56 protein-coding genes and 1 pseudogene (1 of these 57 running past the window's edge) are annotated in these 57671 nt (G+C 45.8%); 49 read left to right on the top strand and 8 right to left on the bottom strand.

Annotation, left to right across the window (positions count from 1 at the left end; all coding sequences use genetic code 11):
• Positions 1-34: 34 nt before the first annotated feature.
• Complete coding sequence (locus D791_RS14750; protein WP_036513226.1) at positions 35-2002, bottom strand: acyltransferase family protein; 1968 nt, start codon at positions 2000-2002, stop codon at positions 35-37.
• Positions 2003-2391: 389 nt separating this feature from the next.
• On the opposite strand from D791_RS14750, the gene D791_RS14755 reads away from it, so the two are divergent.
• From D791_RS14755 to D791_RS14870, 24 genes are all read left to right on the top strand, one after another.
• On the top strand, positions 2392-2877 hold the full coding sequence (locus D791_RS14755) for a sugar transferase (protein ID WP_237748668.1): 486 nt from the start codon (positions 2392-2394) through the stop codon (positions 2875-2877).
• A complete protein-coding gene (locus D791_RS14760) occupies positions 2874-4823 on the top strand; it encodes a polysaccharide biosynthesis protein (RefSeq protein WP_051514584.1) in 1950 nt (649 codons plus the stop codon). The genes D791_RS14755 and D791_RS14760 overlap by 4 nt, the downstream gene beginning before the upstream one ends.
• Before the next feature lie 32 nt (positions 4824-4855).
• Positions 4856-5242, top strand: coding sequence for a type II toxin-antitoxin system RelE/ParE family toxin (locus D791_RS14765; RefSeq protein ID WP_036513230.1), 387 nt, complete (start codon positions 4856-4858; stop codon positions 5240-5242).
• On the top strand, positions 5223-5543 hold the full coding sequence (locus tag D791_RS14770; RefSeq protein ID WP_036513232.1) for a helix-turn-helix domain-containing protein: 321 nt from the start codon (positions 5223-5225) through the stop codon (positions 5541-5543). Before D791_RS14765 ends, D791_RS14770 begins: the two co-directional genes overlap by 20 nt.
• A 200-nt stretch (positions 5544-5743) precedes the next feature.
• The gene (locus D791_RS14775; protein ID WP_036513234.1) at positions 5744-6961 is read left to right on the top strand and encodes an O-antigen ligase family protein; all 1218 of its coding nucleotides are present in this window, start codon (positions 5744-5746) and stop codon (positions 6959-6961) included.
• A 228-nt stretch (positions 6962-7189) separates the two neighbouring features.
• On the top strand, positions 7190-7672 hold the full coding sequence (locus D791_RS21535) for a pilin (RefSeq protein WP_272944855.1): 483 nt from the start codon (positions 7190-7192) through the stop codon (positions 7670-7672).
• Between the two features lie 69 nt (positions 7673-7741).
• On the top strand, positions 7742-9430 hold the full coding sequence (locus D791_RS14785) for a PglL family O-oligosaccharyltransferase (RefSeq protein WP_036513239.1): 1689 nt from the start codon (positions 7742-7744) through the stop codon (positions 9428-9430).
• Positions 9431-9661: 231 nt separating this feature from the next.
• The gene (locus D791_RS14790; RefSeq protein WP_051514585.1) at positions 9662-10924 is read left to right on the top strand and encodes an MATE family efflux transporter; all 1263 of its coding nucleotides are present in this window, start codon (positions 9662-9664) and stop codon (positions 10922-10924) included.
• A 28-nt stretch (positions 10925-10952) separates the two neighbouring features.
• Entirely contained in the window at positions 10953-12140 is a 1188-nt protein-coding gene (locus D791_RS14795) for a UDP-N-acetylglucosamine 4,6-dehydratase (RefSeq protein ID WP_036513241.1), read from the top strand.
• A 14-nt stretch (positions 12141-12154) separates the two neighbouring features.
• Entirely contained in the window at positions 12155-13318 is a 1164-nt protein-coding gene (locus D791_RS14800; protein ID WP_036513243.1) for a LegC family aminotransferase, read from the top strand.
• The gene (neuC, locus tag D791_RS14805; protein ID WP_036513245.1) at positions 13315-14481 is read left to right on the top strand and encodes a UDP-N-acetylglucosamine 2-epimerase; all 1167 of its coding nucleotides are present in this window, start codon (positions 13315-13317) and stop codon (positions 14479-14481) included. The genes D791_RS14800 and neuC overlap by 4 nt, the downstream gene beginning before the upstream one ends.
• 10 nt (positions 14482-14491) lie before the next feature.
• Complete coding sequence (gene neuB / locus D791_RS14810; RefSeq protein WP_036513248.1) at positions 14492-15565, top strand: N-acetylneuraminate synthase; 1074 nt, start codon at positions 14492-14494, stop codon at positions 15563-15565.
• Positions 15558-16196, top strand: coding sequence for an acetyltransferase (locus tag D791_RS14815; RefSeq protein WP_036513250.1), 639 nt, complete (start codon positions 15558-15560; stop codon positions 16194-16196). Before neuB ends, D791_RS14815 begins: the two co-directional genes overlap by 8 nt.
• Before the next feature lie 13 nt (positions 16197-16209).
• A complete protein-coding gene (locus tag D791_RS14820; RefSeq protein WP_036513253.1) occupies positions 16210-17262 on the top strand; it encodes a nucleotidyltransferase family protein in 1053 nt (350 codons plus the stop codon).
• Positions 17259-17942 carry an acylneuraminate cytidylyltransferase family protein gene (locus D791_RS14825; protein WP_036513256.1) on the top strand — a complete coding sequence of 228 codons (684 nt, stop codon included), beginning with the start codon at positions 17259-17261 and terminating at the stop codon, positions 17940-17942. The genes D791_RS14820 and D791_RS14825 overlap by 4 nt, the downstream gene beginning before the upstream one ends.
• A gap of 29 nt (positions 17943-17971) precedes the next feature.
• Complete coding sequence (locus tag D791_RS14830) at positions 17972-19213, top strand: hypothetical protein (RefSeq protein WP_036513259.1); 1242 nt, start codon at positions 17972-17974, stop codon at positions 19211-19213.
• An 8-nt stretch (positions 19214-19221) separates the two neighbouring features.
• Positions 19222-20361 carry an N-acetyl sugar amidotransferase gene (locus D791_RS14835; protein WP_036513261.1) on the top strand — a complete coding sequence of 380 codons (1140 nt, stop codon included), beginning with the start codon at positions 19222-19224 and terminating at the stop codon, positions 20359-20361.
• Positions 20358-20978 carry an imidazole glycerol phosphate synthase subunit HisH gene (gene hisH / locus D791_RS14840; RefSeq protein ID WP_036513263.1) on the top strand — a complete coding sequence of 207 codons (621 nt, stop codon included), beginning with the start codon at positions 20358-20360 and terminating at the stop codon, positions 20976-20978. The genes D791_RS14835 and hisH overlap by 4 nt, the downstream gene beginning before the upstream one ends.
• Complete coding sequence (locus D791_RS14845) at positions 20979-21770, top strand: AglZ/HisF2 family acetamidino modification protein (protein ID WP_036513267.1); 792 nt, start codon at positions 20979-20981, stop codon at positions 21768-21770. It begins immediately after the preceding gene.
• A 10-nt stretch (positions 21771-21780) separates the two neighbouring features.
• Positions 21781-22815, top strand: a complete 1035-nt coding sequence (locus D791_RS14850; RefSeq protein ID WP_036513270.1) for a polysaccharide biosynthesis protein — start codon at positions 21781-21783, stop codon at positions 22813-22815.
• Positions 22816-22818: 3 nt separating this feature from the next.
• On the top strand, positions 22819-23940 hold the full coding sequence (gene wbjC, locus D791_RS14855; RefSeq protein WP_036513272.1) for a UDP-2-acetamido-2,6-beta-L-arabino-hexul-4-ose reductase: 1122 nt from the start codon (positions 22819-22821) through the stop codon (positions 23938-23940).
• A gap of 27 nt (positions 23941-23967) precedes the next feature.
• Complete coding sequence (gene wecB, locus D791_RS14860; protein WP_036513275.1) at positions 23968-25110, top strand: non-hydrolyzing UDP-N-acetylglucosamine 2-epimerase; 1143 nt, start codon at positions 23968-23970, stop codon at positions 25108-25110.
• Positions 25110-26279, top strand: a complete 1170-nt coding sequence (locus tag D791_RS14865; protein WP_036513277.1) for a glycosyltransferase family protein — start codon at positions 25110-25112, stop codon at positions 26277-26279. Before wecB ends, D791_RS14865 begins: the two co-directional genes overlap by 1 nt.
• Before the next feature lies 1 nt (position 26280).
• Complete coding sequence (locus tag D791_RS14870) at positions 26281-27243, top strand: UDP-glucose 4-epimerase family protein (RefSeq protein ID WP_036513279.1); 963 nt, start codon at positions 26281-26283, stop codon at positions 27241-27243.
• Here the strand turns inward: D791_RS14870 and D791_RS14875 are convergent, their stop codons facing one another.
• Together D791_RS14875 and D791_RS21885 are read right to left on the bottom strand one after the other, a co-directional pair.
• Entirely contained in the window at positions 27244-27993 is a 750-nt protein-coding gene (locus tag D791_RS14875; protein WP_081763894.1) for an RES family NAD+ phosphorylase, read from the bottom strand.
• 33 nt (positions 27994-28026) lie between these two features.
• Positions 28027-28104: a hypothetical protein gene (locus D791_RS21885; protein WP_337588674.1), complete on the bottom strand. Its 78-nt coding sequence runs from the start codon at positions 28102-28104 to the stop codon at positions 28027-28029.
• A 290-nt stretch (positions 28105-28394) separates the two neighbouring features.
• Here D791_RS21885 and D791_RS14880 point away from each other — a divergent pair, with 290 nt between their 5' ends.
• Positions 28395-28718, top strand: a complete 324-nt coding sequence (locus tag D791_RS14880) for an HI0074 family nucleotidyltransferase substrate-binding subunit (RefSeq protein WP_202806885.1) — start codon at positions 28395-28397, stop codon at positions 28716-28718.
• Entirely contained in the window at positions 28702-29052 is a 351-nt protein-coding gene (locus D791_RS14885; RefSeq protein WP_051514587.1) for a nucleotidyltransferase family protein, read from the top strand. The genes D791_RS14880 and D791_RS14885 overlap by 17 nt, the downstream gene beginning before the upstream one ends.
• A 41-nt stretch (positions 29053-29093) precedes the next feature.
• Here the strand turns inward: D791_RS14885 and D791_RS21130 are convergent, their stop codons facing one another.
• From D791_RS21130 to D791_RS14900, 4 genes are all read right to left on the bottom strand, one after another.
• Entirely contained in the window at positions 29094-30182 is a 1089-nt protein-coding gene (locus D791_RS21130; protein ID WP_237748673.1) for a methyl-accepting chemotaxis protein, read from the bottom strand.
• Positions 30161-31087 carry a cache domain-containing protein gene (locus D791_RS21135; protein ID WP_237748669.1) on the bottom strand — a complete coding sequence of 309 codons (927 nt, stop codon included), beginning with the start codon at positions 31085-31087 and terminating at the stop codon, positions 30161-30163. The genes D791_RS21130 and D791_RS21135 overlap by 22 nt, the downstream gene beginning before the upstream one ends.
• Positions 31088-31440: 353 nt before the next feature.
• Positions 31441-33129 carry a choice-of-anchor I family protein gene (locus D791_RS14895; protein ID WP_051514588.1) on the bottom strand — a complete coding sequence of 563 codons (1689 nt, stop codon included), beginning with the start codon at positions 33127-33129 and terminating at the stop codon, positions 31441-31443.
• Between the two features lie 77 nt (positions 33130-33206).
• Positions 33207-34181 carry a porin gene (locus D791_RS14900; RefSeq protein ID WP_036513286.1) on the bottom strand — a complete coding sequence of 325 codons (975 nt, stop codon included), beginning with the start codon at positions 34179-34181 and terminating at the stop codon, positions 33207-33209.
• Positions 34182-34427: 246 nt separating this feature from the next.
• Between D791_RS14900 and D791_RS14905 the strand changes: the two genes are divergently transcribed.
• From D791_RS14905 to cheD, 22 genes and pseudogenes are all read left to right on the top strand, one after another.
• A complete protein-coding gene (locus D791_RS14905; RefSeq protein ID WP_036513289.1) occupies positions 34428-35450 on the top strand; it encodes a putative 2-aminoethylphosphonate ABC transporter substrate-binding protein in 1023 nt (340 codons plus the stop codon).
• Between the two features lie 176 nt (positions 35451-35626).
• A complete protein-coding gene (locus D791_RS14910; RefSeq protein ID WP_475096842.1) occupies positions 35627-36772 on the top strand; it encodes a putative 2-aminoethylphosphonate ABC transporter ATP-binding protein in 1146 nt (381 codons plus the stop codon).
• 1 nt (position 36773) lies between these two features.
• The gene (locus tag D791_RS21890; RefSeq protein ID WP_337588671.1) at positions 36774-37718 is read left to right on the top strand and encodes an ABC transporter permease subunit; all 945 of its coding nucleotides are present in this window, start codon (positions 36774-36776) and stop codon (positions 37716-37718) included.
• Entirely contained in the window at positions 37718-38470 is a 753-nt protein-coding gene (locus D791_RS21895; RefSeq protein WP_337588675.1) for an ABC transporter permease subunit, read from the top strand. Before D791_RS21890 ends, D791_RS21895 begins: the two co-directional genes overlap by 1 nt.
• Before the next feature lie 37 nt (positions 38471-38507).
• Positions 38508-39641: a 2-aminoethylphosphonate--pyruvate transaminase gene (locus tag D791_RS14920; protein ID WP_337588672.1), complete on the top strand. Its 1134-nt coding sequence runs from the start codon at positions 38508-38510 to the stop codon at positions 39639-39641.
• A gap of 12 nt (positions 39642-39653) precedes the next feature.
• Positions 39654-40481: a phosphonoacetaldehyde hydrolase gene (gene phnX, locus D791_RS14925; RefSeq protein ID WP_036513294.1), complete on the top strand. Its 828-nt coding sequence runs from the start codon at positions 39654-39656 to the stop codon at positions 40479-40481.
• Positions 40478-41374, top strand: coding sequence for an EamA family transporter (locus D791_RS14930; RefSeq protein ID WP_036513296.1), 897 nt, complete (start codon positions 40478-40480; stop codon positions 41372-41374). Before phnX ends, D791_RS14930 begins: the two co-directional genes overlap by 4 nt.
• A 15-nt stretch (positions 41375-41389) precedes the next feature.
• Positions 41390-42055 (top strand): HAD family hydrolase, encoded by a 666-nt coding sequence (locus D791_RS14935; protein WP_036513298.1) that lies wholly within the window; start codon positions 41390-41392, stop codon positions 42053-42055.
• A 250-nt stretch (positions 42056-42305) separates the two neighbouring features.
• A pseudogene (locus D791_RS21540) lies at positions 42306-43208 on the top strand (PhoX family protein); the annotation flags it as partial.
• Between the two features lie 53 nt (positions 43209-43261).
• Complete coding sequence (locus D791_RS21545; RefSeq protein ID WP_272944856.1) at positions 43262-44179, top strand: PhoX family protein; 918 nt, start codon at positions 43262-43264, stop codon at positions 44177-44179.
• 164 nt (positions 44180-44343) lie between these two features.
• Positions 44344-45378 (top strand): GGDEF domain-containing protein, encoded by a 1035-nt coding sequence (locus D791_RS14945; RefSeq protein WP_036513299.1) that lies wholly within the window; start codon positions 44344-44346, stop codon positions 45376-45378.
• A gap of 148 nt (positions 45379-45526) precedes the next feature.
• The gene (locus tag D791_RS14950) at positions 45527-45892 is read left to right on the top strand and encodes a response regulator (RefSeq protein WP_036513301.1); all 366 of its coding nucleotides are present in this window, start codon (positions 45527-45529) and stop codon (positions 45890-45892) included.
• 54 nt (positions 45893-45946) lie between these two features.
• Positions 45947-48124, top strand: a complete 2178-nt coding sequence (locus D791_RS14955; protein ID WP_036513304.1) for a chemotaxis protein CheW — start codon at positions 45947-45949, stop codon at positions 48122-48124.
• A 13-nt stretch (positions 48125-48137) separates the two neighbouring features.
• Complete coding sequence (locus tag D791_RS22065; protein ID WP_420329348.1) at positions 48138-48392, top strand: chemotaxis protein CheW; 255 nt, start codon at positions 48138-48140, stop codon at positions 48390-48392.
• Complete coding sequence (locus D791_RS22070) at positions 48389-48631, top strand: chemotaxis protein CheW (RefSeq protein WP_420329349.1); 243 nt, start codon at positions 48389-48391, stop codon at positions 48629-48631. Before D791_RS22065 ends, D791_RS22070 begins: the two co-directional genes overlap by 4 nt.
• A gap of 23 nt (positions 48632-48654) precedes the next feature.
• A complete protein-coding gene (locus D791_RS21550) occupies positions 48655-51066 on the top strand; it encodes a methyl-accepting chemotaxis protein (protein WP_202806886.1) in 2412 nt (803 codons plus the stop codon).
• Between the two features lie 67 nt (positions 51067-51133).
• A complete protein-coding gene (locus D791_RS14970) occupies positions 51134-51985 on the top strand; it encodes a CheR family methyltransferase (RefSeq protein WP_051514594.1) in 852 nt (283 codons plus the stop codon).
• A gap of 2 nt (positions 51986-51987) precedes the next feature.
• Positions 51988-52602 carry a hypothetical protein gene (locus D791_RS14975; RefSeq protein WP_051514589.1) on the top strand — a complete coding sequence of 205 codons (615 nt, stop codon included), beginning with the start codon at positions 51988-51990 and terminating at the stop codon, positions 52600-52602.
• 5 nt (positions 52603-52607) lie between these two features.
• Positions 52608-53663 (top strand): protein-glutamate methylesterase/protein-glutamine glutaminase, encoded by a 1056-nt coding sequence (locus tag D791_RS14980; RefSeq protein ID WP_272944858.1) that lies wholly within the window; start codon positions 52608-52610, stop codon positions 53661-53663.
• Positions 53664-53676: 13 nt separating this feature from the next.
• Entirely contained in the window at positions 53677-54084 is a 408-nt protein-coding gene (locus D791_RS19225; RefSeq protein WP_051514590.1) for a hypothetical protein, read from the top strand.
• Positions 54081-54818, top strand: a complete 738-nt coding sequence (locus D791_RS14985; protein WP_051514591.1) for a methyl-accepting chemotaxis protein — start codon at positions 54081-54083, stop codon at positions 54816-54818. The genes D791_RS19225 and D791_RS14985 overlap by 4 nt, the downstream gene beginning before the upstream one ends.
• Positions 54819-54848: 30 nt before the next feature.
• Positions 54849-55460, top strand: coding sequence for a chemoreceptor glutamine deamidase CheD (gene cheD, locus D791_RS14990; RefSeq protein WP_036513311.1), 612 nt, complete (start codon positions 54849-54851; stop codon positions 55458-55460).
• 29 nt (positions 55461-55489) lie between these two features.
• On the opposite strand, the gene D791_RS14995 is transcribed toward cheD, so the two are convergent.
• Positions 55490-56503 carry a GGDEF domain-containing protein gene (locus D791_RS14995; protein WP_036513313.1) on the bottom strand — a complete coding sequence of 338 codons (1014 nt, stop codon included), beginning with the start codon at positions 56501-56503 and terminating at the stop codon, positions 55490-55492.
• Positions 56504-56628: 125 nt separating this feature from the next.
• On the opposite strand from D791_RS14995, the gene D791_RS15000 reads away from it, so the two are divergent.
• Positions 56629-57671: the 5' end (the start) of a putative bifunctional diguanylate cyclase/phosphodiesterase gene (locus D791_RS15000; protein WP_051514592.1), read on the top strand. 1285 nt of this gene lie beyond the right edge of the window; the window shows 1043 of its 2328 coding nt (coding positions 1-1043); the start codon lies at positions 56629-56631; its stop codon lies beyond the right edge, outside the window.

The raw sequence follows: 57671 nt of genomic DNA on the forward strand, positions 1-57671 counted from the left end.
GAGGTCATTAGAGTATTGGAGGCGTTGTTAGTGTTTAAATACGATTACGTTTGTTGATTGCCTCACGAATTGGATCGATAAGTCTTTTAGACCCTTCAAGTGAGAGGTGGTCTTCATCAAAGTAAAAAGAAACTGACTCGTTTCCAACAGCACATTTACTCTCATCACAAAAATATTGATCAAGCTCAATCAGCGAGACACCTTTTTTTTCAAACAGCGTATTCACATAGCGTTGAAGTGATAAGTGTTCCTCTTTAGAAACAGAAAAATTGTTGACTTTATGCTCTTTAGAGCGACTAGCGAGTGAGTAGATTTGTACCGGAGATAGTATTTGTTGCGGGACTTGTGGCAGGAAAATAACGTTAACCCCAATGCTTCGATAAGCTGTGATTGTATTTTCTAGGCCAATTTCAAAAGCTCTCCGACTTTCATCAGGATTTGCTAGCCCATTTTCATCGGTGCTTATATATGAAAAATTGCTACCGTTATACCCACCATCAGTATAGTAAGACCATCTAGCGATAAAAAAAACAGTAGATATTTTTTGGTCTTGAACAAATTGATAAACTCTTTTATTTAGAGCATGGCAATTGTGAGATAATTGATCGTTCCGTAAAGCGTAAATACCGAGGAATGGAGTGCAGCCAGATGTTCCAGCAAAAATACCACTAATCCCCAGATCCGTAGCTGCTGAATCGAAAGCAGGTAAAGCACTCAATGCATGACTGTCACCAAAAACTACAAAATCTTTTGTAGCGCTATCTAATCCAAGCTCACAGAACCAATCTTCAATAACATGTATGCCTGCTTTACCAAAGCACTCAGCTTCACGAGGAGTACGCTGTATTGAATTATAAACAGATGCTGGAATTTCAAAACGCTCTTTAAAACCATCGCTAACGTGGCCAATTACACCTACAGAGATGAAAAACAACGTGCCTAATAAAGCACCGTAAAAAATCTTAGATCTTGAAACTAAATCTTTTTTTCTAAAAGGGGTCTCTACATAGCGCCAACTAAAGTAAGCAAGAACAAGCGAAAGAACTGACAAAGTGATAAAAGTGAGTTGGCTTGGTTCTACTAAGCTTCTTTGTTTGGCGAATGCGAACAATGGCTGATGCCACAAGTATGCGCTGTAGCTTATTAACCCCAGGCCAACAAAACCTTTGTTTCCAACAAACTTACCTACAGTCGTTTGTTGAGTCGCAAACAAAATAACTAGAACCGTGCCAATTGTAGGTACAAGAGCGTAAAATCCAGGAAAAGGAGTTGCGTGGCTATAAAAAAATACTGCAAAGAGGATTAACGCAATTCCTAACCATCCGCCTACCTCACTTACGCTCCTAGCCAAATTAGTACGGCCATTGGTTTTAGATAAGTAAAAAGCTGCGAATGCACCGATCAGCAACTCCCAAGTGCGTGTTGGCAGAAGATAGAAAGCTGCGGCTGGTTGAGCATATGCTGCCCACTGTGCAGTAGCAATGCTTGTAATAAAAACCACACTAAGCAACATTAGTATCCAACGCATGCCTAGTCGCCAAAACAGCATAAGGAAGATGGGGAACAGAACATAGTACTGCTCCTCTACTGCTAGGCTCCACGTATGTAATAGAGGTTTGAGCTCGGCCGCAGTATCGAAATACCCGCTCTCACGCCAAAACAAGATATTGGATGAAAATGTTGATACAGCGACTAGGCTTTGTGCAAAGTCTTTCATATCGCTCGGATATAGCCAGAGCCAGGCGAATGGAATACATACTAGCATTACGAGGAATAATGCTGGCAAGATGCGTCTTGCACGACGCTCATAGAAGTTTAAAATGGAAAACTTATCTTGCTCAAGTTCTGATAAAATGATTTTAGTGATCAAATAGCCGCTGATTACAAAGAAGACATCTACGCCTACAAAGCCACCACTAAACAGATCAAAGCCCGCATGGAACAATATGACTGGCAGTACAGCAAGTGCTCTAAGTCCGTCTATCTCTCGTCTGTAATCCATATTCTCGTCTATTAAATTCGATTGAAATTTCCACTTCCCTAGGCCTAAGCTGAGTAGAATGAGGGCTTCGTTTTTGATTATATCTTTTTCCCAACGTTATCAGCAATCTAAGGACTAGATCAGGCTAGGTATTCGGAGGCGTACGTCTGATTGGAAAACAATATCTTAGTCTTTCAGAATGGCATTACACTAAATAAAGTTTGTTGGTGTCTTCATTAGTCGATATTATTGCAGGCGAAAAACAAACAGATTTACATTTCTTTCTGTGTTGATAAGTGTGTAACCTATTGTTTTATAAATCATGCGAGGTGAAAAGGAATAAACATGATTCGCAGTTTGGATGTGTTATTTTCGGTGCTTGGATTACTGTTCGGGGCCCGATTTTTCTAGTGTTAACGATTATCGGCTTTTTTGATACTGGCTCCCCCATCTTCCGGCAGACACGAGTTGGGCGCAATTTACAGCCCTTCACTCTGGTTAAATTCAGAACAATGAAACCGGAAACCGCCTCGGTGGCGACCCATCTCGCCAATAGTAGCGACATTACCCCCTTTGGTCATTTCTTGCGTCGAACAAAACTCGATGAGCTACCCCAGTTATGGAATGTGCTAAAAGGGGAAATGAGTTTAGTTGGGCCGCGTCCTTGCTTGTTTAACCAGCAGGAACTTATTCAGGAAAGGGAAGCGTTGGGTGTGTTTAACGTGCCACCAGGGATTACAGGGCTGGCACAAGTGAATAATGTCGATATGTCGACACCTGCCAAGCTTGCCGCGATGGATCAGCAAATGATCCAGAACCTTAATCTACGGCAGTATTTTCGCTATATCTTTCTAACGGTGTTGGGTAAAGGGCAAGGTGACAGGACTGTCTCATGAGTAATTTTAAGAAAACGGATTTTTTTCATTCAAAGCTAATGCAGTTAAGTCGTTATCAAAAACGTCTACTCATGGTGATGGCCGATGCGGTTGCCTTGCCTCTCGCCCTGTGGTCCGCGTTTGCGTTGCGCTTTTCGGAACTCTGGCCCGAAGCCTATCTTTACCCAGCCGCAATTTTATTTATTTTGTTACCCGTCATGGGCATTCTGATTTTTATTCGGATTGGGCTTTATCGAGCCGTCATTCGCTACATCGGTAGCCAGATGATATGGACGGTCGTCTCGGGCGTGTTAATCCTATCCATGATGCTTTGGGCGGCCGCATTTGTCATTAAAATAGAGCCCTTCCCCAGAACGGTTCCGGTTAATTTTGCTATCATTGCGTTGATTTATGTGGGTGGAACCCGCTTTTTAATGCGCAGTTACTATCAGTGGAGCTTAGGCTTGTTCATTGATAAAAGCCCAGTACTCATATATGGCGCAGGCGAAAGCGGTGTTCAGCTGTGCCGGAGTTTAGAAAGCCATCACGAATACAAATGTGTCGGCTTTTTAGATGACGATCCATTGCTGATCGGGAGTAATGTAACAGGATGCAAGGTCTTTGATCCAAAGCACCTTTCCACATTAATTGAGGCACGTAACGTGAGTGCCGTGTTTCTTGCCATGCCCTCAATTAGTGCGAAAGCGCGCCGCGATATACTGCAACGACTGGAGGAGTTTCCTGTTCATGTCAAAACCCTGCCGTCCATGCACGAAATTTTAGCGGGCGAATCCATCACCAGTTTGCGTGAAGTGCAGATAGAAGATCTGTTAGGTCGAGACCCCGTCCCCCCCATTCGAGAACTGATTGACGACAGTATCGATAACAAAGTTGTGATGGTGACCGGGGCTGGAGGTTCTATAGGCTCAGAAATATGCCGGCAAGTGTTAAAGAATACGCCACGTTGCTTAGTGTTGTATGAGCGAAGTGAGTACGCACTCTATGCGATTGAACAAGAGCTGACGCTGTTATCCAAGACACTGGGCATCAATGTTCCACGGATTTCACTGCTAGGGTCGGTGACAAATAAACAGCGTATTGACGATGTGCTCAGTCGGTTTCAGGTACAAACGCTCTACCACGCCGCTGCCTATAAGCACGTCCCCTTGGTTGAGCATAATATCCTTGAAGGCATCGAAAATAATGTACTGGGAACCAAAATACTCGCCGAGGCTGCATTACGGGCAAAGGTTGAGCGCTTTGTATTAATTTCTACAGATAAAGCCGTTAGACCCACCAACGTGATGGGCGCGACGAAACGACTTGCTGAACTGATATTACAAGACTTGGCGCAGCAATCCTCTCAATCTACATCCGAGACCATCTATTCCATGGTGCGTTTTGGTAATGTACTGGGGTCGTCTGGATCGGTGGTTCCTTTATTTCGAAAGCAAATTGAAGAAGGAGGGCCTGTCACCGTCACCCATCCTGAAATCACCCGCTATTTTATGACGATTCCAGAAGCCGCAAACTTAGTGATTCAAGCGGGTTCTATGGCTAAAGGTGGGGATGTATTTGTTCTTGATATGGGTGAACCTGTCACCATTACGGATTTAGCTAAGCGTATGATTCGACTAATGGGCTTTTCCGTTAAGGATGAACACAACACCCGTGGGGATATCGCGATTGAATACACAGGGCTTCGACCGGGTGAAAAATTGTATGAAGAGTTATTAATTGGCGATAACGTAACTCGTACACAGCACCCGAAGATTATGAGAGCAAATGAAGAAATGCTGTCCCCCGATGTTTTGCAGCAAACATTGGTTGAGCTAGAAACAGCGGTCCACCAGAATCAAGTCGACGTTGCACGTGAATGTTTAACACGAAGTGTGTCTGGTTTTACACCATCCGATGCATGTGTTGACTGGATGACAACGAGTTTGCCGCCAATGCACTATGCCTAGACAGGTATTGCACTGAGTGGTATAGTTTTTCAATGAGACGAGTCTTTAAAACACGCACCTTCACCCGCTCGATGAAAAAGGCCGGACTAACCGACGCAGCTTTATGTGCCGCAGTCGAAGAAATGAGCCAAGGGCTCGTGGATGCCGATTTGGGTGGCGATGTTGTCAAGAAGCGCGTCGCGCTGCCTGGCCAGGGCAAGCGTGGCGGGGCCAGAACCATCATCGCTACGAAAATGGCAGGGCGCTGGTTCTTCCTTTATGGCTTCAGCAAGAACGAACGATCCAACATCGACAAGGACGAGCTGAGGGTGCTCCAAGAGGTGGCAAGGGAGTTGCTTGGCTTTGATGATCGGCAACTGACCATTGCGCTGGCTGCCGGTGAAATTGTGGAGATATGTGATGGCGACGACAAAGCGTAACAGCCGAATTCTGGACGAGATGCACGAGACAGCACGTGGGCTTCATGGCGCGGGACTGATCAGCAAGCGTCGCATGGGCGAGTTCGAGGCGCTGTGCAATCTCGATGTGCACGAAATACCGCCGCAGCAGATCAAGGCGCTGCGTGAAAAGGCGCACGTAAGCCAAGCTGTTTTTGCCGCCGTGCTTAACACTAGCCTGTCGACGGTTCAAAAGTGGGAAATCGGCGACAAGAAGCCGAGCGGGCCGTCGCTCAAACTGTTGAACCTGATCGAGCGAAAGGGGCTAGAGGCGGTTATTTAGGCAGTAAAGTGCATTAGCTCAGACTTGAATGTACATATTCGTTAAAACTGGCAAAGCCTGCAGATTGAAGAGCCTTAGACACTTTGCACGCCTTCTCATCCGCGCAGCTCAGGAATACAACCCTAATGCTGCTCGATCTGTTAGACCTTTCATGGGCACTAGTTTAATAAGTAAACTAAAGGGACGAAGGACGATGAACGATGAACAATACGCTTCCATTGAGAGGTCAGTTAACGTTTTTGTATTTGAACAGTTTTCTGGTTTTTTTACTGCTCGTTAATTTGATCGTGGGGGATGTGCATTTAGTCCGAAACCTATTCGCTCTTTTGGCCTTGCTAGCGGTGCCCTTTGTGATACGCAACGCGAAGATTGAGGCATCGGATGGATTTTGGCTTGTCTCCTTGCTGGTCTTTGGCGTCTATCACCTTTTACACATCCTGCTGCTTGGCGACGGGTCTGAACATGGATCAGGCTATATTAAGTTTGTGTTGTTTGCTGTTTTTTATGTGTATTTACAGCAGACAGGCTATATCCGTGAGTCCATCTACCTTGGAGTCGTGTGCGGCAGCTTACTGACGCTGTTGAGCGGTGCGTTGGAAGTATGGCACAGCCGTGGCGATGAGCGTATTGGTGTTGGTCACAACCCTATTGTGTTTTCTAACCTATTGCTGATTTACGGTCTTGTTCTGGTTGATTTTCTGTTTCGTTCATATGCGCGGCCTTACAAGCTAGGCGTTGGTCTTATCCTGCTGGGTTTGCTGATTCTCCTTTCGTTCACGGGCACGCGCGGTGCTTATGTGACCTTGATTGCCTTGGCTGTGTTTTTTGCCAGCATGAAACTGCGAACGCCTGCTAGCAAGCGAAGCCTAGTCATTGCCTTGGCCTTGGTGCCCATTGTGTTGGTAGGCTCCTATATCACCCATGATGGCTTAAAAGACAGAGTGCAGGATACAAGAAGCGAAATTGCAACCCTCATGGAGGGAGACTTTGATACATCTCTTGGGCTGCGACTCAATGCGTGGTGGATTTCGGCTGGATTGATAAAAGAGCAGCCTTTATTTGGCATTGGAGAGAGCCTTGATAGGCTGAATGCAGAGTCTGAACGATGGGTTGCCGAGCACCAGCTCTCCTTCAATGCAATAACCGAGCTATCACACGTACACAACCAGTATTTGCAGGAAACGCTCGAATATGGCGTGCTTGGGTTGCTGTGCTTGATACTGCTCGGCATTGCATTTACCTTCCGAGTACCCGAGAGCACTAGGGTGCTGGTGTATGGCCTGTTGATTATTTTTCTGGTGTTGTCCTTAACCGATACGGTATTCAAAACGAATGTGTGGGTGACGGCCTTTTTTGTGGTGGGGTCCATCCTGCGCCTAGAGTCAAAAGCGGTTTCCATGCGGGATGTTCTGCGTTAACACATTGGCGTAAATCTGTCAGAAAGTGACAATATTTGTCACGTTAGGTGCCCTAAACTGTCACTTTGGTTGGATTGTAAAATACTGAGAGTGTGAATGCGGAAAACAAGGTCACCATAACTTGTTGAATTATAAAGATAATAAAAAATGATTTTTGAATTTTCCGATTTTGGCACGATACCTGCTCTATAGTTAATAAGCTTCATGCAATCCTCAAGGATCAGAGGCTTGAATCCTAAACTTACTTTTTCGTTGGAGAAACAAATGAAAAGACAACAAGGTTTTACATTGATCGAGCTGATGATCGTTGTGGCTATCATTGGTATTTTGGCTGCTATCGCGTTGCCTGCTTATCAGGATTACACCAAGCGTGCACATGTTTCTGAAGGTTTGTCTTTAGCGGGTGCAGCGCGTACGGCTGTAACTGAGTTTTATTCATCCCGTGCTGCTTGGCCTGCTGATAATACTGCTGCAGGTTTATCTGCTGCTAATACTATCACAGGTACAGCTGTTAAGAGTGTAAGAATAAGTGTAGGTGCCTCTGGTGGTGCTTCAACTGGTATTGTAACAATTACCTTTAATGAACGTGTACAAGATGACACAACTTTGACCTTGACTGCATTGGCATCTGGCGGAAGTGTTACTTGGGTTTGCAGACCAGGTGCACCAGCAGTTGATGCTAAGTTTGTACCAGCTAACTGCCGTCCATAGAAATAGAATGAGTTTCTAGTAAGCGTGCCTTTGTGGCGCGCTTACTGTTTGTTTAGTAAAAGGAATTATATGTGGTTTCTTCTGCTCTTTGTTTTTATTTCTCCGTTATATATTCATTCAAATCTTGGTAGAGAGTCTCTATTTTATCCCTTCAATTCACTTGTCTGGATTTTAGTTTCATTATGTGTACTTGTCTTTGCTGGGCATCAGCTAAATAGAAAAAGCTTTTATATCGTGAAAGATTATTTTGTTTCTATTGCTTTCACACTTGTAATGCTTCTATTGGGTGGGATGTTGTCGGGTATGCTTAACCATTATGAATGGTTTGTAAGAATTATAGCAATTCTTATAGGTTTTTTGTTTTTTACATCTCTTTATCAATTACAACTCAATAAAAGAACAGTAGAAAATTGCTTATTTTTGTTAGTTTTCGCAATTTTTATGCAAGCAGTTATAGGTTATGTGCAAATTTTCGATCATAATAACTTTATCTTTTGGATTGTAAAATATAGCGACCCTATTCCTTTAGGACATTTTCAACAGCCAAACTTGTTTGCTAGTATGATGGCGACTCTTCTAGTTGTATCAATTTACTTAGTTAGTCAGCCCTCTTTTAAAAACAGATCTATTCTGCTTAAGCTGGTTTTGATGGCATCAATTTTCAGCTCTACATTTATGGTGGTAAGCTCAGGATCTAGAATTGGGTTTTTCTCACTTATAATTGTTTTGCCCTTGATCTTGTTGACAAGATTTTTTTTGTTGAAAAGACATATGTTTATATTTTCAAGCGTTTTATTGCTTGTAGTTCTTGGCGCTACGACTGGTTCACTCTCAAATGAAGGTTTTAGTAATACGGTTACTAAAATAGAGAGCTTTTCATCAGATGACACACAGGATATTCGAATTCACCTTTATACAATAGGTGTCAACGTCTTCTTAGATAGCCCATTAACCGGACATGGTATTGGTAGTTTTCAAAGTGTATTTCATGAATATGCGGCAGAGTACCAAGCAAAGAAAGGTGGAGAAAGTTTAATTGGCCAAACTGCTTTTTCTCACCCTCATAACGAATTTCTTTACTGGGCAATAGAAATTGGTGTCTTAGGTGTTATAGCGCTCCTTATGCTAGTTTTTATGATTTTTAGAGCGGCTTATCGGCAAGGGTGGCAATCGGGTGGAGCTAAGCTTGCGATGCTTTTGCCGATTGCGTTGCATACTCAAGTAGAGCATCCTTTTTATTTGTCTGCTTATCATTATGTCGTTTTTATCTTTTTGGTTTTTGTGTTGTTATATCAAAAACGACGTTGCGAACTTATTAGCTTTACGCGATCCGCCTCAGTGACGGCACAGTTGTTTTTAGCTATACTATTTTGTATGGTTTTTTATTACTGTGCATTAGCATTTAATTACTCTAAGAGAATTACGTTAGCGATTATTCAAACAGGTCAGTTAACTGAGCTTTATCAAATTTCCAAACATCCATTTTTTAATGATTTAGCAACAAATCTCATATTAGCTTCAGAGTTTGAGCACGAGCGTGGTTCAGAAAGCACGCTAATGTCAGCTTTTTTTGCAGACTGGCTTGATGATAGAGTGGTGAGCGAGCCAAACCCAAGTTATTATCTTCAAATGATGGATGTTCATATTTATCTTGGTAATGAGGAGAAGCTCAAAGAAACCGCTATGAGAGCCTTATACTTGTTTCCAAATCATCCAATTATCATGAATTTTATTATAGAAAATGAAATTGATTTGTGAATTAGAATAATAGTGAGAATGCGTACGAACTAACAGAGGGTGATCTATTCTGGCTTTGTCGTTTAAAGTAATAACCAGACTCCGTCAGATTTTAGTGACAACTATCCTAGTATAGGGGATGATTGATCGTATATAAAGTATCTATGACATCAGTCTGCTCTTCATGTCGGTGGCCTACTATCTTGAAATGGATTAAGATAAGACTACAGCCAAAAAATCGGTGGCCACTAAGTGACAATCCATAAACTAACCAATAATGAATACATAGTACGCCTACTCAATGTTGGTTTGCGAGGCGTTACGTTACTATGTAAGTTCTCTTTATTTTTTGTATTAGCTTTCTATCTCGCCCCAGAAGAAGTTGGTTTGTATGGTTTGATTGTGGCTTCGATTGCATATGGTATTTACCCTTTAGGTTTAGAGTTTTATACCTACAGCACAAGAGAGCTAATAAAATCAGATAAGAGCACATGTGGACGTTATTTAGCGAGTCAAATTGGGCTATATGTTGTTCTTTATTTGATTTTTTTACCAATTTTTTTATTCTTATTTTATTTTAATTTTTTGCCATGGTATGTAGCCGTATACTTTTATGTTTTGCTTATTCTTGAGCATGCTAATCAAGAAATGATGCGATTGTTGATTGCATTGTCACATCAGATAGCAGCAAGTGTTGCTCTTTTTCTAAGGCAAGGGTTGTGGGTGTTAATAGTTATACCTGTAATGTATTTGTACCCTGACTACAGAAGTATAGATTTTATATTGTCACTATGGGTTTTGGGATCTATTGGTGCTGCAGCTGTTTCCTTTGTCACCTTCTATAATTTGGGTTTTAAAGGTTGGTTGTCTGGTTTTGATTGGTTGTGGATAAAAAAAGGAGTTTTGGTATCATTACCTTTTTTCATATCAACCTTGTCGCTGAGTGCTATTGCAACATTTGATAGGTACCTATTTGATTTCTTTGTGGGTAGAGATGTATTGGGGGCCTATGTTTTTTATATAGGATTAGCTGCTTCTTTGATTTCGTTTTTGGATGCGGCCGTTTTTTCATTTATCTACCCAAAAATGATAGCGGCATATGCGAAAGAAGATCTTATAAGTTTTAACTCTCAAGTTAAGAAAATGTTTTATCAAATACTAACTCTATCATTTATCTTTTTTGCAGCTTCCTTTTTGTTAATTGATTTGATCGTAGGTTGGATAGATAAACCTATTTATAGCGAGCATATTTTCATATTCTATATTGTTGTCATCGCTATGTTCCTCCAAGCGCTAAGTTATATTCCCCATTATGCCTTGTATGCTCAAGGTTGCGACAATACAATTGTTATGAGTCATGGGCTTAGTGTCGTTATATTTATGGTCAGCGCTTTCTCTTTAAGCTATATCTCTGAGCTGTATGCAGTTCCTGTTGCTCTTTGCATCACTTACTTCCTAGTGTTAGTGTGGAAAACGTCTGCATACTATAAAAGAAGATTATTTCTCGCTTCATAGTTTTATATAAAATATAGGTGAATGGTTTATGGATATTTTGGGTTTGATAGGGCGTGATAAGTATTTGTTTACTAATGATATCTTAGACCATGCATCTGAGCTTACCAAAGAGGTTTCAAACTCTAGATTTTTAGTACTAGGTGGTGCTGGATCAATAGGGCAAGCAGTCACTAAAGAAATCTTCAAGAGAAATCCAAAAAAATTACATGTAGTTGATATCAGTGAAAATAATATGGTTGAGTTGGTTCGTGATATCCGAAGCTCATTTGGATATATAGATGGTGACTTTCAAACATTTGCACTTGATATAGGGTCGTTAGAGTATGACGCTTTTATAAAGGCCGATGGTTTGTATGATTATGTGCTTAATCTTTCAGCTTTAAAGCATGTGCGAAGTGAAAAAGATGCATTTACTTTGATGAGAATGGTCGATGTCAATATCTTCAATACGGATAAAACTATCCAACAGTCAATAAAATCAGGTGTGAAAAAGTATTTTTGTGTTTCTACAGATAAGGCCGCAAACCCAGTTAATATGATGGGTGCATCAAAGCGAATTATGGAAATGTTTTTGATGCGAAACAGTGAAAAAATCTCGATATCAACAGCTAGATTTGCAAATGTTGCTTTTTCTGATGGATCTCTACTTCATGGATTCAACCAACGTATTCAAAAGCGTCAACCTATAGTCGCTCCAAATGATATTAAACGCTATTTCGTAACGCCACAGGAGTCAGGAGAGTTATGTTTGATGTCTTGTATTTTTGGAGAGAACCGCGATATATTTTTTCCAAAACTAAGTGAGTCTTTACACTTAATCACCTTTGCCGAAATTGCTGTTCGCTATCTCAAGCAACAGGGGTATAAGCCTTATTTATGTACTAGTGAGGATGAAGCGAGGGATTTAGCTAAATCCTTACCTGAGACGGGATACTGGCCTTGCTTGTTTACTGAAAGTGACACTACAGGTGAAAAAGATTTTGAAGAGTTTTTTACGGAAGCTGAAATTCTCGACATGGAGCGCTATGAAAACTTAGGGGTGATTAAAAACGTTCTTTCTTATGATGCTGAGCTATTAGCATTTTTTGAAAAGAGTATTAGGGAAATGAAACAGCAACTGGCTTGGAGTAAAGAGGATATACTTCAACTATTTGTTAAAATCCTTCCCGCATTTTCTCACAAAGAAATGGGTAAATACCTAGACAGCAAAATGTGACTGGAGTGAGTGTGATGCAGGCTTCATCCATCGTAGAGTTTGTACGTGATATTTATCGGAGTAATGACTTCATACCACTACATGTGCCAACTTTCAGTGGAAATGAAAAAAAGTACGTACTAGAAACAATAGATAGCACGTTTGTCTCTAGTGTTGGACGCTATGTTGATGAGTTTGAAAAAACTGTTGAAGGCTACACAGGTAGTGCTAAAGCGGTTGCGACTGTTAATGGTACAGCGGCATTGCATACGGCGCTGCACATGGCAGGTATCGTACGTGGTGATCTAGTGATTACCCAGGCATTAACATTTGTTGCGACCTGTAATGCGCTTCACCATATGGGAGCTGAACCTGTTTTTTGCGATGTTTCTCCTGTTAGCCTAGGTTTATGTCCTAAATCTGTTGAGAATTTTCTGCTTGAGCATGCTGAGATTAATGACAAAGGCTGTTTTCATAAAAAATCTCGTCAACGAATAAAAGCAGTTGTGCCAATGCACACGTTTGGTCATCCTGTTGAGCTTAATGAATTAATATCAGTTTGTAAGAAGTGGCATCTTATTCTAGTAGAAGATGCAGCAGAGAGCTTAGGGTCTTTCTATAAAGGCCAACATACGGGTACATTTGGTCAGTTCGGGGTGCTTAGCTTTAATGGCAACAAAGTTATTACAACAGGTGGTGGCGGAATGGTATTGTGCCAATCTATTGAAGAAGGGTTACATACAAAGCATGTTACGACAACAGCTAAGGTTCCCCACGCTTACGAGTTCTACCATGATGAGCCGGGTTTTAACTATCGGATGCCGAATCTTAATGCTGCGTTAGGTTGTGCCCAGATGGAGTCCTTGCCGGATTATTTAAGTCATAAAAGAGCACTTGCCAAGCACTACCAAGCTTTCTTCGAAGAGAGCGATTTTAAGTTTGTCAGAGAGCCGGATTATGCTCAATCAAATTATTGGCTGAATGCCGTTATGTGTCCTGATGTTGAATCACGCAATTGTTTATTGAAAGAAACGAATGATGCTGGTGTGATGACACGCCCAATTTGGCAGTTAATGCATCGGTTACCGATGTTTAAAAATGCTTTGCGCAATGATTTATCGCAGTCAGAGAAGATAGAGGCACGTCTTGTCAACTTACCCAGTACACCCGTCGTGGTGGCAGAGTTGAGGCACAAATGAAAATAAGGAAAGTTGCCGTTTTTACAGGAACAAGAGCAGAATATGGGTTACTGTATTGGTTGTTGAAAGATATTCAAGCGGACCCTGAGCTAGCCTTGCAACTGTTGGTAACAGGAATGCATTTATCGCCGGAGTTTGGACAAACTTATCATCAAATTGAGGCAGATGGCTTCACTATTGATGAAAAAGTTGAAATTTTATTGTCTTCAGATTCTGCAGTTGGAACGGCTAAGAGCATGGGGTTAGGCGTGTTGGGCTTTGCTGATGCATTAGATCGTTTGAAGCCCGATATGTTGGTGATACTAGGCGATCGCTTTGAAGCATTAGCTGTGGCTCAGACAGCAATGATATTGCGTATCCCAATTTTACATCTACATGGTGGTGAAATTACAGAAGGTGCTTATGATGATGCCATACGTCATGCAATTACCAAGCTCAGTTATCTTCATGCGACTTCAACAGAAGAGCATCGGCAGCGTGTTATACAATTAGGAGAGACCCCGTCAAGAGTATTTAATGTTGGTGCTATAGGGTTAGATCATCTCAAAAGAAGTTCCTTTATGTCCAAAGATGCACTTAGCCAGTCGCTAGGTCTTTCTTTAAAGAAACCATACTTTCTTGTTACGTATCATCCAGTTACTTTAGGGAGTGAAGACCCGATACTGAGCTTCCAAGTATTATTAGATGCTCTTAATCGCTTCCCTGACCATCAAATTATTATGACCTACCCAAACGCAGATGAGGGTGGCCGAAAAATCATTCCTATGATTGAAAATTTTGCTGCTTCACAATCAGAACGCGTTATTGCTATCCCGTCTCTCGGACAGATACGTTACTTAAGTGGAGTGAAATATGCGGCAGTTGTAATCGGTAACTCTTCTAGTGGCATTATAGAGGTACCTTCATTTGATGTTCCTACCGTGAATATTGGGGTACGACAAAAAGGGCGTTTAGCTGCAAAGAGTGTATTACAGGCTGAAGTAAATCAAGATTCTATTGTTAAAGTAATACAGCTTGCTATCACTCGGGGTTATAAGCTTCCAAATGAGAAAATTTTCAATCCCTATGGTCAGGGTGATAGCAGTCAACGCATAATTAAGTTGATTAAAAGCTTTAATTTTGATCCTTGTAAATCATTTTACGATATAAAAATGAAAAGTTGAGAAATGTTTGATGACACTCATTATTGCTGAAGCAGGCGTTAATCATAATGGAAACCGAGATCTTGCCTTCAAACTAGTTGATGCTGCACACCATGCTGGTGCCGACATTGTTAAGTTTCAGACCTTCAAAGCAAAAAACCTAGTGACACAGTCGGCTCGTCAAGCTGAATATCAAGTTAGAAATACTGGGGTCAATGAATCACAGTTTGAGATGCTAACTCGACTTGAATTAGATTACGAAACTCATAAAGCTCTGGTGAGTTATTGTCATGATTTAGGCATTGAATTTTTATCGACAGCCTTCGATTCAGAGAGTTTGAGCTTTCTTGTGAATGATTTAGGCTTGAGTCGACTCAAAATACCATCAGGAGAACTTACAAATGCTCCCTTTGTTTTTGAGCACGCGCGAACTGGCTGTGATTTAATTATCTCAACGGGCATGGCAACATTAGCAGAGGTTGAAGCGGCACTTGGTGTGATCGCGTTTGGCTTGATCGCGCCACTTGATGCTCAGCCAAGCGCAGATAACTTTGTGCAGGCGTATGCTAGTAATGAAGGGCAGCGTGCCTTAAAACAAAAAGTCACCTTGTTGCATTGTACGACGGAATATCCCGCACCGGTCAATGAAATTAATCTTCGTGCTATGCATACTATGCAAAGCGCATTTGGATTAAATATTGGATATTCGGATCACAGTGCTGGAATTACTCTTTCTATTGCGGCCGTTGCAATGGGAGCACAGGTTATCGAAAAGCATTTTACGTTGGATAAAACGATGGAAGGCCCTGACCATAAAGCCTCGCTTGAGCCTGCTGAGTTGCAATCAATGGTAAAGGCTATCCGTGAAGTTGAGCAGGCTTTGGGAAGTGGTATAAAAGCACCACAACCCTCAGAAATCAAAAATAAACAGGTTGCTAGGAAAAGCTTAGTTGCTGCAACCGCTATTCGTCGGGGTGAGATTTTTAGCGCATGTAATCTGAGTATTAAGCGACCGGGTAATGGAGTGTCACCTTGCCAGTATTGGACGCTTCTAGGTACACAAGCAAAGCAAGATTATGAAGAAGGTGATTTGATTCATGGCTAAACTCTTGATCATGTTAGGGGCTGGCGGGCACGCATCTGTTTTGATGGATATGCTCAAGCGACTAGGTCTAGAGTTACATGCAGTGGTATCTCCTGATAGGATACCGTCTACTAGCCTCTTGTCTGGTATTACGAGGATCGAAACTGACGAACTATTGGTTAATCATTACTCACCAGATCAAGTGGTTTTAGTCAATGGTGTTGGTTCTATGCCTGGTCATGATGTACAGAAAAAGCTGTTTTTGAGCTATTCAGAACTGGGGTACTGTTTCCTAAATGTAGTATCACCACAGGCATTGGTCTCTGAGCATGTGAAACTAGGGATGGGAGTGCAAATTATGGCGGGTGCTATTGTGCAAACTGGTGCGAAAATAGGAAATAACTCCATAATAAACTCGGGTGCAATTGTAGAGCATGACTGCATTATTGGTTCACATAACCACGTAGCACCAGGAGCTACCCTTAGTGGTGGAGTCGTAACCGGAAGTAGTGTACACATTGGTACTGGTGCTAATGTTATTCAAAATATCACAATCGGTGATTCTGCTATCATTGGAGCGGGTACGACTTTAGTTAAGAATGTTGGAGCGGGGCAAAGGGTTATTCCTTCAGCAATGCGATTTCTGAGTTAAGGGATTAGTAGGTATGTCAGATTGGAAGAGTGTTGTCATTAATGCCAAGACAACAATTCGTGAAGCAATGCGTGTTATTGATAGAGGTGCACTTCGCATTGCGTTGGTATGTGACTCTGAGAATAGACTCATAGGGACTGTAACTGATGGGGATATCCGGCGTGGATTGTTGTTAGATCGGAATATGGAAGATCAAGTCTTCTGTATTATGAACTCCAAACCCCGTACAGCAGGAATTAATGATTCACGCGAGCAAAGCCTAAAGGTTATGGACCGTAATGGTCTTTTGTCATTACCTGTGGTCGATGATCAAGGTTATCTTGTAGGCTTAGAAACGTTACATCAAGCATTACAGTACCCTAGAAAAGATAATCCAGTATTCATTATGGCAGGTGGGTTTGGAACGCGTTTACGTCCTTTAACGGATCACTGCCCGAAGCCAATGTTACGCGTTGGTGATAAACCTATGCTGGAGCATTTAATTAATCGGTTTGTACGGCTAGGCTTTCATGATTTTTATATTTCAACTCATTATATGCCTGACCAAATTCACAGTTACTTTGGAAATGGTACACAGTTTGGTTGCTCAATTGATTACGTGCACGAGGAGAAACCCTTAGGTACAGGTGGAGCATTGGGTTTACTACCCAAAAACTTGCCGAAAAAACCTCTGATTCTAATGAATGGTGATGTGTTAACTCGTGTCGACTTTACACACCTATTGGCCCACCATCAACAATCAGGAGTGGATGCAACAATGTGCACTCGTGAGTTGGAGCATCAGGTTCCATTTGGAGTGATTGAAACTAAAAATAATCTAATTACGGATATGGTAGAAAAACCAACTTTTCGATATCAAATAAACACGGGAATTTATGTGTTAAGCCCTGAATGTGTGGCATCTGTATCAGAAGGAACGTGTATAGATATGCCGACATTGTTAGAGCATAGAATCGCACAAGGAAAAAAAGTGGGTATTTTTAGAAGCCATGACTACTGGTTGGATATAGGTAGAATGTCTGATTATCAGAAAGCGCAGGAAGATATCAAGGGACTTTTCAATTGAATATTGCAGTAATACCTGCCAGAGGTGGTAGTAAGAGGCTCCCTGGTAAAAATATAAGAGAGATAGCGGGTAAACCAATGATTGCTTGGTCGATAGAGGCTGCAATCGACAGTAAAGTATTCGATAGGGTTATTGTTAGTACAGATGATGAAAATATTGCCAATATTTCTCTTCAACATGGAGCAGAGGTTCCATTCTTACGACCCTTCGAATTAGCAACAGATACAGCTACCACAAAGGATGTGATCGAGCATTTAATCAAATGGCTTAAAAATAAACAAAATGTAGATGTAGAAATACTGGGCATATTACAGCCTACTTCACCTTTAAGAACTGCAGCAGATATACAGAAATCATATGCGGAGATGATCAATAAAAGTGCAAGTTCTGTTATATCAGTTTGCCAGTTAGAGCATCCACTGGAATTTTGCAATAAAATTCCATTAAGTGGTTCAATGAAGGGATTTATTGACTCTAAAAAAACAAGGCGAAGTCAAGATTATGAGATTTATTATAGAATTAATGGCGCAATATACTTAATTGATATGAGAAAGTCAGGTTTCGATGGGTTGTATTCCGATGGATCTTTTTCATATGTAATGAGTACAAATAGATCGGTTGATATAGATACTGAAGATGATTTTTTTATTGCAAAGTGCTTGTTAGAAAACAAAGTGTAACTTTGTATTATTTCCCAGCAGGGGTGTTTATGAGTGGTAAATATTTTCTAGAGTATATGTGTGCATTAAAAAATGAGTTATCTGTAGATGAATATATGTACTCATTGGAAAATAAGACTGCGAAGCAGTATGGTTACATGCCACGTCCACAGAAATGGATCTTGAAGTTTAAAGATAAACCATTGCTAGTATGTTTCATTGCTTTCTTGTTAAAAGTTTTATTTATTATTGGTGGTTTTGTTATACACTTTCGCGAGCTTATTCGTATGCTTTTCTTAAAGCTTAATGCTCAAAGTATTGAGTCAGCGAATGATGACGTTGTTTATGCATTAGGCTTTTCGGAACGTGCGTATAATGTCATTCCTACTGTTGTGAAGAAGAATATAGTTTGGATAGATTTTCCGTGGGTTGATAGGCCTGTTGCTCAGAGAAAAAGTGTTGATTTTATTGGTCTTGTAAGTTTTAGAGATTTATTTGAGGCATTCCTATATGCATCTATAGCACCTTATAGCCTTGTGCTGAAAAAGCAGTTCAATACAACTGTTCTACAAACATACACCGCTTTTAGATGGTATTTAACTCATATAGTACTTTCAAGAGTGGATTGTCAGGGGGTTGTAATCGCTGAACATTTTGATCGATGGGCAGTACTTACAGACTCAGTTGTTGCTGAAAAGAGGAAAAACTGTTGCCCGCATATGTCATTTGATATTGTGCAGCATGGTAGCCTCGGTCTTCAGAATACAAAGACAGTTGAACATAGCTTTAATTTTAAGATTGACATCCCTTGTCGTTTAGAAAATGTAACAAGTCTATATGTTTATGACGCTTTTTCTAAAGATGTATTTTTTGATTCTATATTGTCATTAGAGTCGATTGGCGATATTGAAGTTTTCTATTTTAAACCATCAATACAGCTTGTGCAGGTTAAAGTCGATAAAAGTCTTCCTATAGTTTTAATTGTTGGTCACCCAATTTGCCTTAATCATCAACTAATGATATATGATCAAATAAAAGACTATGCAGTGGTATATTACAAGCCGCATCCTACAGTGAAAGCACCTGCGGAGATCAAAAGTCGAGAGTGGGTGGTTATTGACGAAAAGAACTTTTTTCCTGCAGTTGATTGTGTTATTTCTTATCCATCTACTCTAGTAGAAGAATACTCATTACATGCAGTTAAATGTGTTGTGCATCCTATCAATGCAGGACCAGATGAGGCTTTTGCAACTTCATCTTTGATATTAAATTTTTTGTCTAAGGTTAAATAGGTGCTGTTTTGAATACAAAATACCAAGTCTGTACTCGATGTATTATGAATACATCAGACCCAAACATTGCATTCAATGACGAAGGTATTTGCAATTACTGCAATAACTTTGAAGCCACCATCAAACCCAGTTGGGACACTGGCGCGAAGGGCATGTCGGATTTGCAGCAATTAGCAGACTCAATTCGCCAAAGCGCTAAAGGCCATGACTTTGACTGCATCATCGGTCTATCGGGTGGTTTAGACAGCTCCTACGCCGCTTATATTGCAAAAGAAAAAATGGGCTTACGGCCCTTGCTGTTTCATGTCGATGCCGGGTGGAATACTGACCAAGCGGTCGGCAACATCGAGAAACTGGTCGATGGCTTAGACTTAGATCTGTATACCGAAGTTGTGAACTGGGAAGAAATGAAGCGCCTTCAGGTTGCCTTTCTCCGTTCAGGCATTCCAGATCAAGATCTGGTGCAAGACGCCGCCTTTTTCTCTGGCCTCTACAAGTTTGCCCGTCAGAACGGCATCAAGCACATTATTACTGGCTCTAACTTTTCGACCGAGTGTTGCCGAGAGCCAGAAGAGTGGGGTGGTTACCTTGGTATTGATAAAACCCTCTTTGGGGATATCTGGAAACAGTTTGGTGAAGGCGACCTGAAAACCTTTCCCTTAACAGATATACTGGTTTATAAGCTCTGGTATCAAAAAATACTGGGCATGAAGGTCCATCATCCGCTCAACCTAGTACCTTATGTCAAAAAAGACGCCGAGGATGAGTTGGAGCGCCTATTCGGTTGGCAGCGGTTTAAGCATAAGCACCATGAATCTCGTTTTACTCGGTTTTACGAAGACTACTGGCTGCCACGCCGTTTTGGTTTCGAAAAAAGGCGCGCTCACTTTTCGAGTCTGATCATGACGGGCCAGATGACGCGAGAAGACGCATTGGATCGTATCTCTCGGCCTGAAATGGATGAGCATTTTTTAGAGCAAGAGTTTGAGTATGTTGCGCATAAACTGGGCTTATCGGTTGACGAACTGCAAGCCTTATTCGATATGCCGAAAAAAACCTATCGTGATTACAAAAATAAGCGATGGTTAATTGGTGTAGGCGCGAATGCCTTGCGGCGGTTAGGTTTAGAGAAGAGGTATTTCCGTTGATCCGAATTGTGGATTATGGTGTGGGCAATATTCAGGCATTTTTGACCCTGTTCAAACGCTCAGGCATTCAGGCAGAACGTGCAAGCACGCCAGAGGATTTGAAGGATGCCACCCGTTTGGTGATTCCGGGTGTGGGGCATTTCGATCATGCGATGCAGCGGCTGAATGACTCGGGCATGCGACCCGCATTGGATGCCTTGGTGCTTGAGCAGAAGGTGCCCGTGGTGGGTGTTTGCGTAGGGATGCAGATGTTAGCCGAAGGGTCTGATGAAGGCCGCTTACCCGGATTGGGTTGGATACCCGGTCGTGTGAGAGCCTTTGCCGATCATCCACAAAGTGCCGCCCTGCCGATGCCGCATATGGGGTGGAACACACTGGAGCCTCAGCCCAATTCCTTACTTTTTTCCCGTGGCTTTGATGCGGCTCCGCAGTTTTATTTTCTGCATTCCTATTATTTTGATGCCGCGGATAAAAAGAGTGTTGCAGCACGCGCGCAGTATGGTTTGGATTTTGATGCAGTGGTTTCGCAGGGGCATATTCATGGCGTGCAGTGTCATCCTGAAAAAAGCCATCATTGGGGTGTTCAGTTGCTAAAGAATTTTGCGGAGCTGTCTTAAATGCTGAGACCACGAATTATTCCTTGTTTGCTTGTGCATCAAGGTGGATTGGTTAAAACCCAGCGCTTTAAAGACCCCAAGTATGTCGGGGACCCGATTAATGCGGTTAAAATCTTTAATGAGAAAGAAGCCGATGAGTTGATGGTGCTCGACATTGATGCGGCGGTAAAAGGAGCTGCACCAGACTTTACTATGATCGCCAAATTGGCCGCTGAGTGTCGTATGCCTCTGTGCTACGGTGGCGGTGTGACGTCTGCAGAACAAGCCTCACGTATTATTGATATGGGGGTCGAAAAAGTGGCCGTTAGTTCTGCAGCCATTCGCAATCCAACATTGTTGACTGAAATAGCCGCAGCGGTAGGCCGTCAGTCTGTAGTCGCTGTGTTGGATGTGCGTCAGAAAAAAGGCTTTTTCGCCAAGGGATACGAGTTGTGTATTCATAATGCCACCCAAGCCGTTAAGTCAGATCCGTTGGACATGGCAAAGCAGTTGCAGGAGGCAGGAGCCGGTGAGATCGTGATTAATTTTGTTGATCAAGACGGGCTCATGCAGGGCTATGATCTGGAGTATGCGGCTGAGTTTAAACGCGTGCTAAAGGTGCCAGTTACGTTTTTAGGTGGAGCCGGTTCGCTGGATCACCTTCAACAGCTGATCTCTAAGTTGGGGATAGTGGGGGCGGCGGCTGGCAGTTTGTTTGTTTTTAAAGGTAAGTATCGCGCGGTATTGATTAATTACCCGTCACCAGAGCAGAAAATACAGCTCTGTCGCGATGCATTAAATATAAAGGGATGAGGAGTCAGTTTTGTTTACAGATAAAGTCTTGTTAATAACGGGAGGCACTGGCTCCTTCGGTAATGCGGTACTGAACGGATTCTTAGACACAGACATTGCCGAAATCCGTATTTTCAGCCGTGATGAAAAAAAACAGGATGATATGCGTAAGCGGTATTCGCATCCTAAATTAAAGTTTTACATTGGGGATGTGCGCGATTATCAAGCGGTGTTGAATGCCACGCGTGGTGTGGATTATATTTTTCATGCGGCGGCACTTAAGCAGGTCCCGTCTTGTGAATTTCACCCGATGGAAGCGGTCAAAACCAACGTCATTGGGACTGAAAACCTATTAGAGGCCGCCATTCAAAACGAAGTCAAACGCGTGGTGTGCTTAAGCACCGATAAAGCCGTTTATCCAATTAACGCCATGGGTATTTCTAAGGCGATGATGGAAAAGGTCATGGTGGCCAAGTCACGCAATGTCGACCCGACGAAGACAGTGATTTGCGGTACGCGCTATGGCAACGTGATGGCTTCTCGGGGCTCGGTTATTCCACTGTTTGTCGATCAGATGCGGGCTGAGCAGCCATTGACCCTTACCGACCCAAACATGACCCGTTTTATGATGACCTTGGCGGATGCAGTCGACCTTGTGCTCTATGCCTTCGAAAAGGGGAATAACGGCGATATGTTCGTGCAAAAGGCACCCGCCGCAACTGTTGAAGTCTTGGCCCATGCCTTGTCGGATCTGTTGGGCAAGCCAAATTATCCGATTAACATCATCGGCACCCGTCATGGAGAGAAGCTCTATGAAGCGCTGCTCAGCCGTGAAGAAATGGCCTGCGCCGAAGATTTAGGGGGGTATTATCGCATTCCACCTGACCTGCGTGATTTAAACTATTCCAAGTATGTTGAGCAGGGCGAGGAAAAAATCTCGCACGCAAGCGATTACAATTCGCACAACACTCAACGTCTTGATGTTGCGGGTATGCAGCAACTGCTCTTAAAGTTGGAGTTTATTCGTGAACTGCGTGAAGGCCGTTACGTAAACCCAGAGGAGTAAACAATGCGTGTTTTGGTAACGGGTGCCGATGGATTTATTGGCAAAAATTTGTTGGTGCATCTGTCAGAACGCAAGAATGTTGAGGTGATTCGCTTTACCCGAGAGCACTCAGCTGACGATTTAGCATCGATGCTCGTGGGCGTGGAGTGTGTGTTTCATTTGGCGGGCATAAACCGTCCACAAGATCCTGAAGAGTTTGAGCGCGGTAATACAGGCTTAAGTCAGCAATTAGCGGATGCGTTTGTGGCGTCGGGTTGTAAAGCGCCCATTCTGTATACCTCTTCTATTCAGGCTGAATTGGATAATCCTTACGGCGTGTCAAAGCGTGAGGCAGAAGAGGCCTTGTTGGCGCTGCGCGATCAACACCAGGTACCAGTTTCGGTATTCCGTTTGCCGAATGTGTTTGGTAAGTGGGCAAAGCCGAACTACAACTCAGCTGTAGCGACCTTCTGCCACAACATCGCGCATCATTTACCCATCCAGATTAACGACCCAGCGGCGATGATCAACCTCGTCTATATAGACGACGTTATCGCACATTTTTTGGAGTTGATGGATAAAAAACAACCGGGCGAGGCCTTCGAAACCGTTCAGCCAACTTATCAGGTGTCGGTCGGTGAGCTGGCCGAACAGCTTTACCGTTTCCGCGACAGCCGCCAAACACTGGTGACGGAGCCTGTGGGTGTCGGATTCGTGCGCGCCCTCTATTCAACCTATCTGAGTTATGTTCCGAAAGAGCGCTTTGCGTACGAGGTGCCCAAGTACGGCGATTCGCGCGGGGTGTTTGTGGAAATGTTAAAAACCCCGAATGCGGGGCAGTTTTCATATTTTACGGCGCATCCTGGTATTACCCGTGGCGGTCATTATCACCATACTAAAACGGAAAAGTTTTTGGTGATCAAGGGCACCGCCCGTTTTCAGTTCCGCCATATGCAGACTGGCGAGTTTCATGAATGGGTGACCACGGGTGACAAACCGGAGATCGTGGAGACCATGCCAGGCTGGACGCACGATATTACCAATATCGGTGATGATGAAATGATTGTTATGCTCTGGGCGAATGAGATCTTTGATCGGGAAAAGCCAGATACCTATACCTGCCCATTAACACCGACCGACGTGTAACCTCGGTTTTGAAGACTAGAGTGATATATGACTAGCGTGGTAAAAAAACTTAAAGTAATGACGGTGGTGGGGACTCGCCCAGAAATCATCCGTTTGTCGTGTGTGATCGCTAAACTGGATGCGCATTGTGAGCACATTTTGGTGCACACGGGGCAAAACTACGACTACGAGCTAAACGAAATTTTCTTTCAGGACCTCGGCATCCGTAAGCCCGATTATTTTTTGAGCGCGGCCGGTGCGACCGGTGCGCAAACCATTGGTAATGTCATCATCAAGGTGGATGAGGTGCTGGCTGAGGTTAACCCTGAAGCATTGCTGGTATTGGGCGACACCAACAGCTGCATGGCGGTACTGCCAGCGAAACGGCGTAAAATTCCAACCTTCCACATGGAGGCGGGTAACCGTTGTTTTGATATGCGCGTGCCGGAAGAAATCAACCGCCGCATTGTCGATCACACCGCCGACATTAACATGAGCTACAGCACCATCGCGCGGGATTATCTGGTGGCCGAAGGCCTACCGCCAGATCGCATTATTAAAACAGGCAGTCCGATGTTCGAGGTGTTGAACGTCTACCGCGAAGGGATTGAAGCGTCGGATGTGTTGCAACGTATAGGTTTGAAAGAAGGGCAGTTCTTTGTGGTGAGTGCGCACCGTGAAGAAAACGTAGATTCCGACAAGAACTTTATGAAGCTAGTCGACGTGCTGAATAGGGTCGCAGAACATTACGATCTTCCCGTGATCATGTCGACGCATCCCCGCACGCAAAAGCGAGTGGACGCTTTGGGAATCAGCTTTCATGCCAATGTGCAATTGTTGAAGCCGCTGGGCTTTAAAGACTACAACAAGCTGCAGTTGAGTGCGAAGGCTGTCTTATCCGACAGTGGTACGATCAATGAGGAGTCCTCCATTCTGAATTTCCCCGCCTTGAACATTCGCGAAGCGCACGAGCGCCCAGAGGGTATGGAAGAAGCAGCAGTGATGATGGTCGGGCTTGAGGTTGAACGGGTAATGCAAGGCTTGGCGATTCTGGACACTCAAGGCCGTGGTGAACAGCGTGATTTACAACTCGTCGGCGACTACAGCATGCCGAACGTATCAGATAAAGTGGTACGGATTATTCACAGCTATCGCGATTACGTTATGCGTACCGTTTGGAAAGAATATTGATGTTTAAACGTTTGGATTTGGCTGTGATAAACCGCAGCTTTTGGCCAGTGTATCCGGTCATTGGCGAGGCGTTGATGCGCTTTTCTGAACAGCAAGCCAAACACCAGTCTGTTGGTGTCATTCTGCAGGATCATGCGGATATAAAGACACATCTTGCCAAAGAGAAACGCGGCGATGGTGTGCAGTTTTTCCCTTGTCATGCATTTTCTGTATCGGGTAGCAGCATTTTGCGTCGTGCCATCGATGCCGTATTTTTTATGCTGTGGGTGGCGGCCGTGTTGCTCATTAAACGACCCAAAAACGTCTATGTGTCCACCGACCCGCCTGTGTTAGTGCCTTTTATTGTCATGCTCTACTGTAAGCTGTTTCGGGCGAGCTATGTGTATCATTTACAAGATATTCACCCTGAAGCCGCCAACGTGGTTATCCCTGTACGGCCACTACTCTATCGCCTTTTATTGTCGATGGATGCGTTAACCATGCGTCATGCACAGTTACTGATCACCATCACACATGAGATGGCTGAGGAAATAAAACGCCGTTCGGGCACGACCGTGCAGATTCGGGTGTTATCCAACCCGTCTGTTTCCTTTGATCAGGTTGTTGTCCCGCCACACAAAGTGCTGGGCTTTACCTTTTGTGGCAATGCGGGGCGTTTACAACGTATCCCCTTACTGATTCGTGCCATTGATCAATACGCGTCAGCCGGTGGAAGCTTGCCGTTCGTGTTTGCGGGGGCTGGAGTCTTTGCACCTGACTTAAAGCAATTGGCGGATAAACATGACAATGTCACGTATAAGGGATTGGTGTCTGCCTCTGATGCGGCGCAGTTGAATGCCGACTATTGTTGGGCACTTTTACCGATTGAAGACGACGTGACACGGTTTGCCTTTCCGAGTAAATCCTCCTCCTATGTCTTTGCGGGAGCCAATATCCTGGCGATATGTGGTGAGCATACCAGTGTTGCGTCTTGGGTGTTGGATAACCGGCTGGGTGTGGTGATTGAGCCGGATGTTGAAAAGCTCTGCTCCTTCTTCTTTGACGTTGAGCGGCATGCTGTGGATGTGTCGGTGTTTGATACTGAACGCAAGGGGCTCAAAGAAAGCCTTGGATTCGATGTGTTTGTGAAGCAACTAACCGATTTAGTCATTAACGAAGGAGAGGGCTAGGATGGCGCGGATATTCGTCACAGGGTCAACGGGTTTTGTGGGCACGGCCTTGTTAGCTGCATTCAAAAACGTTACTGGAGTACAGGTTGTGCCTGGGGTTCGTCGTGTAAGCGCATCGACCCCTGAAGGCTCGATTGCAGTAGGCAATATGGATGGTACCACGGACTATTCTGCCGCGATTCAGGGGATCGATATAGTGGTGCACGCAGCTGCTCGGGCGCATATTATGCGTGATGAAGTGGCCGATCCTTTGGCTGAATACCGTAAGGTCAATGTAGAAGGCACTTTAAAACTGGCCCAAGACGCTGCAGCCGCAGGCGTTAAGCGCTTTATTTATATCAGCTCGATCAAGGTGAATGGTGAGTCAACCACAGGACGCGATCCATTTTCGGCGACTCACCCGCCAGCACCGCAAGACCCGTATGGACTCTCTAAGCAAGAAGCGGAGGACGGACTGCGTCAACTGGCTGTCGATACAGGGATGGAGGTTGTGATTATTCGTCCACCCCTGGTCTATGGACCGGGCGTTAAAGCCAATTTTTTGAGCTTGTTAAAGGTGTCCGATACGGGGTTGCCACTGCCGTTTGCGCGGATTAAAAACGTGCGCAGCCTTGTGTACGTGGGCAATCTAGTTGATTGTATCATCCGCTGCACCCAGCATCCTGCGGCTGCGAATCAAACGTTTTTGGTGTCCGATGGTGAGGATGTCTCGTTACCCGAACTGGTTAAGCATATTCGCACAGCGTTGGGGCGCCCAGCTCGTTTGATGCCTGTGCCTGTTGGTTTGTTTAAGCTAGCGGGTGCTCTGACGGGTAAGCAAAGTGTGGTAGATCGTTTAGTTGGGGATTTGCAGGTGGATACCACCAATACGCGTGTGTTTCTGGATTGGACGCCTCCTTTTACGCTGGAGCAGGGGCTTCAAGCGACAGTGGCGGAGTATAAACAGTCGATTTTGACGAAGTGATCACGCCGGTAAAGGAAACCTACCATAAATCAAAAAATCGGTGAGCTGAAATTGAAATATGCGTTGTGAGCGTATGGCTTTAAACGTCACCTGCGCTTGAGTGATCTCGCAAAACCAATGTTCTTGGGTCTTTGGTTGGTGATCGACGAAGGCCTTTGGTGTGAATAGAGCGCAGCAGAGCTCATCCTGATTCAATCTTGCCGATCGATATTCAAATGCCTCGACCCCTGCTAGGCGCATGTCGGATCCAAGTGCTTGTGTAGACGCGTAATCAGTAGGATGACAGAGAACCTGTTTGAACTGATTAAATGGGTCGACCTGTAACTGAATTCCCTTGACGGTTTGATAGGCGACACTAAACAAACAGTGTTCGGTTCTGAGTTTTTCAGACGGTGGGTTGCCTAGCATGGATCGTAAAAAAACAAAGCGATAATAGGCAGATTCGCTAAGCGTGCTTTCAATCGATAGACCGCCGTAAAAAAGACTGGGCTCATGTGTGCGCCCAAACCGAGACCCCCATTTTAAAGGCGGATAACGAAAAGGTGTTTTCAAAAGGTAGTGTAAGTGATCAAAAGCACCGTTAGGATAACTCGGCTTTGATGTTTCCAGTAGATCCTCTAGTAATGATTGCTCCTCAAGGGTATCAACCAAACTGAGCGTAGCGGCTTGCTCTTGATTCTCGACAAGCCGAAATAGAACACCTTCAATAGGCTTAATTTGACCCTCGCCCTCACACTCAGACCAGATCATTTTATACTTTACCTCGTAATGCATCCAAGCAGGTCAGAACTCGAATAAGCCTTGTATGGTTTGGACTTGTTCCGCCGGAATCCCTCCCGTGAGCGTGTTCTGTGAGCGCATGAAATGTTTAATCCACGCAGCATCCCCTCCCGTTAAAGCAAAAAGCGCGCGTGCGACTCTGATATGATTGTTTCTGCAGGGTCTTGTGCAATTGCATTGACAAAGCCTTGCGACCTGAAACCGGTTGACACCCTGCAAGAGCAAAGATAGGTTGGGCAGCAATGCTAAAGAATAAGGAAAGCCATGACGGAACGGCTCGATTTACGTGCTTTGAATAATGTAATTTATTCACTAAAAGAGGCGATAGCGTCGTCAGTGATGATGTTTGGTTTAAACAGCAATCCTCAGCCGTGCAACATACCCTGATTGCTGGTGTTATTCAGAATTTTGAGTTTGTCTATGAAATCAGCGTGAAGATGCTGCGCCGTCAATTGGAAAAAGACGCAGCGAGTCTCGATGAAGTCGATTCGTATAGCTTCAGAGATATGATGCGTACTGCGGGAGAGAAGGGTTTAGTTAGAAATGTTGAAGCTTGGTTTTCGTATCGGACTTTACGCAACATTACTTCACATACATACGATCATCAGAAAGCTCAAACCGTTTACCAAGCCTCCTATGCATTTGTTTTAGATGCGCAAGATTTACTGGAAAGGATAAATGAACGAAACCAATGATTCTAATATCAGTATATCCCCTAGGGAGCATGCAATCGTTCGAGACATTTTAAAGAAATATATTGCGCAATATGATGTCTGGGCGTTTGGCTCACGTGTTAAAGGTCCACACAAACCTTATTCAGATCTTGATCTTGTCGTCATGTCGAATCAGCCACTAGAGATTGGTGTTTATTCGGATTTAGTAGACGCTTTTACGGAGTCTGACTTGCCTTGGAAGGTTGATATTGTGGATTGGTCAACGACCAGCGCTACCTTTCGTGACATTATTTTGCAAAGACGTTGTTTGATTCAAAAAGGCAATGAACCGATTAGTAAGGTTGATCTGAAATGAGCTTGGTCAATCATAAATAGACCAAGCTCACCTCATTTCCCTCACTTCATCGCATTCAACCGCTTAGCAATGCCATCAATTTTCTCACTCATTGTACTCAGATGACTGGAGTCCGACGCGTTACTGTCTGTCAGTGCTTGTAAGCGAGAAACAAACTGGCTGAGTTCATGTGATACTTTTTGCTGTTCTCCGGCGGCAATTGATATTTGAGTGGCTTGGTCTGTGATTTGTGAAAAAGCATCGACAACCTTCTGCAGATGCATTGCAGTTGTTTGCGTAGATTCAACAGCATGACCTGTTTCGCTCTGGCCTTGTTCCATGGCGGCCACGGAGTCTTGTGATCCTTTCTGTAAGCGGCTTAAAATCGCTTCTATTTCGACGGCTGAGCTTTCACTTTTTGCCGCTAAGCTTCGTACTTCATCAGCAACGACGGCAAATCCTCGTCCCGAGTCACCCGCACGCGCGGCCTCTATGGCGGCATTGAGTGCAAGTAAGTTGGTCTGTTCTGCAATCGCTCGAATGGCGCTGAGCATTCCATTGGCTTGACGGCTATCTTCATCGAGCTTAAGAATATTCTGTTGGGCTCGTGTAATGGTGTCAGCAAGCGTTTGCATGGTTGTTGCCACGCGGGACATTTCTTGTCCGCTGCTTAAAACGTCCTGATGAATGCGCTCAACCGTACCCTTGGTTTCATTCGCAAAACTAGCCACATCTTGGGAAGTGGCTCCCAGTTCTTCTGTGGCTGCAGCCAGCATATGGTTTTCATCACTCAGGCTGTTGGCTTTATTGAGAAACTCGTTACTAAAGCTTTTCAGTTGCTCGGCATCGTGCACAAGGCTTTTTGATTCGTTGTGGATCTCATCCAACAAGGCTTTTAATTTATTGCCATATGCATTGACTGCTTGGCGTAATTCACCAATTTCGTTCATCGTACCAGTGTCAAGTGCTTGAGCGCTATTCCCCTTGATTAACCCTTTAATCTGCTCTGTTGTCTGCTGAATTTTATGCAGCAGATTGCGAAAGAAAAAGGCGGCTAAAATACCCACTGTCACAAGAAGTGCTCCAATCGCCAGCATTAAAAAGAGGCCCATGCTTTGAGCCGTTGCAGTCATTTGACTTTTAGGTACCACCAAACCAATGATCCAGCCGTCTGGGGGTGCCTAATCAGGTCGACATACGCCGCTTCGTTGAGAATGGCATCATTTGGCAACTCAATCACTTCAGACTCTCGCAAATTAAGAGCTTGTGTAATCACATTAGCTAGCCAAGGTATTTCTCGACCCAGCTCTGTTGCTGTGATTAAGCTATCATCAGATTTAACAATGTTTGCAGCGGATTTTGGAAAGCTAATCATTTGCCCTGTGGAGTCAATTGCGAATACGTACCCGCCATTCTCACGCCCATGCTGCTCTAGCACAGCCGTAATACCATCTAGCATCATGTCGACTGTGGCTACGCCTGTAAAACGTCCATTCTCATGGATTGGGACTGTACAGGTTACCATTGGAATCTGCGTAAAGGGGTCGATGTAGGCTTCAGACCAGCTGCAACGATCTAAAGGAGCGTTTCGGCCGACTTGGTACCAGCTCTCATTATGGTAGCCTGAACCCGTTGGATCGTTGTAGTCGTCTAGGTATTCGATTCCGCTATTTGAGCGACCCCAAAAAAAACTTCGACGTTGGACACCGGGTGTAAAGGTGTTGGGTTCAGGCCAAATGCCACCGCCTGCAATGGCAGAGTCTCCATGGTTGTCGATGATTTCAGGAAAGAGTTTTTTAAATAAAGCCTCGTCTTTGGGAAGTTTTGAGGTTGCCAGAGCTAACGTGCTGGTAAGAAGCTGGATTTGCGCTAAATTTTCACTGAGTAAATCAGAGAGCCCTGCTTGATTAACCGAGATTTGTTGTTGCTGCTGTGAAATCAGGTCGGGTTTTACCTTCAACTCTACCACGGCGACAATCACGAGAAGCGCTAAAACGAGTATGCAAACAAAGGCCAAGTTGATTTGTTGACGTATCATCAGTGTTGGTTTGGACATAAACAACCTACCTTGCTGCAAATTAGAATTCTATTATTAATAGCATGGTGCAGTGTAAAGGTTAAGTAAAAATGTTGTTACATTCCAAACCTTGACAAGGGAAAAGAGGGCTCTCGGAGTCTGACTTGCCCTGGAAAATGGATATTGTGGATTGGTCAACGACCAGCGCTACCTTTCGTGACATTATTTTGCAAAGACGTTGTTTGATTCAAAAAGGCAATGAACCTATCTAGTAGACGGTAGAGATATGCTAGAGCACACATCTCTGCAAAAAACCTGACGTAGTAAGACTCAAGACCATCGTTCACCAAGGATGGATTGATGCCGAGTCTTGAGTCTTGATGCGTCAGAGCTTATTCCACAAAGTACACGGTCAAACTGCCACTGACTTCACTACCGACCAACAACATGGCTTTACCCGTTGGGCTTTGATCGGCATGAACAAACGCCATTCCCTCTGGTCCTAAGTCTCCCGCTTCAGGATTGGCGAGTACGTCTCCATTCATTTCACGGTTGATATCGACATCAAAGTTGCGATTATTCACGTAATCCACAAACTCGGTTTGATAGGGGTTGGTAATGTCGTAGACAAAAATACCGCCCATCCGCTCCATGCCAATAAAGGCATAGGTTTTATCACCCACTTGACCGACGGCTAAGGCTTCTGGCTCAGCGCCCTTATCGTCGCTGCGGCTGTCAAAGCTTGGCTGCTCGTTGTGATTGCTGTTGAAATGTTCAGGGAAGCGTTCAGCAATGACCCGTTCAAACTCATTTGCACTGTCGTAGACCTGCACGAGTTGGTTGTTTTCTTCTTTCCAGATCGAAAATGAACGCGCGCCATAGCTGTAGAGAGAGTCAAAAGTACAGCCCATCGGTAGACCTTGTGCATCTGGAGTACAATCTGAATTAGCGCCTTGCACGGCTGAAATACGCAAGCGACCTAAGTTTTCTGGGTCTGTCAGCTTACCGTCAAAGGCAGGAATGCCAGAGGTATCAATGGCGAGAGTGCCCCCGAGTTTCTTTTCAATATCGGCGACACGAAACTCTTCAGAGAAGCCTTTATAGTCGCGCGCATCGCCTTCATTGGCGGTTAAAATATAGGACTCACCTTGGTGCTCATACAGGGTAATGGTATCGGGTTGATAAATGCCCAAGACTGGCCACTGGCGGATATTGATTTTGTCGTCTTTATCGCTGGCATCAAGAGCATTTTCTACTAAGCTGTGGTCTTTGTATCCCAGTGGATAGATTGCGTCGACCGTTGCTTTTTCGATATCCACTTTGGCGAGTGCGTTGTTTTCTTGCAGGGCGACCCAAGCGTAGCGGCTGTCAGAGGTGATGGTGATGTATTCAGGTTCAAGATCTTGAGCTACGCTGGCACCTGGGCCGAAAATACGAATGCCTTGCTCGATCAATGTGGCTTTTTGGTCATTGAAGGCTGAAAAGTTGGCTGTATGCACGATGGCTTTATCTAAGCCTTCACGAATATCGACAACAGTGATCGAGCCTTCTGGGTCGATGGTGTATTCATCGTTAGGCTCGCCTTCGTTGGCGCTTAGGATATAGTGGCCATTGGGTGAAAAGGTGACCATGTCGGGTAAAGCGCCAGCAGGGTAGGCCGTGATAAATTTGACCGATCCATCCAGTTCCAACTGATAAACGGCGATATAGCCTGTTTCTTGCTTAGGGTCGGCTTCGATTGCCGCAGCCATTAAGTTGCCATGCACTGCGACGCTATTGACAGCGGTCATGCGGGTGCCAGCGATGGCGGCCATCACATCGGCTGCAATATCAAGCGATTCTATTTTAACTGGAGCGCTCACTTCAGATAGATCAATCACATCCACTTGGCCAGAGAGTGCATTGACAACATAGGCTTGTTGTTGAGTTGGGCTGTAGGCGACAATTTCGGCAGCACTTTTAGCAAAAGGCACGGTGTTGGGTGCATAGCGCCCGGCTTCGGTCAGGGTTAAGGCCTGGGCTGAGGTGGCAATGCTGGCCATAATGCATAGCGCTAGAGCGGCTTTTTTAAACTGATTCATGGGTATCATCCGTTTGCTGTCTGACATAAAAAAAGGCTCAAATGAGCCTTTTTTGTGAATTACTGAGCATTAAAAATCTACGCGGTAGCCGACCACAAACTTGTCGCCACGGCTGGCATACAAAGCTTGGTGTAATCATGGTATTCAGCATACACGCGACCACGGCCCATGCGTTGTTGAACGCCCAGCGCATAGTGTCTGCCTTTCAGATCCACGGCGTTATCTGGCTTACGCTCAGTTTGACCAAACTCAGCCATTAGAGTGGTATTATCAATTACATAGCTAGCACCGATAACATACTCATTCGCTTCACCCTGAGTTCTAACAAACGAGCTGCCGCCAGTTTTATCATCAAGGTGAACGTATTTGGCTTTCAAGGTAAGGCCTGAGACTTTAAAGCCAGCGGCTAAGCCCCAAGTGTTCTGATCGATACCGTAGTTTCCAACGGCATTTTTACCAGACTTAGCGTTGCCAAAGGCACCCGCGAAGTAGAGGTTGTTGGCATCATAGGCAAGGCCCAAGCTGTAACCATCAACCATGCGGTCTTTATTGCCTGATGACAGGTCATCACCTGCAAACACAGCCGAAGCAGAGGCTTGTAAGCCGTTCATTTTTGGAGACGCGTACACAAGGGTATTGCCTTGACGACGGTTAAACTGACGTGCCACCTGTGAGTGACCGCCCTGAGCACCTGAGTTGAAGTCATCCGCATACGAGGTGACTAAGGCTTGGATTGGAGCGTCTTGCTTACCACCGGTCACGGTACCCCATGAACCTGTAGCACCTAACCATGCATAACGGCCAGAATCTAGAGCGCCTTTATTAACATCCAACGCTTGTTCCCAGCGGAAGACCCCTTTGGTGTCTTCAAGGCCTAGGTCGACCGTTCCACGTACACCAATTCGCGTGCTGTCATCGTCCAAAGACATGGATTTGTTGTCTTCTTTGACCATCGCCATTCTAAATGATCCGTAAAGAGTCGCATCGGCCATGGCCACGGCTGGCACGATAAGACTGCTGGCAATTGCCATACACAGAAGTGACTTTTTCATTAAATTCCCCTATGACGCCTGTTTAAAAATAAAGTGAGTACACAAAAATCGAATCAAACTAGTATGTTGTGAAGTAAGACGTCCTGTCTGGGCTGCGATCATAGGGTCTATTTGTTGCATCTGGATGTCAGTTAAATGACATTTTCGCTCATGAGAAAACGTAATTAACAGTTCATCAAAATGTCATGCAGTTGTCATAAGTCGCTTTTAATATCTGGTCTATACCAATACAAGAGGGCTTCACTCATGTCATTTACTACCTTTAAGAAAACCACGCTCGCTTTAGCGACAGCTTTGTGTGTCTCTACGGTGGCTTCGGCAACAGAATTGACCGTGTACACGGCGGTTGAATCAGATGACTTACAAAAGTACGCGCAGCGTTTCAATCAAGCACATCCAGACATCTCTATTCGTTGGGTTCGTGATTCTACGGGGGTTATGACCGCGCGTTTATTGGCTGAAAAGGATAACCCAAGAGCCGATGTGATTTGGGGATTGGCGGCGACCAGTTTGCTGTTATTAGATGAAGAAGGGTTGTTAGAGCCCTATGCACCCAAAGGCGTTGAGCTACTGGATCCTAAGTTTGTCGATGTGAACACACCACCTGCTTGGGTAGGGATGGACGCATGGGTGGCGGCGATTTGCTACAACACGATTGAAGGCGAAAAGCATGGCGTGCCAATGCCAACGAGCTGGGAGGATCTGACCAAGCCTGAATACAAAGGCCATGTGGTGATGCCAAACCCAAGTTCTTCTGGTACGGGGTATTTGGACGTGTCGAGCTGGATTCAGCTGTGGGGTGAAGAAAAAGCATGGCAATTCATGGACGGTCTGCATGAAAACATCAGCCGCTACACCCATTCGGGTTCAGCGCCGTGTAATTTGGCGGGATCCGGTGAGGCAATTGTCGGTGTTTCCTTCGCATTCCGTGCCGCACGTTTGAAATCGCAAGGTGCCCCCGTTGAAGTGGTTTTCCCATCTGAGGGCTTAGGCTGGGATATGGAAGCCGCGGCCATTGTGAAAGGCACGAAGAACATGGATGCGGCCAAAACCTTGATGGATTGGGCTGTCAGCCGGGATGCCAACGAGCTTTACAACGAAGGTTATGCGGTGGTGGCGATGCCTGGAGTGGCAAAGCCTATTGAGAATTATCCGGCAGACATCGTTGAGCGCATGATTGATAACGACTTTGCCTTCTCGGCCGTGAATCGTGATCGCATCCTTCAAGAATGGCAGCGTCGTTACGATGCTAAGTCAGACTCTAAATAAGTCGAACCAAGTCAGTAGATCCCCGTCTTCGCGGGGATAACAGCCCCCGCAAGAGACGGCTGCTTGCCCCTAGCACGATGGTTAGGTGAAAAGCAGCCGCCCTTGTGGGGCTGTTTTTTGTCGAGGATAGGCCGAGGTGTTAATCATGCGGTCTTGGGGATTCAATGGGTGATGTTATGAGAACAATGCAACAACCGTCGTTGGCGGCGTTGGTCGGACAGACGGCGTTTATGCCGGATTCGGATGTATCTGAGTCAATTTGTTTAGAAATTGAAGGGCTGAGCAAGTCCTTTGGTGCGTTTGTGGCCTTAAACACCATCGATCTCACCATTTATGAAGGTGAGTTTGTTTGCTTTTTAGGGCCGTCCGGCTGTGGAAAAACCACCTTACTACGTGCGATTGCTGGGTTAGAGCCTCAATCGAGCGGACGTATTGTGCAAATGGGTAAAGAAATTTCACATTTGCCACCACAACAGCGTGATTTCGGCATCGTGTTTCAGTCGTATGCCTTGTTTCCCAATTTAACGATTGCAGACAACATTGCCTATGGTTTGCGCAATCAAGGGCACTCACGTCAGGCGCTGCAAGCACGTGTGCACGAGCTGATGTGTTTAATTGGTTTGGAAGGGTCTGAGAAAAAGTATCCTGCGCAATTGTCGGGCGGCCAACAGCAGCGTGTGGCCTTGGCAAGGGCTTTGGCGACGAAGCCAGGGTTGCTGTTGTTAGACGAGCCGTTGTCGGCATTGGATGCACAGGTGCGTGTGCATTTGCGTCAACAGATTAAAGCCTTGCAAAAGACCTTGGGTGTGACCACGGTGATGGTGACGCATGATCAAGAAGAGGCCTTAACCATGGCGGATCGTATTGTGGTAATGAACCACGGTGTGATTGAGCAGATTGGAACGCCAGAAGAGGTCTATCGTCATCCAAAGAGTGCATTTGTTGCTCAATTTGTTGGCAATATGAACTTCTTGAGCGCAGAGGTGTGTTCTCCAACGGCCGTGATGCTCGGCGCGCAGCGCTACACCACACAGCCTCATGCTTTTGAAAACAAACGCCCCGTACATCTGGCGATCCGACCCGAAGAGGTGGTGTTGACATCGTCAGGACAGGCCGATTCGCAACTTGAGGCACGCGTTATCCATATTGAATATTTAGGTGCTTTTTTACGTTTAACCTGTGATGTGACGAGTGCTGATATTCAGTTGCGCGTGGATATTCAGCATGCAGATGCGGTGCAGCATCAGATTCAGCTGGGCAAAGACGTACATTTGGCCTTGCCGGCAGCGAGTTGTCGTGTGTTTAGGCAGGATGGTAACTAGCATGTCAACGCTAACGACTGCCCGTATGACGGGTCTTTTTGGCTTTAATCAAGAGGCCTGGATTAAACTCGGCTTGATGCTCTTAGCCTTGGCACTCATGCTGATTGGTTTAGTCTTTCCTTTGTATACCCTGTTGTTGAAAAGTGTGCAGAACTCGGCGGGTGACTTTATTGGCTTGGCCAATTATCGGCATTACTTCTCAACCCCTTCATTGGTTAATTCAATCGCGAACTCGTTTTTCATCGCGATCATGACCATGTGTTTAGTAGTGAGCTTAGCCTTTGTGTGTGCCTATGGCATCACACGCACCTGCATGCCCGGTAAGCGGGTGTTTAAAGTGTTAACCCTCTTGCCGATTTTAGCGCCCTCGTTGTTACCGGCGATTAGCTTGGTATATATCTTTGGTAATCAAGGCTATTTAAAAGGTTTGTTGGGCGGTGAATCTATTTACGGTCCGATAGGGATTGTCATAGGTATGTGTTTCTGGATTTTTCCGCATGCCTTAATGATCTTGGTGACGGCCTTGTCCAACAGCGATGCACGTTTGTATGAAGCGGCACGCTCCTTAAAAACACCAGCGTGGCGAACGTTTCTGACCGTGACCTTGCCGGGTATTCGCTATGGGTTGATCTCGTGTGCGTTTGTGGTATTTACCCTTGCCATCACGGATTTTGGGGTGCCGAAAATCATTGGTGGGCAATACAACCTATTGGCAACTGACATTTACAAGCAGGTGGTCGGTCAACAAAACTTCCAGATGGGCGCCGTGGTGAGTATGATTTTGTTGTTGCCTGCGGTCTTAACCTTTATCGCAGATCGCTGGGTGCAACGTAAGCAAACCGCTCAATTATCGGCACGTGCGGTACCGTATCAGCCAGTCCATCTCCTGTTCGTGATTGGGTTTTTGCGCTCTTGTGCTTCTCCGTTGCGGCTGTCATTTTGTTAATGATTGGCACGGCTGTTTATGCATCCCTTATTCAGTTCTGGCCTTACAACTTGAGCTATACCTTGCGTCATTATCAGTTTGATGGCTTAGGCGGCAGTGGTTGGGAGTCTTGGTTCAATTCGTTAAAAATGGCATCCAGTGTTGCGGTGATCGGTACGTTGGTTATTTTTACCGTGGCGTGGATGGTTGAAAAAACGAAGGAGTTTGGCCTGTTGCGCCAGTGGGTGCATTTATTCGCAATCTTGCCGATGGCCGTCCCGGGAATGGTGCTCGGCTTGGCGTATATTTTCTTCTTTAACCATCCGAGCAACCCTTTAAATATACTCTATGGCACCTTGGCGATTCTGGTTTTGAATACGCTGGTGCACTTTTATACCGTGTGTCATTTAACCTCAATGACGGCTTTAAAGCAGCTGGACCCTGAGTTTGAAGCGGTCGGAGCTTCATTAAAAGTGCCGTTTTGGCGCACCTATCTGCGTGTCACCTTACCCACCTCCTTACCAGCGGTGTTGGATATTTCGGTGTATTTGTTTGTGAATGCCATGACGACCGTGTCGGCGGTGATTTTCCTCTATGGACCCGATACACGTCTAGCATCGGTTGCGGTGCTGCATTTGGATGAAGCAGGTTACTTTGCCAGTGCAGCGGCCATGTCCGTGTTGATTTTGCTGACGTCGGTTGTCGTCAAAATTCTGCACGCCATGTGTACACACCTAATACTGAAGCGCTCGCAGATATGGCGTCAGCGTTGATTTTACTTTCGACTCTATCCGTAGATTGGATGAAATGATGAAACAAGAACCCTACTTATTAACGCCCGGTCCACTCACGACGTCGACCCGAGTCAAAGAAGCCATGCTGCGCGACTGGGGCTCGTGGGACAGTGATTTTAACGAAATTACGAAAGACGTGTGCCAACGCCTGCTGATGATTGCCAATGCACAGGCATCCCATGTGTGTGTTCCGATTCAGGGCAGCGGTACGTTTGCGGTTGAGGCCGTGTTTGCCACCTTGCTTGATCGTACCAGTAAAACCCTAGTGTTGATGAACGGTGCCTATGGACAACGTGCCGCGAAGATATTACAGCGTATGGGTCATGCCCACGTCACGCTGGATAAGGGCGATTATTTACCGCCGCTGCCTCATGAAGTTGAGGAACTATTAATCGATGACCCCGCCATAACACATGTGGTGTTGATTCATTGTGAAACCAGTTCAGGCATTCTCAACCCCTTGGACAGTATCGCTCAGGTGGTTGCAGAGCAGGGGCGGCAGTTGATTGTGGACTCGATGAGCGCTTTTGGTGCCTTGCCTGTGGATGCAGCTCAATTACCTTTCACGGCCTTGGTGTCTTCGGCCAATAAGTGCCTTGAAGGGGTGCCTGGATTTGGTTTTGCGTTGATCGAGAGACAGGCATTGTCCGTCTGTGAAGCGCGCTCACCGTCACTGTCCTTGGATTTGTACGATCAGTGGCAGTACTTGGAGAAAACCGGTCAATGGCGCTTTACACCTCCGACACATGTAGTGGCCGCTTTTCATCAGGCGCTTAATGAATATGCAGAAGAGGGCGGGCAGGCCGCACGCTTGGCGCGTTATACCCGCAATCGTGATCGATTGGTGTCGGGTATGCGTGCGTTGGGGTTTGCCACACTGTTAGAGGATGAGTGGTTGTCACCGATTATTACCACCTTTATTGCGCCAAGTGATCCTGCATTTTCCTTCTCCGATTTTTATCAATGCATTAAGGCGCAGGGCTTTTTGATTTACCCCGGTAAGTTGACCGAAGTCGATAGTTTTCGCATTGGCTGCATTGGTCAGTTATTTGAAGCTGAAATGGATCAAGTGCTCCTGGCTGTTGCCAGTGCGTGCCAAACCCTAGGTGTAACACTGGATGCGCAGCATCTACCAACGAAATCTGAATAGAGGAGAGGTTCGATGTACCGATATAAAAGACGTTACACGGGGCCTGTACAGGCTGTGATTATGGACTTAGCGGGAACCTGCGTCGATTTCGGTTCTTTGGCACCGATTCAAGCCTTTCAAGCCTTATTTGCGGAAGAAGGCGTGCCCATCTCCATCACAGAGGCTCGGGCACCCATGGGAAAAGAAAAGCGTGAGCATATAGAAGCCTTATTGGCTATGCCGCGTATTGCACAAGAATGGCTGGCAGTGAAAGGCACTAAGGCTACGGATGAGGATATTGATCGGCTTTACCATGCGTTTGTTGTGCATCAGGTTGCGGCCATTGCCGATAATCATCAGTTGATTTCTGGCATTGATTTGGTGATGGAGTACTGCGATGACATGGGCATTTTGATTGGCGTGAATACGGGCTATAGCCGTGAAATGATTCAAGGTCTGTTACCTGCGATGGCTGAACAAGGCTTTACACCGGACTCGGTCGTCTGTGCCAGCGATGTTCCGGCTGGACGCCCCTATCCTTGGATGTGCTTAACCAATGCGCAAGCGTTGGAGGTCAGTTGCGTGCAAGCCTGTGTCAAGGTTGACGATACGGCTGTGGGCATTGAAGAGGGTCTAAATGCAGGGATGTGGACCGTTGCAGTGGCCGTGTCGGGCAATCAAACGGGGTATTCTGAGGCGCAGTGGTTGGCGCTGAGTGAAGAGGAGCGGGATGTGCAAGCGATTGTTGCCCATCAAGCCTTGGCATCTTCAGGGGCGCACTATGTCATTGACTCAATTGCCGAGTTACCTGAGGTGCTAGACGATATCACCCTACGTTTAGCAAATGAAGAGCGTCCTTGAATAGTCTTGCACTGACACTGGTACTGGTTTCAGCCTGCTTACATGCAGGCTGGAATCTCTTAGGAAAAAAGCAACAGCCGTCACTGGCACTTTTCACCCTAATGATGTTGGCCGGGGCGATTGTCTTTAGTCCTTGGTTGCTGATCTATAGGGACTGGCTTGCCTTACCTCTGGAATTTTGGGGAGTCTGGTTGTTGTCAGGTGCCTTTCAGGGCATTTATATGGCGGGTTTAGCCTGGGCCTACGCGAGGGGAGACGTGAGTGTACTCTATCCTTTGGTGCGAGGCCTTCCCGTGATCCTAGTGCCTTGGGTAGGGGTATGGTTGGGGGGGTATCTCTATTTATCGACTCAGGATTGGCTGGGGATGTTTCTCATTTTCGCGGCCTGTGTCTTGTTGCCCTTACGAAGACTCAGCGACTTTCATTGGCGTTTTTATATGACGCCTGCGCTGGGTTTTATGTTGTTAGCCGTATTGGGCACGGTCGGGTATTCCTGGGTTGATAAACATGCCATTGATCTGATGCGGCAAGAAGGGATGATGCCCTTTTCAGCAGGCATGGTGTTTATGGTGTTGCAGGCATGGTCCGCTTTTTTATGGATGCTGCCGAGCTGTTTTATGTTTGCAACTGAGCGCAAAGCCTTGCGCCAACAATGGCAGAACAATATGCGTGTCTGCATCATGGCAGGTTCTATGGTATTGGCCACGTATGGTTTGGTGCTGATTGCGATGGGGCATACGCAAGACGTGAGTTACGTTGTGGCGCTCCGCCAAGCATCGATTCCGATAGGTGCACTGTTGGCCGTAATCTGGTTGAAGGAAGTCTTGTCCCCTATTAAGTGGATAGCCTTAACCATCATGATGCTGGGCTTGGTTTTAGTCGCATTACCTTAATCTTGAGAAGCAATAATGATCGAAAAAATAGCCGTATTTGATTTGGACCACACGTTAATTAAAGGCGACTCCTCTGCGCTTTGGGCAGAGTATTTGCATGAGTTGGGTTGGATCACAAGCCCTGACTTCAAACATCAACATCAGCAAATGATGGAGACTTATGCAAAGGGCAATCTGGATATGGGCGCCTATTTGGCGTTGAATTTGTCACCCTTAATAGGTCGTGAATCCAAGCAGGTATACGCCGAAGCTGAGCGTTTTGTCTCTGAGCGTATTCTCCCGTTGCTTTACGCGGATGCGGTGCATTTGCTTCACCAGCTACGACAGCAAGGTGAGCATTTGTTAATGATTTCCGCCAGTGAGGTATTTTTGGTTGAGCCTGTTGCAAATGCGTTGGGCTTTGATGGAGTGATCGGTATTGATGTCGAACACCATGACGGAAAACTAACGGGTAAGCCCTTGTTACCTATGAGTTATCAGGAAGGAAAAGTCCATCATTATCATGCCTACTTAGAGCGTTTAAATACCTCGGGTTCGCAAGTCATCAGTCGTTTTTACTCAGATTCTCACAATGATATTCCCTTATTAGAGAAGGTTCAGTTTCCCGTGGCCGTCAATCCGAATGAAAGGCTATTGCACGTAGCACAAGCGCAGCAATGGCCGATTTTAAACTGGAGTTGATCTTGGACTTAACGTTTTTGTCACAAAAATGCACCCAAACTGAAACACTTGTTTATTAGTCTTTTGCCACTGTCAATGAATCCAGCGGAGAAGCGCGATGAAGAATACACAAAGCACGATCTTGAGCATCGATAATCACGAGGGTGATGAGCCACTAAGCAACCACTCCGATAATGCTTCCTTTCAAAGCATTATCGAGAAGCGCATGTCACGCCGTACAATGATGAAAGGTAGCTTGGGCACGGCGTTGATGGGCTTTTTTGCAACGACGGCGTATTCACCTTTGGCGGCAGCAGGCAGCAATAAACACTCGCCTTTAATTGGTTTTGAAGCCATTGATGTCAGCGCTGCAGATACGGTTACCCTACCAAAAGGATACAAGCACCAGGTTATGTTGCCTTGGGGACAGCCCATTTCAGGTCATCAGCCAGCGTTCGATCCTTTAACCAATTCTGGTGAAGATCAAGCGCATCAAGTGGGCAGCCATCACGACGGGATGCACTTCTTCCCGATTGAAGGCAAAGATCCGTATCAAGGCAGCTCTGAAGACGGACTCTTGGTGATGAACCATGAGTACGTTGAGCCACGCTTTATGCATGCATCGGCCCAAGGAAAAGAGTTATCTCGCAATGCCGTACCTCTCAAAGCCGACGGTCAACGTGATGCTGATGAAGTTCTGAAAGAAATACATGGCCATGGCGTGAGTGTGGTGCGTGTTAAAAAGCAAGCCAATGGTGACTGGGCTGTTGAAGCCGATCCACGCAACCGCCGTATTCATGGCTTAACCGAAATGGAGATCAGTGGTCCTGTGCGTGGCACGGATTTTGTAAAAACAAAATTCAGCCCAGACGGCACAAAGACACGCGGCACTTTAAATAACTGTGCGCACGGTGTCACACCATGGAATACCTATTTGGCTGCAGAGGAAAACTGGGCAGGGTATTTCATTAACCATGGTGAGCAGCCGCGTGAGCAAACACGTTATGGTGTCACGAAAGAAGGCTCAGGTCGCTATGCTTGGGAATTGGCGGACACGGGCGCGGATGAATTCGTACGTTATGATGTGACGCCGAAGGGGGCATCTGCGACAGAAGACTATCGTAATGAAGCCAATGCTTTTGGTTGGATGGTCGAGATTGATCCGTTTAACCCAGACGTTGCGCCCGTTAAACGCACGCAGCTTGGACGCTTTGCACATGAGGCGTTGTGTTCCAGCCTGCCGTTGAAGGTGAGCCAATTGTTTGCTACTCCGGAGACGATGCGCGTTTTGAGTACATATACAAATACGTCAGTGCTCAGCCTTACAAAAAGGAGACAGCAGGCGGTCATTTGTTGGACAACGGTACCCTGTACGTTGCGCGTTTCAATGAAGACGGCTCTGGCGATTGGTTGCCTTTAGTGTTTGGTATGGGGCCTTTAACACCGGCCAATGGCTTTAACAGCCAAGCCGATGTTCTGGTCAACACACGTTTCGCGGCGGATACCGTCGGTGCGACTAAAATGGACCGCCCAGAATGGGGTGCCGTGGATCCTAAGACCAAGGATGTTTATTTTACACTGACCAATAACAGCCGCCGTACGGAAACGGATGCAGCGAACCCACGTGCGGAAAATGACTGGGGGCAGATCGTTCGTTGGACGGAAGCCGATGGTCAGGTGAATGCCAAGTCATTTAACTGGGATCTGTTTGTGTTGGCTGGACCTGAGTCCGATTCGGATCTGGCTGGCGCCAGCTTGGACGGTGGCAATATCTTTAACAGCCCAGATGGCTTGTGGTTCGATGCAGATTCGCGTTTATGGATTCAAACCGACATGAGCGAAAGTGTCGTGAATACTGGAAAATGGGAGCAGTTTGGCAACAATGCCATGTTGGCCGCCGACCCGGTTAATAAGATTATCCGTCGTTTCTTGGTCGGCCCTGTTGGACAAGAAATCACGGGCGTTGTAACGACGCCTGACCAAAAAACCATGTTCGTCAATGTTCAGCATCCCGGTGCGACAACCTCTCCAGAAGACTTTGCCAAGGGTTCCTTGGTCAGTCATTGGCCGCATGATGGGGCGCTGTATCCACGCTCTGCGACTCTGGTGATTACCCGTGAGGACGAAGGCATCATCGGTGCGTAAGTCGTTAGATTAATCGACTGCTGACTCTTTTAAAAAGCCCTGCCCAGCGTCATTATGACAGCGGCGGGGTTTTTTATACCTAAAAGATAAATCTAACATTGGAATAAAGCCGATTCTCTGTATATTATCTAATCTACGTTAACTATACGCTTAAAGGTTTCGTTTTGTCTTTAACACCTCACCTGCTAGATCGGTTGGCATCGCTGACATCCATTCGTGATCTTGAGTTGCTTGAATTCAGCATGCTGAAAACAGTACACGAGCTTTTCCGTCCTGAGCAAGTGATGATGCTCAAGTACGATTCGGATGGTGAGGTTCGGTTTACCCTGCGGTATGGCCATAATGGAAATTATGATAGCCAAACGCTGCGTAAAAAGTTGATTGATGAACCCGAAGTGCTCAGTGCTCTTCATATTTCTCGACGCTTAAAAACCACCTATCATTCTAAAAAAGCCAATGGCAATCATATTTCCATTTATCCAGTATTGGATCTGCAACTCTTAAGCGTGGCATTGGTGGTTGAGTCGCGGCGTATCAATTCTCAGAATGATTCGCGTGTTATTCATGCGTTATTGCAGATCTATCGCAACTTTTGTCAATTAATAGAAGATTCACAGCGCGATCAACTCACGGGGTTGCTGAACCGAAAAACCTTCGATGACAGCATCCAGCGAGTGATCGGCATGTCGAGTGAGCGTTTTCCATCCTTTGGAGATGATGACCGCCGTGCTAGCGTAGAGGGTGAACCTGTGTATTCCCTCGGTCTGATTGATATTGACAACTTCAAGCAGATCAATGACACACTGGGCCATATTTATGGCGATGAGGTGTTGTTACTCATGTCGCAAATTATGCGTCATACCTTTCGTGAGAGCGATTTGATTTTCCGTTTTGGTGGTGAAGAGTTTGTGGTGATTACCGAAACGGATTCAACGGATACGGCAATGGTGGCCTTTGAGCGCTTTCGGGCGGCCATCGATGAGTACGCCTTCCCCCAAGTGAGCCATGTCACGGTGAGTATTGGTGTCGTTGAAGTGAATTCAATGGATGTGGTGCATACGTTGCTTGATCGTGCGGATAAAGCCTTGTACTACGCAAAAAATCATGGGAAAAATCGAGTGTGTTCTTATAAAGAGCTGCTTGAACGAGGGGCCGTCAAAGAGCCTACCTACTCCAGTGGTGATATAGAGCTTTTTTGAGAAGGTGTTTCCAGCCGAGTAAGGCCAGGTTTCGTCTTTGGATAATTTCTTGATGCGCCTCAACGTGATTGTGTCCTTTGCATGATATAACGTGTTGCGAAAGCGCATCCATCGTCTTTCAATAGTCAATAAAAGTTTGAGGTTGTATATGGGTAAGTCAATACTGACGGTTGATGACTCAGCCTCCATTCGTCAAATGGTAAGTTTTACGCTGAAGGCGGCTGGGTATTCAGTCACTGAAGCATCGGATGGAGTACAAGGGTTAGATAAAGCAAAAACGGGACATTATGATTTAATTTTGACTGACCAGAATATGCCCAATATGGATGGGTTAACGTTGATTCGTCAACTGCGGACTTTGCCAGCGTATCGATCAGTGCCCATATTAGTTTTGACCACGGAAGCGGGGGACACGATGAAAATGCAGGGCAAAGCGGCGGGTGCGACGGGCTGGTTGGTGAAGCCCTTCGATCCACAAAAATTGATAGATGTTGTTAAACGCGTGATCGGCTAACGATTTGTTTTCCTTGCAGGGTGATGTCTCTCCTGCAGCATTAGGGAGTCTAGGATGAGCATCGACCTGAGTCAGTTTCATCAAGTGTTCATTGATGAAGCCTATGAGCATCTCGACGCGATGGAGCAGTTGCTCTTAGCCATCGATATCGAGCACCCCAATCTTGATGATTTGAATGCAATTTTTCGTGCTGCACACTCCATTAAGGGGGGGAGCGGCACGTTTGGCTTTTCAAATATTGCGGATCTGACGCACGCCTTAGAGAGCCTACTGGATAAGCTCCGTAAGGAAACGTTGCCGATTACGCATGAGATGGTCAGTGCCTTTTTAGCCTGCGGTGATCTTTTAAAGCTGATGTTGGAAGCGCATCAAGACGGGGGGGACCTAGACGAGCAGCGTGTAACAGATATGAAGACGCTTTTGCTCAGTTTAGGGGAAGAGGCTTCGATACTGGAGGATTCCGCTACGCATACACCGACCCAATCACCGGTTACTACGTATCGAATTCGTCTTCATCCTGACTCGGATATTTTTTCGGGACCGGCCTCCTTTGAGGCACTGGTGGCTGATTTATCCCGTTTAGGCACTTTGATCTTAACTGCGGATCAGGGAGCAGGGCGCTATGAGTGGACTTTAACGGGCTCGGTTGTGTTACAGGATCTGCTCGATACCTTTGCCTTTATTTGCCAGGATTATGAAGTCACCATTACTGAGGAGCCTGCCGTCGTCGAAGATGAAGGGTTTGGTTTCTTTATGGACCTTCCTGAGCCATCCTCAGCATCGGATGCTGATTTTGGTTTTTTTGTCGATGAAAGCGAGTTGCCAGCGTCGCAGGCTTCAGAGGATTCTGGCTTTGGCTTTTTTGTCGACGAGACAGAGTTGCCTGCAGTTAAACAGGCACAACAAGAGACAGAGCAAGGCTTTGGTTTTTTTGTGCCTGAGTCTGAGCTGCCCAAACAAGCCGCCTCGATTAAGGAATCGCCTGCTGCCGTGGCCCCTGTACCCGTGTCTGCGCCTCGTAAATCGAAACAAGCCGATGCGAGCAAGGCACACGCCGAGACCTCCATTCGAGTGGGTGTGGAAAAGGTGGATCAGCTCATTAACCTAGTGGGTGAATTGGTGATTACGCGCTCGATGTTGGCTCAATCGGTAAGCGAGCTTGATCCTGTGCACTTTGAGACGATTCATAAGGGATTGGTCAATTTAGAGCGTAATTCACGAGATCTGCAAGAAGCCGTGATGTCGATCCGTATGCTGCCAATAAACTTTGTGTTTGGGCGTTTCCCTCGCGTTGTGCGGGATCTGACACAAAAAATGAGCAAGAAAGTGCGATTAAAGCTCGTCGGTGAAGAGACCGAGTTGGATAAAGGCCTCATTGAAAAATTAGCGGACCCCTTGACTCACCTATTGCGTAATAGCATCGATCATGGCATCGAAATTCCCGAGGTACGAAGAGCCGCAGGTAAGCCTGAAGAGGGCACCATTACGCTGAGTGCAAGTCATCAAGGGGGCAGTATACTGGTGCAAATTACCGATGATGGTGCAGGTTTAGACCGCGAAAAACTCATCGCTAAAGCACGAGAGAAAGGACTGCCGTTGTCTGATAATCCGACGGATAAAGAGGTCTGGCAGTTAATTTTCGCACCGGGCTTTTCGACGGCAAAAGAAGTGACGGATGTATCGGGGCGTGGTGTCGGTATGGACGTCGTTCAACGTAATATTTCGGAAATGAAAGGCCAGGTTGAAATTGAATCCGCTCAAGGCGTCGGAACCACCATCGGACTGCGTTTACCGCTCACCCTCGCTATATTGGATGGTATGATTTTGCGTGTGGCTGATGAGGTCTTTGTCTTGCCACTCACTCGCATCCTCGAGTCGTTTCAGCCAGATTCATCGCAAATGAAATCGGTTGCTGGGCAGGGGCGCGTGGTGCAGATGCGTGGAGAGTATCTTCCATTGGTCGAGTTGCATAAATTATTGGGTATTCAACCGCAGTATATGCGTCCAGAAGAGGGCATCTTAGTGGTTGTCGAAACGACGCAAGACAAGGTTGCCCTTTTTGTCGATGAGTTGATTGCACAGCAACAAGTGGTCATTAAAAGTTTAGAAACCCATTTTCGTAAGGTCGATGGGTTGTCAGGCGCAACCATCATGGGCGATGGGCGCGTGGCCTTGATTCTGGATATCGACCGCTTAGCACGTATGCACAGCACCTTTCAAGCACATAGTTAATTGAGGCCTATTCATGACAGATGCCGCTAGCTCACAGCATAATCAAGCCAAACGCGAGTTTTTAACCTTCACGCTTGGAGAAGAAGAGTACGCCATCGATATCCTAACCGTGCAGGAAATTCGTGGTTACAATGCCGTCACCCGGATTGCCAATACACCCGACTACATAAAAGGTGTGATTAATATGCGTGGCGTGATTGTCCCCGTTGTTGATATGCGCCTGAAGTTTCACCTTGCAATGCCACTTATGACGAGTTTACCGTCATGATTATTTTAAACCTTGGTCAACGCGTCGTGGGGATGGTGGTTGATGCGGTGTCAGACGTCGTGGCGTTAAGTGCAGACGATATTCGACCTGCACCGGATTTTGGTGCCACCTTTGATACGCAATATTTACTGGGTTTGGCATCGGTTGCCGAGCGGATGGCGATCGTTGTTGATATTGAAAAGCTAATGTCGAGTCAGGACATGGGACTTGTCGATCAATTGAGTTCTGAGGCCGTTTAATCAGGCGAGAGGGAGAGCGATACATGAAAGCGTTTAACAACCTGAAAACGAGCCTAAAAATAGGCTTGATGACCTTCGTCATGTTGATTGCCTTAGGCTTTGCCAGTTTCGAAGCCTATCAGGGATTTACGGGTTGGTCTAAATATGCGCAATTGATGCGAGACAACCGTATTCCCTCCATGGTGTCCTTGATGACCATGAATGCCGAGCGTATGACCATACGCGCACAAACCATTGAAGTACTCACGCAAACGGATGGATGGCGTGATAAGTCTTTGTTACAGAGCATTGCACATCAACGCCAGAACTCTTGGTCTGTGATTGACCAGCACTGGGAGCGTCTTGCTGGTATTCCCCGTGTGACAGCAAGAGGACAAGCCATCTATGATCAATTGGCGGCGGAATACCAAGATTGGCGAGATGCGTACGTTGATCTAGATGCCTTGATCGCCACCATGATTGAAACAACCGATGAGTTTCGTTTTCAACGCTTGATGGCCGAGTACCGCCGAGCGGTAACAAGCATGGTGCCTAAGTCGGACGCAATGGGGCAAAGTTTTGAGCTGTTGGTCACGAATAACACGACACGTGCCGCTGCAGATGCAGAAGATGCCGTTGAGACCGCTGAGCATGAGTTACAGTCATTGGCGATCAGCAGCGCTGCGGCACTGGTGGTCATTTTGCTCCTTGCTATTTTTATCTTGGCCAGTATCGTAAAACCATTGCGTGCCTTGGTTGCCCATTTTCGTGCGATTGGCGAGGGCGATTTAAATCAAGTGATCGAAGAAACGCGTAAGGACGAAGTGGGAGCGGCCTTGCAAGCCTTGGCCGTGATGCAGCGTAAATTAAATGCGGACATTCAAGAAACTCGTCGTGTGAGCAATAGCAACCTGCGTATTAAAAACGCCCTCGACAGTGTGTCGGCCAATGTGATGGTTGCAGACGCCGATTTTAATATTATCTATATGAATCCAGCGGTTCTGGACATGTTCAAAACCGCTGAACAGCAGATTCGTATCGATCTACCAAACTTTGATTCCAATCATTTATTGGGCAATAGCATTGACCTTTTCCATAAAAATCCAGCACACCAACGCCATCTTTTGACAGCGCTGCAATCCAAACACGATGCCACCGTTCGCATTGGGGGCCGAACATTTGACTTAACCGCAAATCCAATTGTGAATGAGGAGGGAGAGCGCTTGGGTTCAGTGGTTGAGTGGAAAGACAGAACCCTTGAAGTGGCGGTGGAAGACAAAATTTCGCGCTTAGTTGAAAAAGCGGTTGAAGGCGACTTCACGACGCGAATCGATACAGCCGATTTAACTGGATTCTTTAGCCGCTTGGGCGATGGTGTTAACCAACTGATGTCGGTCACTGACCGAGGTTTGCGAGAGGTCATGAGAGTTTTAGGGCATCTGTCGCAGGGTGAGCTAACTGAGCGCGTGACGGGGGACTATCAAGGGAGCTTTGGTGATTTGCAATCGAGCACCAATGCAACCGTTGAGCAACTGACCAATCTAGTGATTGAGATTAAACAGTCGGTTGAGGCCATTAACACAGCCGCTCAAGAAATATCAGCAGGTAATACGGATTTATCGCAACGTACGGAAGAACAAGCCTCCAGCTTGGAGGAAACCGCATCAAGTTTAGAAGAACTGACTTCAACGGTTCGCCAGAATGCTGATAACGCGCGTCAAGCCAATCAATTGGCACAAAGTGCATCGCAAGTTGCTGAAAACGGTGGTGAAAAAGCCCGTCGAGTGGTGAAAACCATGGAGGCTATCAGCGAAAGCTCCAATAAAATTGCCGATATCACCACGTTGATTGACGGTATTGCGTTTCAAACGAATATACTGGCTTTGAATGCTGCAGTGGAAGCCGCGAGAGCCGGTGAGCAAGGCCGAGGGTTTGCCGTTGTTGCGGGTGAGGTGCGCTCGCTTGCTCAGCGTTCGGCCGCGGCGGCAAAAGAAATTAAAGATCTGATTAATCGTTCAGTGGATATCGTTCATGAGGGCAGTGATCTAGTCAACGAAACCGGTAAAACGATTGAAGAAATTGTGGTGTCGGTTAAACGTGTAACGGACTTGATGGGCGAAATCTCAGCGGCTTCAGAAGAGCAAAGCCAAGGTATCGAGCAAGTGAATCAAGCGGTTACTCAAATGGACGATGTCACGCAGCAGAATGCGGCATTGGTCGAGCAGGCCGCCGCATCAGCCGAGTCCTTAGAAGAGCAAGCATCCGCTCTTGCTCTGTCTGTTTCCACGTTCAAACTCAATGAAGGGCAGCCTGTATTGACGAAACCGGCTCCGACGAGTCGACAGGGTGCACAGTCAGCATTACGAGTGCCACACACCGCGATGCCTAAGCGAGTAAAGCCGCCGATTAAACCGCCGATTAAACGTCAGGCGGAGGATGAGTGGGAAGAGTTTTAATGAGGGCTGAGTCCGTCAGCTGATCGAGCATGGCCTGACGGAGTTCACAGTCACAGAGAGGTTGAAGTTGATTGATCGAGAGTTTGTGTTCAATCCTGAGGATTTTGAGCGGATTCGTCTACTCATTCGCTCGCGCGTTGGCATCGCCTTATCTGACAAAAAGAGAGATCTTGTCTACAGTCGGATTGCGCGTCGTTTAAGAATTTTAGGCCTTAAGACGTTCTCTGAGTACCTAGACTATTTGGCGCAAGCACCGGATGAAATGCAGGACTTCATTAATGCGCTGACAACCAATCTCACGTCTTTTTTTCGAGAGTCGCATCATTTTGATTTCTTAGCCGATCAGATGCGACAGAGCGAATCGTTAGGAGGGGCGCGTCATTTTAGCATTTGGTCCAGTGCGTGCTCGACGGGAGAGGAAGCCTACTCGATTGCCATGACCGCGATTGAAGCCTTTGGCAGTTGGACTCCGCCCGTTAAAATTTTAGCAACCGATGTGGATACTCATGTATTGGCTCACGCGCAACAGGGCATTTATGGGGTTGAGCGTGTTGAAAAAATGGATGGACAGCGTTTGAAAACTTTTTTCTTGAAGGGCAAAGGTGATCGTCAAGGCTCAGTAAAAGTTCGGCCTGAGGTTCAAGCACTGGTGAGCTTTCAACCTCTGAACTTGTTGGCATCCCATTGGAGCTTGCGGGGCCCTTTTGATGCTATCTTTTGTCGTAATGTCATGATTTACTTTGATAAGCCGACCCAGTACAGCATTCTAGAGAAATTTCGTCCTTTGCTGAGTGAGTCGGGGCTGTTGTATGCCGGACATTCAGAAAGTTTTCAACATGCAGCGAATTTATTTAAGTCTAAGGGTAAAACGATCTACTACCCTGTCCGATTAGCGTCGAATAGTACGATAAGGCGATGACCGTGCAAGATGAGAATGCTAGGTCTGGCATCAATCCAGATGTTTACTACGATCCTTACTTTGAACAGCAGGCTGTTAAGGTTTTGCCAGGGGAGTTTTTTGTCACCGGTAAGGATATGATGATTGTCTCCGTTGTAGGGTCCTGTGTTTGTGTGTGCATTCGTGATCGTCTCAAAGAGCTGGGTGGCATGTGTCATTTTATTGTGCCGGATCGATTTTTAGATTCTGCCGTGTCTTCAATCGGTGCCATACATTACGCAGGCCATGCGATGGAGATGCTAACCAATCAATTGATTAAAATGGGCAGTCAACGACGTGATTTGGTTGCAAAGGTGTTTGGTGCATCAAACTGGATAAAAACGTCTGACGCTAAGCAGCTATGTGAAATGAATGCTCATTTCGTGCTGCACTATTTGCAGCAGGAAAGCATTCAAGTGGCTAGCCAAGATCTTTTGCAGCCTTATCCCAGTAAACTCTATTTTTTTCCTCGAACGGGTAAAGTGTTGGTTAAACGGCTACACAAGTTAAACAACACGACGTTGTTGGATCGCGAATCAGAGTACTTAGAGCGTTTAGTGGATATGGATTTATCAGGCCCGATGGAGCTATTTAATTGATGGCGATATTAGAAACCAAAATAAAAGTATTGGTCGTTGATGATTCTGCGCTTATTCGACAATTGTTAACAGAAATCATCAACAGTTATGAGGATCTGACGGTTGTGGCAACCGCTCCGGATCCACTCGTGGCAAGAGAGTTGATTAAACTCCACAATCCGGATGTCCTCACGCTGGATGTTGAAATGCCAAAGATGGATGGCTTGGATTTTCTCGAACGCTTAATGCGACTGCGGCCCATGCCTGTCCTGATGGTGTCATCCTTAACTGAACACGGGTCCGATGTGACCTTGAGAGCCTTGGAATTAGGTGCGGTCGATTTTATTGCGAAGCCTAAATTGGATATCGTTTCAGGTTTAAAAAGCTATGCGGATTTGATTGCCGACAAGCTACGCATGTGTGCAAAAGCCAACATTCGAACTCTTGCGCAAACAGCGAAATTACCTCTGCAACGTTTATCTTTACCGTTGAGTTCCACTGAAAAAATCATATTTGTGGGTGCGTCTACTGGTGGTACTGAGGCGATTAAGGCGTTGCTAATGCCTCTGCCCCCAGATATGCCAGCCATTATGATTACCCAGCATATGCCAGAGCATTTCACGCGCACCTTTGCAGAACGTTTAAACACATTATGTCAGTTGCGTGTGAAGGAGGCTGAACACCGTCAGCGAGTGCTGCCCGGTCATGTCTACATTGCACCGGGGAATGCGCATTTAGAAGTCGTTAGAAGTGGTGCTAATTATTTAACATCACTCAGTGATGCGCCTTTAGTCAATCGCCATCGACCTTCTGTGGATGTGTTATTCTTATCCGCGGCGAAGGTGGTAGGGGGTAATGCGATAGGCGTGATATTGACAGGCATGGGAAAAGACGGTGCCATCGGCATGAAAGCAATGAAAGACAGCGGTGCTGTGACCTTTGCACAGGATGAAAAAAGCTGCGTTGTATTCGGGATGCCAAAAGAAGCGATTGCCATCGGTGCAGTCAATCAGGTGCTATCTTTAAATGCTCTTCCAGAAACGCTCATTGAATCTGTTGGGCAACGTATTAATCGGGTTTAAAAAGGACGGTGTTATGAGTGTACGGTTTCTTCTAGTATGGCTAGCCGCATTGGGTATGGGAGCCTTAGTCTCAATGTGGGTCTATCCCGTGCTCGGGGTGCTGATAGCCCTTGTGATCTTATCACTCCATGTTCTTTTTCCTCAGAAGCAAACCAATCCGGATATCGTCAAACCCTATCGTGTCGATGATGATCAAGAAGTGGTCGATAGTCTCCAGGAAATGGGTGAAAGCATCGAACAAGTGGTAATGGAAAGTATAAGCGATCTTGATGCACTGCATAAAATGGAAAACGATGCACTGAACACGCTTGCCCAGTCTTTTGTGAGCTTAAAAGAGCAAATCGAAAAGCAACAATCCTTAGTTTCCGGTTTATTGATTAGTGGCAGTGACTCGTCAAAGCAATCAGGCAGTCACACATGAGTGATTTTGCCAAAAGTACACTTGATACGATGAACCATTTTGTCGAGATTACCGTAAAAATGAGTGATGATTCGATGGAGATGCTGAACCGAGTGTCGGCACTGTCGGATGGTATGCCAGCTTTGCTGCAAACCTTAAATGATATCGATACCATTGCCAAACAGACCAATTTGTTAGCCCTGAACGCCGCCATTGAGGCGGCCCGTGCCGGTGACAGCGGTCGAGGTTTTTCGGTTGTAGCGGATGAAGTGCGAGCGTTATCGAATCGGTCAGCAAGCTTCAGTAAGAGTATCCAAGATAACTTGAATCAGATGAATGCCGATATTATTACGCTGGTGGAAGATGTTCGCAAAATAGCCTCAAAGGACATGACCTTCATTATGGAGTCAAAACAAGAAGTGCAGCAGGCGATTGATCGCTTACTGGATAAGGCTCATGCAGATGAACGTGTTACACAAGAGATGGACGTGATCGCTCAAGATCTCATGGCCGCGGTGTTCAGTGCCATGCGTGCCATGCAATTTCAAGATATGAGCGGTCAGACCCTACGTCATACGATTGACGAGCAAAAACATTTACTCTTTTTGACATCAGCCCTTAAAAATGACAAGAAAAATTTGGATGATACTGCGTTGGAAAAGAGCCTTTTCGCCTTTAAAGAAGAGCGACGTCAGCGTAAATCGAATCCCGTATCCGCGAGCTCCATGAAGAGTGGCGACATTGATTTGTTTTAACCGCTACGTTGCGCTCTATAGGGTGCTGACATGGCTTTAACGGGTTTTGAGCACTGCGCAACAAACACGTACTTTGATCGTCAGTTCGGTCTTTCTGCGGTTAAGGTATTACCCGGTGAGTATTATGTCACCAACGCTTCGACGCTGATTGTCACGGTTCTGGGCTCGTGTGTGTCGGTGTGTTTGCGTGATAAGGACTTGGGCATAGGAGGGCTTAATCACTTTTTGTTGCCGCAGGACAATTCACCCTATGAGAATCGATTGATTGCCCCTTCAGGACGTTATGGCGTCTATGCAATGGAACTGTTGATCAATCATTTACTCAAGCTTGGTGCTCGTAAACACCGTTTAGAAGCCAAGGTATTTGGGGGTGGGCGTGTGCTCAAGAATATGACCTTTGTGAATGTTGGCAATCGAAATGTTCAGTTTGTTCTTGACCATCTTGCCAGTGAGTCCATTCCCGTGGTGGCACAGGATGTATTGGATACCTACCCCAGAAAAGTGTATTTTTTTCCAAAAACAGGGAGGGTGATGCTGAAAAAAATTCGATCCTTGCACAATACGACGATTCTTGAGCGTGAACAAGCGTATCTGCATGCCATTGCAACTCAACCCATGTCCGGTGCAGTTGATCTGTTTTAATCCATGCGTCGAGTCACAATGCGCAAGTGTTAAATGCAAACAACCTTGTTTCTACCCGTATTTTTCGCTTGATAGAGGGCCTGATCAACTCGTTCAAGCATCCGTTCTGGAACATCAAACGCCTGTTGCAGCGTAATGCCAAAGGAGGCCGTGATTGAGCTGATGGTGCTGTTTGTCGCTTTGTGTTTCACGCGGATGGCCTGAATTTTGTGACGAATGCGTTCAGCCAATGCGAGCGCATTTTCTTGGTTATGTTCGTAAATCAGAATAACGAACTCTTCTCCCCCAAAACGCACACCATCCGCACTTTCGTGGCATTCATCTTTGATAATCTGGCCTAAACACTGAAGAACTTTATCGCCGAGCATATGCCCATAGGTGTCATTGAGCTTCTTGAAGTGGTCGATGTCGAGCATGATCAATGCCAACAGTGGCTTAGGGGTCGAATTGCAAACGCGTGTCAGTGTTTCATCAAAGAAGCGACGGTTGTAGAGATGAGTTAACGCATCGGTATAAACATCTTGACGTGTGGCAGTTAACTCGTCTTGCAGACGTTTGATTTCTTTTTGAGCATCGCTAATCCGTTGTTGAAAGTGGCTTGTCGCTTCTGATACTTTTACGGTATGACTGTAGAGTGATTGTGCGATGCTCTCAAGGGCAGGCGCTTCGTCCGCTTCATGCAATGCATGTAAGCTTTCTTGCAACAGCTGAGTGAAATCATGGGTAGAGGCGACGGCCAACTCTGCTGAATGGTTGAGGCCCGTTGCAACGGAAATCAACGCGGCTTGAAGTTTTTCTGTTTCGCCTAACTCTTGACTGATCAAGTGGCTGCGAAACAGCTTTGTTTCGAGTCCAGCTGGGCATGTGCCGTATTTCTGGATCGTTTGATCTAATTCTTGGTTGAGTCGAGGAAGTTTATGTGTAACATAGGTATACCAAAGTGCATAGTTGAGCGGATGCGGCGGTATTTTGTATTTAACCATAAGGGGGACGGCTTGCCGTAGATACTCGGCAGCTTGTTGTGAATTGTCAGAATACTGCATAGCCCTTCTCAACATCGAGGTTTGAATACATTCATAATCAGATAATAGCATTAATTTACGAACTGGCTACAATAATAAGTACTTAGGGATGTTAAATTGCCTCAATCAAAATTTGGAAGAGACCTGTGAGCGAGTTGTTGAGAGAAGCATCGTTTTGCTTTGATCCCAGAGAGCTGGAAACGCCCATTTGGGTGTTTGATCAGCAGAGGACATATATAATTTGGGCGAATACAGCGGCGCTTACTCTTTGGAATGAGAAAAGCATAGACGCATTAAGACGCTTAACCTATAAGGATCCCTCTCAAGGATTGCTGTCTATTTACGGCGAAAAGTTTCCACGTTATGAGTCTTGGGTGTTTTATGCGCACAATGAGCCCGTTAATGTAAATTGTCATTGCAAACAAATCACATTAAAAAACGGTCAATTGGCTGAGTTAGTTGAAGTGTGCGCGTTAAGTGACATAGCCAGTGATCACATGCTAACGGTGTTTGATGATCAAGGCGTTGTTCTGTCTCGGAATAAGCATGCTGAACGTGTGCATGCGGGAAAAACACGTCTTTCAGAGTACTTCCTACACAGTGCGCAGGGTGAAAGTTTATACACTCAATTGAAAGCATCGGGAGCGGATATCAAAGCGGTTGACCTCCAAGTGTCGAATCAGATATGGCACCAAGTTGGGTTGAAACTCTCTTTCGATATAAAGGCGCGTAAAACTGTTTTTTTGATGCATGAAAAAGACATTACCCGTCAAAAAAGCCACCAAATACAGTTAGAACATGCCATCTATTACGATGCGGTCACGGGCTTACCCAATCGCTATCTGCTGACAGATCAACTTGAACTGGCTTTGCAGTCTTGTAAAAAAGATAAACTCTTAGCGATTGTGTACCTCGATTTAGATCGATTTAAGACTATTAATGATGAGTATGGTACAGATCAGGGCAATCAGCTGCTCATAGAGACATCTCTGCGTCTGAAAAAGTCCTTAAGGACGGGCGATATCTTGGCTCGTTTAGGTGGGGATGAGTTTGTCATTGTTCTCACCAATGTGGGCAGCATGGAAGAGTGTCGCATGGTGTTAGAGCGTTTGTTGTCGGCGATTCGTAAACCGATGAATTTGTCTGGGCATCTGCTCAATATCACCGCAAGCTTGGGTGTGACGGTGTA

The organism is Nitrincola nitratireducens (assembly GCF_000585235.1).
Lineage (GTDB): Bacteria > Pseudomonadota > Gammaproteobacteria > Pseudomonadales > Balneatricaceae > Nitrincola > Nitrincola alkalisediminis.

Coding starts and splice junctions, on each gene's coding strand:
- D791_RS21895 (WP_337588675.1), top strand. CDS start 37,718: ATGATTGGCACGGCTGTTTATGCATCCCTTATTCAGTTCTGGCCTTAC.
- D791_RS14910 (WP_475096842.1), top strand. CDS start 35,627: ATGAGAACAATGCAACAACCGTCGTTGGCGGCGTTGGTCGGACAGACG.
- D791_RS22070 (WP_420329349.1), top strand. CDS start 48,389: ATGATTATTTTAAACCTTGGTCAACGCGTCGTGGGGATGGTGGTTGAT.
- D791_RS14870 (WP_036513279.1), top strand. CDS start 26,281: ATGGCGCGGATATTCGTCACAGGGTCAACGGGTTTTGTGGGCACGGCC.
- wecB (WP_036513275.1), top strand. CDS start 23,968: ATGACTAGCGTGGTAAAAAAACTTAAAGTAATGACGGTGGTGGGGACT.
- D791_RS14845 (WP_036513267.1), top strand. CDS start 20,979: ATGCTGAGACCACGAATTATTCCTTGTTTGCTTGTGCATCAAGGTGGA.
- cheD (WP_036513311.1), top strand. CDS start 54,849: ATGGCTTTAACGGGTTTTGAGCACTGCGCAACAAACACGTACTTTGAT.
- D791_RS14895 (WP_051514588.1), bottom strand. CDS start 33,129: ATGAATCAGTTTAAAAAAGCCGCTCTAGCGCTATGCATTATGGCCAGC.
- neuC (WP_036513245.1), top strand. CDS start 13,315: ATGAAAATAAGGAAAGTTGCCGTTTTTACAGGAACAAGAGCAGAATAT.
- D791_RS14820 (WP_036513253.1), top strand. CDS start 16,210: ATGTCAGATTGGAAGAGTGTTGTCATTAATGCCAAGACAACAATTCGT.
- D791_RS14865 (WP_036513277.1), top strand. CDS start 25,110: ATGTTTAAACGTTTGGATTTGGCTGTGATAAACCGCAGCTTTTGGCCA.
- D791_RS14800 (WP_036513243.1), top strand. CDS start 12,155: ATGCAGGCTTCATCCATCGTAGAGTTTGTACGTGATATTTATCGGAGT.
- D791_RS14775 (WP_036513234.1), top strand. CDS start 5,744: ATGAACAATACGCTTCCATTGAGAGGTCAGTTAACGTTTTTGTATTTG.
- D791_RS21550 (WP_202806886.1), top strand. CDS start 48,655: ATGAAAGCGTTTAACAACCTGAAAACGAGCCTAAAAATAGGCTTGATG.
- D791_RS21135 (WP_237748669.1), bottom strand. CDS start 31,087: ATGTCCAAACCAACACTGATGATACGTCAACAAATCAACTTGGCCTTT.
- D791_RS14955 (WP_036513304.1), top strand. CDS start 45,947: ATGAGCATCGACCTGAGTCAGTTTCATCAAGTGTTCATTGATGAAGCC.
- D791_RS14935 (WP_036513298.1), top strand. CDS start 41,390: ATGATCGAAAAAATAGCCGTATTTGATTTGGACCACACGTTAATTAAA.
- D791_RS14950 (WP_036513301.1), top strand. CDS start 45,527: ATGGGTAAGTCAATACTGACGGTTGATGACTCAGCCTCCATTCGTCAA.
- D791_RS14905 (WP_036513289.1), top strand. CDS start 34,428: ATGTCATTTACTACCTTTAAGAAAACCACGCTCGCTTTAGCGACAGCT.
- D791_RS14760 (WP_051514584.1), top strand. CDS start 2,874: ATGAGTAATTTTAAGAAAACGGATTTTTTTCATTCAAAGCTAATGCAG.
- D791_RS14920 (WP_337588672.1), top strand. CDS start 38,508: ATGAAACAAGAACCCTACTTATTAACGCCCGGTCCACTCACGACGTCG.
- D791_RS14750 (WP_036513226.1), bottom strand. CDS start 2,002: ATGGATTACAGACGAGAGATAGACGGACTTAGAGCACTTGCTGTACTG.
- D791_RS14830 (WP_036513259.1), top strand. CDS start 17,972: ATGAGTGGTAAATATTTTCTAGAGTATATGTGTGCATTAAAAAATGAG.
- D791_RS22065 (WP_420329348.1), top strand. CDS start 48,138: ATGACAGATGCCGCTAGCTCACAGCATAATCAAGCCAAACGCGAGTTT.
- D791_RS21890 (WP_337588671.1), top strand. CDS start 36,774: ATGTCAACGCTAACGACTGCCCGTATGACGGGTCTTTTTGGCTTTAAT.
- D791_RS14815 (WP_036513250.1), top strand. CDS start 15,558: ATGGCTAAACTCTTGATCATGTTAGGGGCTGGCGGGCACGCATCTGTT.
- D791_RS14765 (WP_036513230.1), top strand. CDS start 4,856: ATGAGACGAGTCTTTAAAACACGCACCTTCACCCGCTCGATGAAAAAG.
- D791_RS14995 (WP_036513313.1), bottom strand. CDS start 56,503: ATGCAGTATTCTGACAATTCACAACAAGCTGCCGAGTATCTACGGCAA.
- D791_RS14900 (WP_036513286.1), bottom strand. CDS start 34,181: ATGAAAAAGTCACTTCTGTGTATGGCAATTGCCAGCAGTCTTATCGTG.
- D791_RS14885 (WP_051514587.1), top strand. CDS start 28,702: ATGAACGAAACCAATGATTCTAATATCAGTATATCCCCTAGGGAGCAT.
- D791_RS14985 (WP_051514591.1), top strand. CDS start 54,081: ATGAGTGATTTTGCCAAAAGTACACTTGATACGATGAACCATTTTGTC.
- neuB (WP_036513248.1), top strand. CDS start 14,492: ATGACACTCATTATTGCTGAAGCAGGCGTTAATCATAATGGAAACCGA.
- D791_RS19225 (WP_051514590.1), top strand. CDS start 53,677: ATGAGTGTACGGTTTCTTCTAGTATGGCTAGCCGCATTGGGTATGGGA.
- wbjC (WP_036513272.1), top strand. CDS start 22,819: ATGCGTGTTTTGGTAACGGGTGCCGATGGATTTATTGGCAAAAATTTG.
- D791_RS14875 (WP_081763894.1), bottom strand. CDS start 27,993: ATGATCTGGTCTGAGTGTGAGGGCGAGGGTCAAATTAAGCCTATTGAA.
- phnX (WP_036513294.1), top strand. CDS start 39,654: ATGTACCGATATAAAAGACGTTACACGGGGCCTGTACAGGCTGTGATT.
- D791_RS14770 (WP_036513232.1), top strand. CDS start 5,223: ATGGCGACGACAAAGCGTAACAGCCGAATTCTGGACGAGATGCACGAG.
- D791_RS21885 (WP_337588674.1), bottom strand. CDS start 28,104: ATGCGCTCACAGAACACGCTCACGGGAGGGATTCCGGCGGAACAAGTC.
- D791_RS14795 (WP_036513241.1), top strand. CDS start 10,953: ATGGATATTTTGGGTTTGATAGGGCGTGATAAGTATTTGTTTACTAAT.
- D791_RS14785 (WP_036513239.1), top strand. CDS start 7,742: ATGTGGTTTCTTCTGCTCTTTGTTTTTATTTCTCCGTTATATATTCAT.